49 protein-coding genes, 15 tRNA genes, 1 rRNA gene and 1 riboswitch (1 of these 66 running past the window's edge) are annotated in these 57,671 nt (G+C 60.5%); of the genes, 53 read left to right on the forward strand and 12 right to left on the reverse strand.

Going from position 1 to position 57,671, the window contains the following annotated elements:
• The 22 genes from BCM02_RS33035 to BCM02_RS33140 all read left to right on the forward strand — a co-directional run.
• A 23S ribosomal RNA gene (locus BCM02_RS33035) occupies positions 1-91 on the forward strand; the annotation flags it as partial.
• Between the two features lie 161 nt (positions 92-252).
• Positions 253-328 (forward strand) — tRNA-Asn (locus BCM02_RS33040).
• Positions 329-334: 6 nt separating this feature from the next.
• Positions 335-425: transfer RNA gene (locus BCM02_RS33045), tRNA-Ser, on the forward strand.
• A gap of 12 nt (positions 426-437) precedes the next feature.
• Positions 438-512, forward strand: a tRNA-Glu gene (locus tag BCM02_RS33050).
• Positions 513-521: 9 nt separating this feature from the next.
• Positions 522-597: transfer RNA gene (locus BCM02_RS33055), tRNA-Val, on the forward strand.
• A gap of 17 nt (positions 598-614) precedes the next feature.
• A tRNA-Met gene (locus BCM02_RS33060) sits at positions 615-691 on the forward strand.
• Between the two features lie 10 nt (positions 692-701).
• Positions 702-778 (forward strand) — tRNA-Asp (locus tag BCM02_RS33065).
• Positions 779-801: 23 nt separating this feature from the next.
• Positions 802-877 (forward strand) — tRNA-Thr (locus BCM02_RS33070).
• A gap of 7 nt (positions 878-884) precedes the next feature.
• A tRNA-Tyr gene (locus BCM02_RS33075) sits at positions 885-970 on the forward strand.
• Between the two features lie 122 nt (positions 971-1,092).
• Positions 1,093-1,165: transfer RNA gene (locus BCM02_RS33080), tRNA-Lys, on the forward strand.
• 15 nt (positions 1,166-1,180) lie between these two features.
• Positions 1,181-1,266, forward strand: a tRNA-Leu gene (locus BCM02_RS33085).
• A gap of 9 nt (positions 1,267-1,275) precedes the next feature.
• A tRNA-Leu gene (locus BCM02_RS33090) sits at positions 1,276-1,362 on the forward strand.
• A gap of 4 nt (positions 1,363-1,366) precedes the next feature.
• Positions 1,367-1,441, forward strand: a tRNA-Gly gene (locus tag BCM02_RS33095).
• Between the two features lie 6 nt (positions 1,442-1,447).
• A tRNA-Arg gene (locus tag BCM02_RS33100) sits at positions 1,448-1,524 on the forward strand.
• Positions 1,525-1,532: 8 nt separating this feature from the next.
• Positions 1,533-1,609 (forward strand) — tRNA-Pro (locus BCM02_RS33105).
• A gap of 8 nt (positions 1,610-1,617) precedes the next feature.
• Positions 1,618-1,691, forward strand: a tRNA-Gly gene (locus BCM02_RS33110).
• Positions 1,692-2,762: 1,071 nt separating this feature from the next.
• Positions 2,763-3,884, forward strand: coding sequence for a slipin family protein (locus tag BCM02_RS33115; RefSeq protein WP_148933455.1), 1,122 nt, complete (start codon positions 2,763-2,765; stop codon positions 3,882-3,884).
• 905 nt (positions 3,885-4,789) lie between these two features.
• Complete coding sequence (locus tag BCM02_RS33120) at positions 4,790-6,211, forward strand: RtcB family protein (protein ID WP_148933400.1); 1,422 nt, start codon at positions 4,790-4,792, stop codon at positions 6,209-6,211.
• Between the two features lie 20 nt (positions 6,212-6,231).
• Positions 6,232-7,953: an AAA family ATPase gene (locus tag BCM02_RS33125; protein ID WP_246183668.1), complete on the forward strand. Its 1,722-nt coding sequence runs from the start codon at positions 6,232-6,234 to the stop codon at positions 7,951-7,953.
• A 257-nt stretch (positions 7,954-8,210) separates the two neighbouring features.
• On the forward strand, positions 8,211-8,765 hold the full coding sequence (locus BCM02_RS33130; RefSeq protein ID WP_246183669.1) for an RNA 2'-phosphotransferase: 555 nt from the start codon (positions 8,211-8,213) through the stop codon (positions 8,763-8,765).
• 54 nt (positions 8,766-8,819) lie between these two features.
• Complete coding sequence (locus BCM02_RS33135) at positions 8,820-9,038, forward strand: hypothetical protein (protein WP_148933402.1); 219 nt, start codon at positions 8,820-8,822, stop codon at positions 9,036-9,038.
• Between the two features lie 432 nt (positions 9,039-9,470).
• Positions 9,471-10,475, forward strand: coding sequence for an aromatic acid exporter family protein (locus BCM02_RS33140; protein WP_148933403.1), 1,005 nt, complete (start codon positions 9,471-9,473; stop codon positions 10,473-10,475).
• Positions 10,476-10,638: 163 nt separating this feature from the next.
• Here the strand turns inward: BCM02_RS33140 and BCM02_RS33145 are convergent, their stop codons facing one another.
• From BCM02_RS33145 to BCM02_RS33155, 3 genes are all read right to left on the reverse strand, one after another.
• Positions 10,639-11,115, reverse strand: a complete 477-nt coding sequence (locus BCM02_RS33145; RefSeq protein WP_148933404.1) for a cupin domain-containing protein — start codon at positions 11,113-11,115, stop codon at positions 10,639-10,641.
• A 162-nt stretch (positions 11,116-11,277) separates the two neighbouring features.
• Entirely contained in the window at positions 11,278-12,147 is an 870-nt protein-coding gene (locus BCM02_RS33150) for a WYL domain-containing protein (protein WP_148933405.1), read from the reverse strand.
• Positions 12,122-13,441, reverse strand: a complete 1,320-nt coding sequence (locus BCM02_RS33155) for a helix-turn-helix transcriptional regulator (protein ID WP_148933406.1) — start codon at positions 13,439-13,441, stop codon at positions 12,122-12,124. The genes BCM02_RS33150 and BCM02_RS33155 overlap by 26 nt, the downstream gene beginning before the upstream one ends.
• A gap of 422 nt (positions 13,442-13,863) precedes the next feature.
• On the opposite strand from BCM02_RS33155, the gene BCM02_RS33160 reads away from it, so the two are divergent.
• The 10 genes from BCM02_RS33160 to BCM02_RS33205 all read left to right on the forward strand — a co-directional run bounded on the left by BCM02_RS33160 (position 13,864) and on the right by BCM02_RS33205 (position 26,646).
• A complete protein-coding gene (locus BCM02_RS33160; protein WP_148933407.1) occupies positions 13,864-14,664 on the forward strand; it encodes a nucleotidyltransferase domain-containing protein in 801 nt (266 codons plus the stop codon).
• 22 nt (positions 14,665-14,686) lie between these two features.
• A complete protein-coding gene (locus BCM02_RS33165; RefSeq protein WP_148933408.1) occupies positions 14,687-16,237 on the forward strand; it encodes a methyltransferase domain-containing protein in 1,551 nt (516 codons plus the stop codon).
• Complete coding sequence (locus BCM02_RS33170) at positions 16,234-18,855, forward strand: polynucleotide kinase-phosphatase (RefSeq protein WP_148933409.1); 2,622 nt, start codon at positions 16,234-16,236, stop codon at positions 18,853-18,855. The genes BCM02_RS33165 and BCM02_RS33170 overlap by 4 nt, the downstream gene beginning before the upstream one ends.
• Before the next feature lie 177 nt (positions 18,856-19,032).
• The gene (locus tag BCM02_RS33175; RefSeq protein ID WP_148933410.1) at positions 19,033-19,767 is read left to right on the forward strand and encodes an NAD-dependent protein deacylase; all 735 of its coding nucleotides are present in this window, start codon (positions 19,033-19,035) and stop codon (positions 19,765-19,767) included.
• 215 nt (positions 19,768-19,982) lie between these two features.
• Positions 19,983-21,176 (forward strand): SEC-C metal-binding domain-containing protein, encoded by a 1,194-nt coding sequence (locus tag BCM02_RS36440; protein ID WP_281288271.1) that lies wholly within the window; start codon positions 19,983-19,985, stop codon positions 21,174-21,176.
• Between the two features lie 205 nt (positions 21,177-21,381).
• Complete coding sequence (gene gnd / locus BCM02_RS33185) at positions 21,382-22,281, forward strand: phosphogluconate dehydrogenase (NAD(+)-dependent, decarboxylating) (protein WP_148933411.1); 900 nt, start codon at positions 21,382-21,384, stop codon at positions 22,279-22,281.
• A 164-nt stretch (positions 22,282-22,445) separates the two neighbouring features.
• Positions 22,446-23,117: a GntR family transcriptional regulator gene (locus BCM02_RS33190; protein WP_148933412.1), complete on the forward strand. Its 672-nt coding sequence runs from the start codon at positions 22,446-22,448 to the stop codon at positions 23,115-23,117.
• Between the two features lie 188 nt (positions 23,118-23,305).
• Complete coding sequence (locus BCM02_RS33195) at positions 23,306-24,667, forward strand: GntP family permease (RefSeq protein ID WP_148933413.1); 1,362 nt, start codon at positions 23,306-23,308, stop codon at positions 24,665-24,667.
• 35 nt (positions 24,668-24,702) lie between these two features.
• Entirely contained in the window at positions 24,703-26,250 is a 1,548-nt protein-coding gene (gntK, locus tag BCM02_RS33200; protein WP_187434551.1) for a gluconokinase, read from the forward strand.
• A 198-nt stretch (positions 26,251-26,448) separates the two neighbouring features.
• On the forward strand, positions 26,449-26,646 hold the full coding sequence (locus tag BCM02_RS33205; protein ID WP_148933414.1) for a hypothetical protein: 198 nt from the start codon (positions 26,449-26,451) through the stop codon (positions 26,644-26,646).
• 68 nt (positions 26,647-26,714) lie between these two features.
• Here the strand turns inward: BCM02_RS33205 and BCM02_RS33210 are convergent, their stop codons facing one another.
• Complete coding sequence (locus BCM02_RS33210; protein ID WP_187434552.1) at positions 26,715-28,430, reverse strand: ATP-binding protein; 1,716 nt, start codon at positions 28,428-28,430, stop codon at positions 26,715-26,717.
• Between the two features lie 326 nt (positions 28,431-28,756).
• Between BCM02_RS33210 and BCM02_RS33215 the strand changes: the two genes are divergently transcribed.
• Complete coding sequence (locus BCM02_RS33215; protein WP_148933416.1) at positions 28,757-29,485, forward strand: metallophosphoesterase family protein; 729 nt, start codon at positions 28,757-28,759, stop codon at positions 29,483-29,485.
• 100 nt (positions 29,486-29,585) lie between these two features.
• On the forward strand, positions 29,586-30,674 hold the full coding sequence (locus BCM02_RS33220; protein ID WP_148933417.1) for an N-acetylmuramoyl-L-alanine amidase family protein: 1,089 nt from the start codon (positions 29,586-29,588) through the stop codon (positions 30,672-30,674).
• Between the two features lie 209 nt (positions 30,675-30,883).
• Here the strand turns inward: BCM02_RS33220 and BCM02_RS33225 are convergent, their stop codons facing one another.
• Positions 30,884-31,855 carry a hypothetical protein gene (locus tag BCM02_RS33225; RefSeq protein ID WP_148933418.1) on the reverse strand — a complete coding sequence of 324 codons (972 nt, stop codon included), beginning with the start codon at positions 31,853-31,855 and terminating at the stop codon, positions 30,884-30,886.
• Between the two features lie 129 nt (positions 31,856-31,984).
• Entirely contained in the window at positions 31,985-32,770 is a 786-nt protein-coding gene (locus BCM02_RS33230) for an ABC transporter ATP-binding protein (protein WP_148933419.1), read from the reverse strand.
• A gap of 119 nt (positions 32,771-32,889) precedes the next feature.
• Positions 32,890-32,934: riboswitch (PreQ1 riboswitch) on the forward strand.
• 7 nt (positions 32,935-32,941) lie between these two features.
• On the opposite strand from BCM02_RS33230, the gene queF reads away from it, so the two are divergent.
• A complete protein-coding gene (gene queF / locus BCM02_RS33235; protein ID WP_148933420.1) occupies positions 32,942-33,445 on the forward strand; it encodes a preQ(1) synthase in 504 nt (167 codons plus the stop codon).
• A gap of 125 nt (positions 33,446-33,570) precedes the next feature.
• Here queF and BCM02_RS33240 read toward each other — a convergent pair whose 3' ends face one another.
• Positions 33,571-34,368 (reverse strand): metallophosphoesterase family protein, encoded by a 798-nt coding sequence (locus tag BCM02_RS33240; RefSeq protein ID WP_187434553.1) that lies wholly within the window; start codon positions 34,366-34,368, stop codon positions 33,571-33,573.
• Positions 34,369-34,633: 265 nt separating this feature from the next.
• On the opposite strand from BCM02_RS33240, the gene BCM02_RS33245 reads away from it, so the two are divergent.
• From BCM02_RS33245 to BCM02_RS33260, 4 genes are all read left to right on the forward strand, one after another.
• Complete coding sequence (locus BCM02_RS33245; protein ID WP_148933422.1) at positions 34,634-35,677, forward strand: Leu/Phe/Val dehydrogenase; 1,044 nt, start codon at positions 34,634-34,636, stop codon at positions 35,675-35,677.
• 216 nt (positions 35,678-35,893) lie between these two features.
• Positions 35,894-36,160, forward strand: coding sequence for a hypothetical protein (locus BCM02_RS33250; RefSeq protein ID WP_148933423.1), 267 nt, complete (start codon positions 35,894-35,896; stop codon positions 36,158-36,160).
• 85 nt (positions 36,161-36,245) lie between these two features.
• On the forward strand, positions 36,246-37,157 hold the full coding sequence (pyrF, locus tag BCM02_RS33255) for an orotidine-5'-phosphate decarboxylase (protein WP_148933424.1): 912 nt from the start codon (positions 36,246-36,248) through the stop codon (positions 37,155-37,157).
• A 58-nt stretch (positions 37,158-37,215) separates the two neighbouring features.
• Positions 37,216-37,692 (forward strand): GNAT family N-acetyltransferase, encoded by a 477-nt coding sequence (locus tag BCM02_RS33260; protein WP_246183670.1) that lies wholly within the window; start codon positions 37,216-37,218, stop codon positions 37,690-37,692.
• 157 nt (positions 37,693-37,849) lie between these two features.
• On the opposite strand, the gene BCM02_RS33265 is transcribed toward BCM02_RS33260, so the two are convergent.
• On the reverse strand, positions 37,850-39,022 hold the full coding sequence (locus tag BCM02_RS33265) for a hypothetical protein (RefSeq protein ID WP_148933425.1): 1,173 nt from the start codon (positions 39,020-39,022) through the stop codon (positions 37,850-37,852).
• 371 nt (positions 39,023-39,393) lie between these two features.
• Between BCM02_RS33265 and BCM02_RS33270 the strand changes: the two genes are divergently transcribed.
• A complete protein-coding gene (locus tag BCM02_RS33270) occupies positions 39,394-40,521 on the forward strand; it encodes a PQQ-dependent sugar dehydrogenase (RefSeq protein WP_148933426.1) in 1,128 nt (375 codons plus the stop codon).
• Positions 40,522-40,524: 3 nt separating this feature from the next.
• On the opposite strand, the gene BCM02_RS33275 is transcribed toward BCM02_RS33270, so the two are convergent.
• From BCM02_RS33275 to BCM02_RS35750, 3 genes are all read right to left on the reverse strand, one after another.
• Positions 40,525-41,013 carry a GNAT family N-acetyltransferase gene (locus BCM02_RS33275; protein ID WP_342791378.1) on the reverse strand — a complete coding sequence of 163 codons (489 nt, stop codon included), beginning with the start codon at positions 41,011-41,013 and terminating at the stop codon, positions 40,525-40,527.
• Positions 41,014-41,092: 79 nt separating this feature from the next.
• The gene (locus BCM02_RS33280) at positions 41,093-43,441 is read right to left on the reverse strand and encodes a PAS domain S-box protein (protein ID WP_148933427.1); all 2,349 of its coding nucleotides are present in this window, start codon (positions 43,439-43,441) and stop codon (positions 41,093-41,095) included.
• A 195-nt stretch (positions 43,442-43,636) separates the two neighbouring features.
• Complete coding sequence (locus tag BCM02_RS35750; RefSeq protein ID WP_222871045.1) at positions 43,637-44,101, reverse strand: YecA family protein; 465 nt, start codon at positions 44,099-44,101, stop codon at positions 43,637-43,639.
• Between the two features lie 210 nt (positions 44,102-44,311).
• Between BCM02_RS35750 and BCM02_RS33290 the strand changes: the two genes are divergently transcribed.
• From BCM02_RS33290 to BCM02_RS33310, 6 genes are all read left to right on the forward strand, one after another.
• Complete coding sequence (locus BCM02_RS33290; RefSeq protein WP_148933428.1) at positions 44,312-44,641, forward strand: DUF1904 family protein; 330 nt, start codon at positions 44,312-44,314, stop codon at positions 44,639-44,641.
• Positions 44,642-44,751: 110 nt separating this feature from the next.
• Complete coding sequence (locus tag BCM02_RS35590; RefSeq protein ID WP_187434554.1) at positions 44,752-44,895, forward strand: hypothetical protein; 144 nt, start codon at positions 44,752-44,754, stop codon at positions 44,893-44,895.
• Positions 44,896-45,039: 144 nt separating this feature from the next.
• Complete coding sequence (locus tag BCM02_RS33295) at positions 45,040-45,264, forward strand: hypothetical protein (protein ID WP_148933429.1); 225 nt, start codon at positions 45,040-45,042, stop codon at positions 45,262-45,264.
• Positions 45,265-45,427: 163 nt separating this feature from the next.
• Entirely contained in the window at positions 45,428-46,846 is a 1,419-nt protein-coding gene (locus tag BCM02_RS33300) for an RtcB family protein (RefSeq protein ID WP_148933430.1), read from the forward strand.
• Positions 46,847-46,924: 78 nt separating this feature from the next.
• Entirely contained in the window at positions 46,925-47,494 is a 570-nt protein-coding gene (locus BCM02_RS33305; protein ID WP_148933431.1) for a ribonuclease H-like YkuK family protein, read from the forward strand.
• Between the two features lie 278 nt (positions 47,495-47,772).
• A complete protein-coding gene (locus BCM02_RS33310) occupies positions 47,773-49,215 on the forward strand; it encodes a nicotinate phosphoribosyltransferase (protein WP_148933432.1) in 1,443 nt (480 codons plus the stop codon).
• Positions 49,216-49,347: 132 nt separating this feature from the next.
• Here the strand turns inward: BCM02_RS33310 and BCM02_RS33315 are convergent, their stop codons facing one another.
• Positions 49,348-50,112 carry a M15 family metallopeptidase gene (locus BCM02_RS33315; RefSeq protein WP_148933433.1) on the reverse strand — a complete coding sequence of 255 codons (765 nt, stop codon included), beginning with the start codon at positions 50,110-50,112 and terminating at the stop codon, positions 49,348-49,350.
• Positions 50,113-50,547: 435 nt separating this feature from the next.
• Between BCM02_RS33315 and BCM02_RS33320 the strand changes: the two genes are divergently transcribed.
• The 7 genes from BCM02_RS33320 to BCM02_RS33350 form a co-directional block, all read left to right on the forward strand.
• On the forward strand, positions 50,548-51,327 hold the full coding sequence (locus BCM02_RS33320) for a YheC/YheD family protein (RefSeq protein ID WP_148933434.1): 780 nt from the start codon (positions 50,548-50,550) through the stop codon (positions 51,325-51,327).
• A 116-nt stretch (positions 51,328-51,443) separates the two neighbouring features.
• Positions 51,444-51,626 (forward strand): hypothetical protein, encoded by a 183-nt coding sequence (locus tag BCM02_RS33325; protein ID WP_148933435.1) that lies wholly within the window; start codon positions 51,444-51,446, stop codon positions 51,624-51,626.
• Positions 51,627-51,742: 116 nt separating this feature from the next.
• Positions 51,743-51,943: a hypothetical protein gene (locus BCM02_RS33330; protein ID WP_148933436.1), complete on the forward strand. Its 201-nt coding sequence runs from the start codon at positions 51,743-51,745 to the stop codon at positions 51,941-51,943.
• 400 nt (positions 51,944-52,343) lie between these two features.
• On the forward strand, positions 52,344-53,801 hold the full coding sequence (locus BCM02_RS33335) for an SWIM zinc finger family protein (protein ID WP_148933437.1): 1,458 nt from the start codon (positions 52,344-52,346) through the stop codon (positions 53,799-53,801).
• A gap of 27 nt (positions 53,802-53,828) precedes the next feature.
• Positions 53,829-55,739 (forward strand): hypothetical protein, encoded by a 1,911-nt coding sequence (locus BCM02_RS33340; protein ID WP_148933438.1) that lies wholly within the window; start codon positions 53,829-53,831, stop codon positions 55,737-55,739.
• On the forward strand, positions 55,718-56,809 hold the full coding sequence (locus BCM02_RS33345) for an AAA family ATPase (RefSeq protein WP_148933439.1): 1,092 nt from the start codon (positions 55,718-55,720) through the stop codon (positions 56,807-56,809). The genes BCM02_RS33340 and BCM02_RS33345 overlap by 22 nt, the downstream gene beginning before the upstream one ends.
• Positions 56,806-57,671, forward strand: partial view of a DUF5682 family protein gene (locus tag BCM02_RS33350; protein ID WP_148933440.1) — the start only. It continues 1,591 nt past the right edge of the window; the window shows 866 of its 2,457 coding nt (coding positions 1-866); it begins with the start codon at positions 56,806-56,808; the stop codon falls past the right edge of the window. The genes BCM02_RS33345 and BCM02_RS33350 overlap by 4 nt, the downstream gene beginning before the upstream one ends.

A 57,671-nucleotide genomic window follows, 5' to 3' on the forward strand; every position in this document is an offset into this window, starting at 1 on the left:
CCCCTGGAAGACGACCAGGTTGATAGGTTCGAGGTGGAAGCGCAGCAATGCGTGCAGCTGACGAATACTAATCGGTCGAGGGCTTATCCTAAAAGATTAAACCAGCTGAAGAAGATGTAAGTTTCGTATCCAGTTTTCAAGGTGCAACTAATAGCTGATGGCTTTTAGCTCAGCTGGGAGAGTGCCTGCCTTGCAAGCAGGAGGTCAGCGGTTTGAACCCGCTTGGCTCCACCAATTGCAACTTAGTTACGTTCCCTGATAGCTCAGTTGGTAGAGCACTCGACTGTTAATCGAGTTGTCACAGGTTCGAGTCCTGTTCGGGGAGCCATTTCACGGAGAGCTGTCCGAGTGGTCGAAGGAGCACGATTGGAAATCGTGTATACGCTAACCGCGTATCGAGAGTTCGAATCTCTCGCTCTCCGCCAGATTATTTTCAAGGCCCGTTGGTCAAGGGGTTAAGACACCTCCCTTTCACGGAGGTAACAGGGGTTCGAATCCCCTACGGGTCACCACTTTTATATGGAGGCTTAGCTCAGCTGGGAGAGCATCTGCCTTACAAGCAGAGGGTCGGCGGTTCGATCCCGTCAGCCTCCACCATATATGATTTCTAATGACGCGGGGTGGAGCAGCTCGGTAGCTCGTCGGGCTCATAACCCGAAGGCCGCAGGTTCAAATCCTGCCCCCGCAACCAATTATAATGTGGAGCCGTGGTGTAGAGGCCTAACATGCCTGCCTGTCACGCAGGAGACCGCGGGTTCGAATCCCGTCGGCTCCGCCATTATAACCTTTACAACTTCATATGCCGCTGTAGCTCAACTGGTAGAGCAACTGACTTGTAATCAGTAGGTTGGGGGTTCAAGTCCTCTCGGCGGCACCAGATTCATGGAGGATTAGCGAAGTGGCCAAACGCAGCAGACTGTAAATCTGTTCTCGTGAGAGTTCGGTGGTTCGAATCCATCATCCTCCACCAGTTTTAAAAACGGCATCTTAGGCATTACTGGCAATGGCTTGTTCGATACATGGCCAAGCGGTAAGGAACGGGATTATGCTTCCTCAAAGCATAAGTTACCTACCTAGAGCCAGCCTTTGTATGAGCCATTAGCTCAGTTGGTAGAGCACCTGACTTTTAATCAGGGTGTCGTAGGTTCGAGTCCTACATGGCTCACTTTTATCTTCATATGCGGTTGTGGTGGAATTGGCAGACACGCTATCTTGAGGGGGTAGTGCCCACTGGGTGTATGGGTTCGAGTCCCATCAACCGCACCATCTTATTATGCGGTCATGGCGGAATTGGCAGACGCGCTAGATTCAGGTTCTAGTGTCAGCAATGACGTGGAGGTTCAAGTCCTCTTGACCGCACCATTATGCGGAAGTGGCTCAGCGGTAGAGCATCGCCTTGCCAAGGCGAGGGTCGCGGGTTCGATTCCCGTCTTCCGCTCCATAATGCGCGCCCTTAGCTCAGCTGGATAGAGCGTTTGACTACGAATCAAAAGGCCGGGAGTTCGAATCTCTCAGGGCGCGCCATTTTATTACGGGATGTAGCTCAGCTTGGTAGAGCACCTGGTTTGGGACCAGGGGGTCGCATGTTCAAATCGTGTCATCCCGACCATCTTTATTGCGGGTGTAGTTCAATGGTAGAACTCCAGCCTTCCAAGCTGGTAGCGTGGGTTCGATTCCCATCACCCGCTCCATACTTAAATCCAACTCTCTGCGATGCAGAGAGTTTTTTTGTTATATTTGGACTTTTATCGACAAATCAAGGCGATTGGAGAAACTGGAGTCTGTCGGAGTGAATGAGAGAAGTGCGACAGACAGAAGTGACATGGAAATAAGCTAGTAAGAACAAACGAGTATCTGAAGTACTGGGGAACAGGAGCAATGGAAACAAACGCGGAATCACAGAAGTAATAGGGTAACGGAATGTTCGAGTGACCGAGGAACAAAAGCAACCGGCAACAGGATCAGTTGGAACGAGACAGTGCGGCTGTGAAAGTTTATAAGCTGGAGTGAGGACAATACGCGCTATTGCGATACGGTGAGGCAGTTCAGGAAATCCTGGGCTGCCTTTTTCGGTTGTGATCGAACGAGTAGGGAAGGGTTCTCAAGTTGTAACGGAGCAGTTGGACGGTAGAAACGATGGTTGGCGACACGTCTTGCCCGGAAGTAAGTCTTAAACCACTATGCTGCTCGCTACCCCATTAGCTATGGTTCAAAGCCTGGTCAGTTCGTATGCTAGTCGAGTTTTTTAGTAAATCAGGCTGTTTTCCTTGAAGTTCGCCATACTTTTGCCATGTTCAGCCAGAGCTAATCGAGCGACAATGAAAGAGAAGCAGAGGTGCAAGCGAACCGGGGCGGGAAGGTCGAAATCCTTCCGCAGTGCTTTGCCCGATTGGGTCGAAGTATGCTGTCGCTTGGTATCGTTGTTTTAACTGGGTTCGATTCCCGATCGCTGTGGAGCGAGAGTGGTACTATGCTACCGATATTCCAAATCGGCTAATTAACTGAAAGGGATAGCGAGAGATTTCCAGCCTGCCCGAGAGGCGAGGCACGGGGACCGAGGCCAGCGGCTTGCGGATACCGGAAGCGGAAAAGACGTTCATGAGGTTGCCTAGAGGAGCTTGGTTTATCAGCAGGGCAGTGAGGCTGTTGAGGCGCAAGCACGAGGAAGACCGAGTGAGCGCTGACCGTTCCTTAAGCAAGGCCCCGCCGAGGTTGCCGGGAAATCTCCGCGCTATACCGTCACGAAGGAGAGAAACGCGATGATGTTTAACAAACATGTTTTGAAACCCGAGGAGCGCGGATTGGTATTCCGCGACGGGCACTATATAAAAATGGCGAAGTCCGGCGTCGTGCGGTACTCGAAATGGAGAGGCGAGCAGATCGTTGTCGTGAAGGCAACGGAAGGTTTTCAGGTAGAAGGTTATGCATTGGAGTCGTTCCTTCATGACCCGGAGCTTTTTCAGGAGCTAGAAATCATCAATGTGCGCGATCATGAGCTGGTCTTGCATTACGAGAATGAACAGTTCAAGGCCGTGCTCCGGCCAGGGCGATATGCGTTCTGGAAGGGATTGCGCGAGCATCGGTTCGTGCGAGCGGATATTCGGCAGCCAGAGCTTGGCGGCGAAATCGATCGTACGATCGTATCGAAGCTCGGCGTGCATGTGCAGGTACAGGACGTGGCAAGCCATGAACGAGGGTTTTTGTTTTACGACAACTTGCTGCAGCGAGAGTTGGTGCCGGGCAGGTATTACTTCTGGCGCGGTTCTGTCCAAACCGTGGTGCGGACCGTCGATATGCGGCAGCAGCAGATGGATCTGACGGGACAGGAAATGATGACGGAAGACAAAATTACGCTTCGGCTTAATTTCGTATGCCAGTATCGGATCGTCGACCCCATTCGTTTACTAGATATCAAGGGGTTCGAGGAGCAGCTGCACATCGAGCTTCAGCTGGTGCTGCGGCAATATGTGGGGACGCTGAAGCTGGACGATCTCCTCCGGACGAAGCAGGAAGTCGCAGCGTTCGTGTTGACGAGGCTGAACGAGAAGAGCGGGGAATATGGACTGCGGTTCTTGTCGGCGGGCGTAAAGGATATCATTTTGCCAGGCGAGATTCGGGATATCCTCAACACCGTGCTGCTGGCGGAGAAGAAGGCGCAGGCCAACCTCATTACGCGCCGGGAGGAGACGTCTTCGACCCGTAGTTTGCTCAATACGGCGAAGTTGATGGACGAGAATCGCACGCTCTACCGGTTGAAGGAGCTGGAGTTTCTGGAGAAGATTTGCGAGAAAATCGGAACGATCTCGCTCTCGGGCGGCAGCAACTTGCCGGAGCGTCTTGACGCGCTGCTCGGCTCCCGAATGGGCGAAGCGGACAGCAGGTAGGATCGGACTCAATTGGGCAAGAACAACTATAATGATTTTGCCCAGTTGACAGTTCTTAGGGGCTGCATTTAAGATTAACCTAATTACACGAAGGGAGGCTGATGAACATGATGACACTTACTCGCATGAAAACAACCGCACAAGCGAATAACACATTTCATTGGTCTCCACGGACTTTTTGCATCTAGCGGACCCTCGATTGCGCGCGATTATCGCGTCGTATGAGGGTAAGCGATGGTTGCGTACGAAAGCCACGGACAATGAATGTCCGTGGCTTTTTTGCGCGCAAATTTGGCGGACGGACGTGGGGATCAGGAAGGAAATAGGTGGATGGGATCGGAAGCCGCTCGAAATGGGCGCGGATGATTGACGAATAGAGCACGGTTATCATGAACGAAGGGAACGCGCTGCACCGATGTATCGGACTAGGAACGAAGGGAACGAGCCGCACCGATGTATCGGACTAGGTACGAAGGGAACAAGTTGCGTCGATGTATCGGACTAGGAACGAAGGGAACGAGCTGCGTCGAGGTGTCGATTTGGGACGAAGTAAATGAACTGGCTCGACGTGTCGTCTAGCAAACGAAACGATGATCCTGACCGACGGGGTATTGCTCAGACGCTGGAAGTTATGGAAGCTGGCGAGATTGTTTTGCGAGAGCAGTGCAGCGGTTGTGGAGGAGAAGAAGACATTGAACGGGGTTGGCTGTACGCGCGGCGGAGCATGAACAGAGACTAGCGAACGGACTGCGGCAGGATAGACAAAGCACGTAAATTACGCGGAGGAGTGAAGAACATGTTCGTTGTGAACGGGATGAACGGTGGGGCTGCATACGGCAGCATGGCGGAAGAAAACAAGCGCGGCAACGCGACAATTTGGAGAAAGAACGAGAGGTTACGAACAGATGGAACAGACGTTTTACAGGCAGGTGCAGCTTCCGGCGGGGACGGTACATGTATACGCGGGTGATGAGCTGTACGGAGCTTTAGATTATAAAGTGTTCGAAATGGCGAACAACAATTTGCAAATTCCGAACCAGGCGTACATGAGCTATACGCCCGACGTGCATGTCGGGGTCGGAACGTGTATTGGCACGACGGCGGTGTGGGAGTCGAAGAACGGCTATGTCTCACCATCCATCGTCGGGAGCGATATCGGGTGCGGCATGCGGGTACATGTGACGAACCTGACGCGGGAAGACGTGCAGGACGTCAAGCTGCGGCGGAAGCTTGTGCGGACGATCGAGAAATATTTGCCGGTCGAGGAGCATGCCAGAGGGCATTTCTCGGACATCCGGCTGGAGCATGTGGTGCAGAAAGGGCTGCACGGCTTGCCGAAGAAGTACATCCCGGACGGCTATACGCCGCGCAAGGCGACATCGCTGACGCATGTGGAGAGCAGCCGGTTTTATTTGGACGAAGAGGCGCTGAACAAGTTCCCGGACATCATCTGGCACCGGTCGCATCGGCAGCTTGGGACGCTGGGCGGCGGGAATCATTTCGTGGAGCTGCAGGCGATCGAGATCGCGGAAGAGAACCACGACATCGCCGAACAGTGGGGATTGTTCGATGGCCAGGTCGTCATCATGATTCACTCCGGCTCGCGGGCATGGGGCGGCGCGGTTAGCCAGTACAATACGAGCGACATGGCGAAGATGATGAAAGCGGCTGGGTACGGTACGGCTGATCCGAAGCTGGTATACGCGGAGTTGGCCCACCCGGTGGCGCAGACGTACGTGAACCTGATGTATTCGGCGCTTAATTACGCGGTCGTGAACCGGCATCTGATCGCGTACGGCGTGCGCGAGGCGTGCAAGGACGTGTTCGGGTCAAAGTTCGAGACGAAGACGCTGTACGATCTGATGCACAACTATGCGTGGGAAGAGCGGCACGGCGAGACGGATTATTTCGTCCATCGGAAAGGCGCGACGCGGGCGCTGCCGGCCGGTCACCCGGATAATCCCGCGCCTTATGCGACGACCGGCCATCCGGCGCTGATCCCCGGCTCGATGGGAACCGCATCTTACTTGATGGTGGGAGCGAGCGGCGGAGCTGCTAATTACTATTCGATATGCCACGGTGCAGGACGCATCCGTTCGCGGAGCGCGACGAAGCGGCTGGTTACGGTGGACGCGTTCGCCTCGGCGATGCGCGTAGGGACGGATGAGGAGATCGTCGTCAACCAAAGATCGCTGGAGACGATCCTGGATGAGTCTCCGCAAGCTTATAAGGATGTCGACCAGATTATCGACAGCGTCGTTGGCGCAGGGCTGGCCCAAGTGGTCGCCAAATGCAAGCCGCTTGCGACGGTGAAAGGGGCTTCATGATCGTAAGAGGGAATGAATGGATGCCGAAGCAAGCGGCAAGAATGGCGAGCGAAGGTGCCCGATTGGAACGGATGGAGGCAACGGTCGCCAAGGAACCGAAGGAAGGCACGGAAAGCGCTGCTGGCGAGGTAGACGCAGCAGTAGACCGGACGGCGCTGGATATGATGGATACACTACAGGCGACGGGAGCCGCGCGGACGAAGCATAGCGATGAACTCGGCCAAATGCATCGAGACGGTGCGGAGCGCACGATTGACGCAGCGGGTAAAGGGGCGGCGCAGGATACAATGGGTAATCCACTTTCGACGCTAGCCATCCGGACGAAGTATAGCGATGAACTCGGCCCAATGCATCGAGACGGTGAGGAGCGCGCAACAGACGCAGCGATTAACTGGGCGGAGCAATGCGCAACTGGCGAGCATGGGGCGGCAGAAACGATGCCGACGCGTCGCGATGATGAGCATGCCCGCGCGGGGGTCGAGACGATCATCTCTGCTGATGAAGAGCTCGCCGAGCGGGTAGTTTCCGCTTTCGAAAGTTACAGCGACGCCATCATGGGTATCCGGCGGTTGCTTGCGGAGCGCTATGGCGAGAACTTCGAGCTATACGCCGACGAGGATGGCAACAAAGAATATTGGGAGCAGCTGAAGCAGGACTTGCAGCTCCGCGACGGCGAAGCGGAGCGGATCGCACGGATCTATGCATCGGTAGAAACGAGCGCGTTCGATTACCGGGAAGGCAGCTGGAGCGTCTATCGAAGTCTGCAAAACAACGTGTTCGCTTATACGGCATGGGGCGTGGCGTTGGCGCGCGTACCCGTTATGCGTCCGCATGGCATCGGATACGAGGATTGCGTATTCGCGGCGGACGAGACGCGGCTGCTCGCTTTCCTGGAGCACTGCCGCACGCGGCGCAGAGAGCTGGACCGCTCTCAGGTGACGGTGTTCACGGATCGTCCGCACGGTACGGAGAAGAAGCTCGAGTCGATCACGACGATGGTTCAGCGCGAAGAAGTGGTTATGCACGATGACGTGAAGAAGGATATTTACCGCTCGATCGACCGGTTCTTCTCGGAAGACCGCAGCTTTTACGAGACGTTCGGGGTACCTTATAAACGCGGCATTCTGCTCTATGGCAAGCCGGGCAACGGCAAGACGACGCTCGTGAAATCGATCGCGGGCAGCGTGCAGGCACCGGTGGCGTATTGGCAAATCACGGAGCATACGTGCAGCGACACGATTCAAGAGGTATTCGAGGCTGCGGCGTCGCTCGCGCCGATGATTCTCGTCGTCGAGGATATGGACGCCATGCCGGAGCGGGCGCGGTCGTATTTCCTGAATACGCTGGACGGGGCGACGTCGAAGGAAGGGATCTTCCTGATCGGCACGACGAACTACCCTGAGCGGATCGATCCGGCGCTCATGAACCGGGCGGGGCGGTTCGACCGCGCATATGAAATCAAACTGCCGGACGCGGAGCTGCGGGATGTATATATGCGCCGCAAAGGGTTCGGAATGCTCGCCGGCGAGGAAGAGCTGAAGGAACTGGTCGGCATGACGGAAGGCTTCACGTTCGCCCAGCTGAACGAGCTATATGTCTCGGCCGCGATGGTGTGGTACGAGGAGAAGGCGGTCAATCTGCCGCTGCTGGCGAAACGGCTGAAGGGCGATTTGCATAAAGGACGGACGCAGGAATGGTTCCAGGATCCGGGGACGCAGCGGGTTGGGTTTATGGCGATATAGGCTGGAGCTTGCAAGACTCGGTCGAGACCGGCGAAGTAGCGCGAAGAAGGTTGATGACCGATGCGTGACGGAGTTCGCGAGCAGCGGTGCGTAATTTGCGACATGGCAGAAAATAGTACGATGATGGAAACGAGAGGTACTGCGCGGTCGCCCGGTTAGGCGAGTATAAGCCAGAAGGGTGCGTGTGTAAACGCGACAGATCAGATTCCTGCATGAATGCGGAAACCGGCGCGTCCGGTGAAAAAGGAGCGAGTACCGTGAAGAACGCTCAGGAACGGCAGCGGCTGAGCAAAATGATGACCAAAATGCTGCGGCACGCGCCGGACGAGTTCGGACTCCGGCTGGATCCGGCGGACGGGTCTTGCCAAGCGGATGCGCTGTTGAACGCGCTGATGCGGCTGCCGTCATGGGCTGGCGTGACGATGGAGGACATCGCCGAGGTTGTCCGCGCGTGCGAGAAGCAGCGGTTCGAGCTGCGGGATGGGCGCATACGAGCACGGTATGGTCATAGTTACGAACGAGTCGCTTATGAAGCGGCTCCGCCGCCGGCGATCCTTTACCATGGGACGAACCGGAAGGCGCTGGCGCAAATCAAACAGGATGGCCTACGCGCGATGGGCAGGCAGTACGTTCATTTGTCCGAAGGCAAGTCGTTCGCCGAGCTGGCCGGTCGACGGCGGGGCGAGCTGGTGATGCTTCGAGTCGATACGGCGCAAGCCGCGCAAGCCGGCGTGACGTTCTATCGGGCGGGGAACGAGGTATGGCTGGCAGACCACGTGCCGGCGGACGTGTTGAACGAAGACGGTCCGTGAGATCGGACTTGATATAGAAGAATGAAGCGATTATATAAAAACGAGGTGTTTCACTTGAACTATACGCAAGCGGCAACGCTGGAATGGCGTGCCGGACACGATGGCATGCCGGGCGGCGCGCGGGAAGACGGTTACGGCCGGACCGCGAAGGAAGCGACGAACGGATGGAGAAGCGAGGCTGACGGGAAGCCGTACCCGCATGCTCCGGCCGCACCGGTCATGGCGCCGACGAAGAAAAAACCGACTTATACGGGCCGAATTATTATGGACTAGGCAGACGCGCGTCGGCTTAGTACTTCGCTAGAGAGAAAGCGGCGTGGACGGGAAGCTTCAATGTGTCGATGATGGACGACGTAGACGCGATGTCGGATTACCAGCTATGACTCCCCGGTAGAAAAGGGAGCAGCGTGGGCAGGAAGGCTTATCCGCGGCGACTTTATGGATCAAGCAGAAACTTGCGCGGTCGGTTACGACGACAGAGCGTTGACGGAAAGGTCTAATAGGCTGAAATATTATAGACAAAGCAAAAGCGCTGCCGGCGGGCAGCGCTTTTTTTGAATACTATGAATTTATAAGTTTCCCGCGTATAAATGATCGTAGCAGATGTTGGCGCTTGCAGGAAGCGGGTCGTTTGCATGAAGCCGAAGAGGGGAGTATGATGGGGAAACTAAGAGGATTTACAACATAAGGAATTAGGTGAGCGCAATGAAGATTGGCATCGGGTTTCGGACGATGAAGACGGCGCTCGGCGTCTGCGTATCGGTTTGGATCGCGCAGTTGCTGGGGCTCGAATATTTCTCGGCGGCCGGCATATTGACGCTGCTGTGTATCCAGAAGTCGCGGAAGCAGTCGTATTCGGCGGCGGTGAGCCGCGCGATGGCATGCGTATCGGGGATGTTCTACGCCGCGATGCTGTTTCAAATCCTTGGCTATCATCCGTATGCGTTCCTCGTTCTGTTGATGACGTTTATTCCGTTCTGCGTCTGGCTCGGCGTACAGGAGGGGATTGCGAGCAGCATCGTCGTCGTGATGCATGTGTATATGCACGGTTACGTGGACGACGCGTTCGTGCTTAACGAGCTGATGGTCGTGGCGATCGGACTGGGCGTGGCGCTCATCATTAATTGGTACATGCCGAGCATCGACAAGGAAATCGAGAGCTACCGGCGGGAAACGGACCGGTTAACGAGCCGGATTTTACACGAAATCGCGGTTTATCTTAAGGACAATGACGCAGTCTGGAACGGCAAGGAAGTGCTCGAGCTTGCCGATACGCTGCGCAAAGGAAAGCGGATGGCCGCGTTGGACGCGGAGAACAGCCGCCGGCGGAAGAAGGGCCTCAGTTACTCGGATTATTTCGAACATAAGCAGCGCCAGTATGATCTGCTGGAGCGGATGCTGCCGTTCATCTCGCGGATCAACACGACGATCGAACAGGGACGGCGGCTGGGCGAATTCGTCGAGCTGTTGAGCCAAAACCTCGACAATCGCGGCGAAGCGTCGCGGCTGCACGACATGCTGTGCGGCATTCGAGAGTATCACAAGCTGCTGCCGCTGCCGGAGACGCGGGAGGCGTTCGAGAACCGGGCCAATCTGTTCGTGTTCGCTAACGAGCTGCAACGATTCGTGGAGACGATCCGCAGCGGTCCGGGCGCCTATAACGGGGAACCGGCTATTCGGCTGAAGAGGCGGACGGCAGGCGAGCGTTAGGGCGGTTGGTTGGCTGCTGTATCATCAGAGCATATGAATTCCGGTAACGGAATGAAATATAGTAGGGTCTACAACGCACAGATAAGGAAAAAGCACGCGTGAGATGGCGCAAAGGCCGTCTTGACGCGTGCTTTTTGCAGGAATCGCATGCCGGTGACGAAGACTATTCGCTCTTCGCTTCGTCCCGCGAGATGAGCGTGAAGTCGTCGTAGTGGAAGCCTGGCGCGACGACGCAGGAGACGAGCACCGGCTCGTTGCCGAGCGGCTTCGCTTTCTGCCAGACGTTGGCGGGAATGAGCACCTGCGGCTGCTGGCCGTTCTCGATGTCCAGGCCGAGCACGAATTCCTGCGTCTCTTCGGACGGGGAATCGCCGGTGCCGCCGAGCGTGAGCAAGAGCGGGCTGCCGGAGTGGTACAGCCACAGCTCGTCCGAGAGGACGACGTGCCAGTCGGACATTTCGTCCGGATGCAGCAGGAAGTAGATCGACGTCGCGGCCGGGCGGGAGCCGGAATATTGGCCGCCGAGCACCTCCTTCGGGATGTCGAAGGACGCCTTCCACAGCTCGCGGTACCAGCCGCCCTCGACATGGGGCTGCAGGCCGAGCGTCTCGATGAGCGGCGAACGATAAGGGGTAGTCATGGTTTTCTCTCCTGTCCGGTAATGAGAATGAAGTACAACGTTATGCTGTAACGATAGTCAATCCGCCGGCGAAATGCAACTTTTTATGGCGCTGGGAACTGGGGGATTCGCAACCTGCGCGACCGTTTGGCATTTCCTGCCGCTCCCGCTCCCGCTCCCGCATTACCCCGCGTCTTTCTCGCCGGCCGTCTCCGACACTTCCGCGGGGTCGCTCGGTTGGCTGTCGGCATCATCCGTCACGCCGTACCGGACTAGCGCTTTCGTCGCGGATTCGTACATGCGCCTCTGATGGTAGGCGCCCTCGACGATAATGACCCGCATGCCGAGAAAACGGATTTTGGAGAGGACGTAGTCGCTGTCGTCGCCGGAAAACTCCAGCTGAATCTGGTACGTGTCCGACAGCTCGTCGTATTCGACCTCCTTCTCGAAGCAGGAGAGCGCATAGAGGATCCGGGACAGCTCGCGATTATAGGCAGGCACGACCGCAAGGGTGAGCTGGTTCTTACGATCTGCGAGCACCGTGGAGATGCGCGCCAGATTGGCCTCCGCCGCCTCCTCGGACATCGCGCTGTATTCGACCAGCATGATGTTGCTCAGCTTGGTTGCCATCCAGGCTCGTCGTCTCAGATGCATCCACAGCACGTACCATTCGCGCTTCACCATAGAATACTCGAGCTTGTAGGGAAAGCCTCGCACGTTGCGCTGGACGCTGCCGTTGCGCAGGGTATACGTAATGCGCATCCCTTTCTTGGCGGCGATGATGCGGCGCAATGGACGAAGCAGCGGATGATGCACCTGCCGCTCGACGCTGCGCGCCTTCTCCTGCAAGCCGCCGAGATAGCCGGCATCCGGTTCATCGGCCAGAATCGCGACGAGCTTCTCGCGCGTCTCGGGCGCCAGGGCGGATTCGGCCGCCGGATGAGTCAGCATCGACTTCAGCCAAGCCCGCTCGTGGCGCGTCAGCGCGACGGTGCCGCTCTCGCCGAGCTTCGCCATCACCTGGTAATTAAACATCTTCTCGAACAGATTCATAGTACCGCTGGATCTCCTTCCATTCGGCGATGAATTCCTCCCGCAGCCGCTTGGGCGCGAGCACCTCGCAGCTGGAGCCGAAACTGCGCAGCCACGGCTTGATTTCCGTCATTCCGTTGACCGTAATCTCGTAGACGAACGACGTCGCGTCCTCCTCCGTAATGACGCCCCATTGCCCCTGCAGCCGCACCCGATCTTTGATGAAATTTCTCGAGGCCTCCTCCGGATTGTAGAAGCGCGCGCGCACGGTGACCGGATAGCCGGTATCGACGAGCCAGCTCTGCTGCGTGCGCAAATCCAGCAAGGCGAGCTTGGCCGCGAAATCCGCCTCTTCGACGGGATCGCCTTCCTCGATCTGGGTCATGCCTTCGAGCCGGAATTTGGCGACGCGCTGCTTGGCGCTGTGGGCGAGCAAATACCAGCGGCCATACTGATGGTCGTAGACGACGCGCAGCGGCAGCACGCGCGCTTCCTTGCCTTCGCTCTCCCGGGCGAACAGCGGGTTGGTGTTCTGGGAACCGTAGCTTTTGCCCGCCTTCGGGGAGAAGTACAGGAACGAAATCGTGCGGCGCGCGGCGATCGCCTGCAGCAGCAGATTCAGATGCGCTTCGTCCAAAATCCGGGAGTAGTAATGGTACTTGTACAGGAACGGCTCGGCTAGTTCCTTGCCCTGCCGGCGGATCGCTTTCTTCAAGCTGTCGCGCAGCAAATAGCCCTGCACGGACGGCACCTGCGTGTTGGCCATGACGTCGACGAAATCGTACAGATCGATCAATTCCTCGTCCGACAGCGCGGTCAATAGCTCCGTATACAGCCGATAGCGGTACGGGCGGGCGGTTCCTACGCGCACGATGACGCCGGCTTCCTCCAAATACTTCAGGTCGCTGCGGATCGTCTTCTCATCCGGCAGCGCCAGCTCCTCGGGCAGCCCGGCGCAGCACAGATCGAGCAGCTCCAGGGCGGTCAGCGGACGCGATTCCAGCTCGGCGACGATCAGGGTGAGCCGATAGCTCTCGGTCTCCTTAACGGACTTGGCCCGGTAGAGGAACAGCAGGAGCGGGTCGGCGGACTCGTAGTACGAATAGCGCAGCGTCTCGGCGAATTCCTTGCCCTGCTCGGCCGGCAGCCGCTCGTGCACGGCGCTGACGACAGCTTTGAGCTTGCGTATCGTCTTGTCGAACGTATGGATGGAGATGCCGAGCCGGTCGGCGAACTGCTGACGGCTGTACGCGCCGCTGGTTAATACCAGCATGCGGAGGAATTGGATTTCTTTATCGAAGCTTTCGCGTGCCATGCCGATCGCGTCCCCGTTTCTGAACAGACTTTCAACTATATTCCATTGTAGCAAGGCGGAGGGGGAAGGGATACGGGAACATTTTTCAAGCGTAGGGTGCAGGAGGTCGGCGTAGCGTGCGTGAGGAAGGACGTGCGGATGGACGTGCGGACGTAAGGGAGCGAAATAGCAGGCTAGGTGCGCTATTGGCAGCCGGGCATGAGGCGGAGCGGAATAGCGGGCTATTTTGCCCTCGCCATACTTTCGCCATGTTCGCGCTGGCGTGTATCGGCGATGATGTGGGAGTGGAACAGCGGCATAACGGGGCGGGAATATCGCGGCTCACGGGAACGTCCGATTGCGTAACCACGGCCATGCGTTTTTAACAAGCGAACGATTCATCTCATGCACCATTAACCATCTAAATGAAGGAGGGATGCCCCATGCATCCATACGAATCCAGCATCCTAGAGGCGCTGCGCAATATCGAGTCGGAGGAGGGCGTGCGCATTCTGTACGCATGCGAATCCGGCAGCCGGGCATGGGGCTTCCCCTCTCGGGATAGCGATTACGACGTGCGTTTCATCTACGTCCGGCCATTCGACGAGTACTTATCGATCGACGATAAAAGGGATGTCATCGAGCGTCCGATCAACGACCTGCTGGATATTAACGGCTGGGATTTGCGAAAAGCGCTGCGGTTGTTCCGCAAGTCGAACCCGCCGCTTCTGGAGTGGCTGCAATCGCCCATACCCTATATGGAGCAAACTTCGGCAGTCGCGCGAATCCGGAGCATGTCCCCGCTGGCGTTCTCCCCGAAATCGTGTATGTATCACTATTTGAGCATGGCCAAGGGCAACTTCCGGGAATATTTGCAGGGCGAGGAAGTCCGGCTGAAAAAATATTTCTATGTGCTTCGTCCGATATTCGCCTGCGGTTGGATCGAGGAGAAAGGGACGATGCCGCCGATCGCGTTCGACGCCTTGTTCGAAGCGCAGATACCGGCGGACAGCGAATTGCATGCCGCCATTGGCGAGTTGCTGGCGCGCAAGATAGCGGGCGACGAATTGGACTTGGGCCCGCGCATCGCGGCGCTTAACGATTATTTGGGCGAGCGAATCTCGCATTTCGACCGTTCGGCGGTTCATGTTCCGGCATCGGAAGGCGAGCCATCGGAGCGCTTGGGCGAGCTGTTCCGCCAGACGCTTAGGGAAGCGTGGGGAACGGAAGTCGCTGCATTTTAATAAGAGACGGAGGAGAAGCGGGATGCAATTGATCATCCGGGCGGACGGAGCGGGCGCGAACATGCTGTCCCATCTGCTCGCCAAAAATCCGAACAACCTGTATGAGCGGGAAGAAAAAGGGGCCAAGGTGCGCCTTGTCTATACGGTATGCGACGAACAACGAACGGAGGCGGTGCTCCATGTGTCGCCGGACCCGATCGAGTTGGTCAAAGGCAGTCCGGACAGCTACGACATTACGCAGTACATTAACGACCGGGAGTTCGTGACGAGCAGCCTGTTCTGCGCGTATATTCGCGCTTCGCTCGGCACGGCGCTGAACGGCAAGCCGAAGGAAGCGTTCGCGGAGTGGGTATCGCGCAAGTTCGCGCTGACGCTGTCGTTCGGCCCGGTGGCCTCGAATTTGCCGGAGGCGATCGTGGAGCAGCTGTTCGCGGCGCTTGGTTACGAGGTCGAGCAGGAACGCGGGGAGGCGGATTATCCGTTCGCGCTGAAGAACCGCAGTTCGGTGCGCTATATTACGCTGCGCGGCAGCCAGACGCTGCAAACCGCGCTTCGGCAGCTGTTCATTCTGATGCCGGTGCTGGACGATTACAAGCACTATTTCATCGGCGAAGCCGAGGTCGAGAAGCTCGAGCGTTACGGGGAAGGTTGGCTCGAGGCGCATCCGCAGCGGGAACTGATCGTGAAGCGTACGCTGCGTTATGCGGACGTGATCGAGCGCTATGAGGCGAGGAAGCCGGCGATTCGGCAGCAGACGACCGAGAATAAGGCCGAGCAAGGCAATACGTCGGCACTGGGCGCGCGGCATGAAGCCGGGGCAGCTCGGACGAGCGAACCGGGCGACGCGACAGACGCCGTGCGTCTTGCGCGCGAGATGGTGAAGGCGGCGGGGGATAACGCGGAGGAGCAGTCTGCCGAAGGTGCGGCTATCGCGGACGGCGCATCCGGGCCGCAGCCGAAGGTCCGGCTCAACGAACAGCGCTATGAGGCGATATGCGATGTCATCCGAGGATTCGCGCGCAAACGGGCGATCGTGGATTTCGGCAGCGGCGAAGGCAAACTGTCGGCTCGGCTCGCGGAGCTTGCGGGCGTCCAAGAGGTGCTGGCCGTCGAGCCGTCGGCCATAGCTCGGAAGCGGGCGATGGATCGTTACGCCAAGCTGGCCGAACGCGGTCTTGGCATCGTGCCGAAGCCGGTCACGGGCTCGTTGTTCTATTACGACGAGTCGCTGCGCGGCAAGGACGTCATCGTCCTGTGCGAGGTAATCGAGCATATCGAGGCGTACCGCGTGGAGCGGGCAATCGCGACGATCCTGAACGAATACGCCCCGCATGCGCTGATCGTCACGACGCCGAATAGGGAGTACAACGCGGTATACGAGATGGGCGGGGCGATGCGGCATGCCGACCACCGGTTCGAATGGACGCGCGGCGAATTCCGCCAAGCTTGCGAGCGGTGGCGGACGGATGCGTACGAAATCGAGCTGCAAGGCGTCGGCGAAGGGCATGAAGCTTACGGCCATCCGACCCAGATGGCAATCTTCCGAAGGAGAGAGGAGACGAAGGAAGCATGACGACGGAACAACAAGAACAACGAAGAACGATTCGGCTGCCGCATGCGGGCATCGTGCTGCTGGTCGGTCCGTCGAACAGCGGCAAGACGACGCTGCTTGCGCGGCTCGTCCGCGAAGGGACGCTGCTGGCGACCGAGACGGTGTCCTCCGACCAGTTCCGGATGCTCGTCGGCGACGTTGAGTTCATCGATTGGAAGGGCCGGCCGAAGCTGGAAGCCGACGTGCTGTACGCCGAGTACCAGCTGGTGTCGGAGCAGGCGTTCGCCGCGATGGAGAACGTGCTCGAGATGCGGTGTCGGCTCCGGAAACTAACGGTGGTCGACGCCACGCACTTGTATCCGGACGACCGGAACAAATATATCGAGATCGCGAGGCGGCACCACGTCGCCGTTACGGCGCTCGCGCTCGACGTGCCGGAAGAGACGCTGCTGGCGCGGGACGCCGGGAGGGAGCAGCCGCGCGGCAGACAGCGGGTGAAGCAGCAGGCGCAGCTATTCAAGCGGGCGCTGCGAAGCTTGAAGAGCGAGGCGTTCGACGCTTCTTACATCATCAAGGACGCGGCGTTGGACGACATCCGGTTCGAGCGCAAACAGAACCCGCTGCAGATCGAGCTGGGCGCCGGCATCGACGTCGTCGGCGATATTCACGGCTGCTTCGACGAAATGACGGTGCTGATCGGCAAGCTGGGCTACGAGCTGGGCGAAGACGGTCTGCACCGTCATCCGGACGGGCGCAAGCTCGTATCCGTCGGCGACGTGATGAGCCGAGGTCCCAAATCGATGGAGGCGATGGATTTCTGGGAGATGCACGTCCGCGCGGGCCTGGCGTTCATGGTCGACAGCAACCACGGATGGAAAATCGCGCGTTATCTGGACGGACGCGACGTCTCGCTCCATCATGGCGACGAGAAGATGGCGGAGGAGCTGGCCCGGTACGAGGCCGCGCGAGGCGAGGAGGCGGCAGCCGAATGGAAGACCCGCATGCGCGCGTTCCTGCTCGGCGCGCCGTCCCACCTGGTATTCGCGCGCGATGGCGTCCGGCATGTCGTCGTGGCGCATGCGGGCATTCGGGACGAGTTTATCGGCAAGCAGTCCAAGCGTATTCAAGACTTCTGCCGATTTGGGGATACCGAAGGAACGGACGCGCAGGGCAAGCCGACCCGCAAGGAATGGCATACCGGCCACAGGTCGGGCGAGCTGATTATTTGGGGACACGACGTCCGTCCGCGTCCGGAGACGGCCGGGCTTACGATCAACATCGACCAGGGCGTCGTGTTCGGCGGCGAGCTGACGGCTTACCGGTATCCGGAGCGAACGTTCGCGACCGTGCAGGCGGCCCGGGATTACTCCGGAGAGGCGGACAATCCGCTCGCGCGGCGGGCGAGAGACCGGTTCGCGCCGCCGAATTTGGCGAAGCTGGCCGAAGGCTATACGGTGGAGACGGCGAGCTACGGCGCGATCGGCATCCGCGGGGAATTCGTCAAAGCCGCGCTCGATACCGTCTCGCATTACACGGTGCCGATCGAGGAGCTGCTCTACATTCCGCCGACGATGAGCCCGCCGGCCGTGTCGGCGGACGAGCGCTTCCTGGAGCATCCCCGCGAGGCGTTCGCGTATTACCGCGCTCATGGCGTAACGACGATGGTGGCGGAGAAGAAACATATGGGCAGCCGCGCGATCGTGGTGCTTTTCAAGGACGAGGATGCGGCAGAGGACTACGTTGGAAGGCGCACGCCGGGGACGGTCTACACCCGCACGGGGAGGCCGTTCTTCCAGTCGGACATCGAACGCGAGTTGTTGGAGCGGCTGCGGCTCGATTTGGCGGCCGCCTCGTATTTCGAACGCCACGAGACGGAACTGCTCGTGCTGGACGCGGAGATACTGCCGTGGAATTTGAAGGCGAAGGAGCTAATCGCCAGCCAGTATGCCCATGTCGGCGAGGCGGCGGTGATGGATCGCGCGAAGCTGCTGGAGAAGCTGCAAGCTGCCCGGGACGTCGGCCGCGACGTCGGCGATTGGCTCGCGGAGACGGAAGCGCGGCTGGCCGGCGCGCGGACGTTCAAGGAAGCGTTCCAGGCGTACTGCTGGGACGTGGAAGGGCTCAGCGGCGTACGGATCGCCCCGTTCCATCTGCTTGCGCATAGCGGCGGCACGTTCTTCGATCGAACGCATCAGTGGCATATGGAGCGCGCGGAGGAGCTGGCCGGCTTGTCGGAGCTGTTCATGGCGACCGAACACCGGGTCATTACGGACGAGGCGAGCGAGGAAGAAGCCATTCGCTGGTGGGAAGCGATGACGGCTGACGGCCACGAGGGCATCGTCGTCAAGCCGGAGCGTTACATGACGCGCAGCGGCGGCAAGCTCGTTCAGCCGGCGATCAAAGTGAGGGGACGTAAGTACCTGCACATTATTTACGGTATGGACTACTTGGAACCGGATAATCTGCGCCGCCTGAAGGGGCGCAAGAGCGGGAAGAAAGAGCGTCATGCGCTCATGGAATTCGCGCTCGGCATGGAAGGGCTGAAGCGGTTCGTCCGTCAAGAGCCGGTGGAGCGGATGCACGAATGCGTGCTGGCGGCGCTCGCGATGGAGTCCGATCCGGTGGATCCGCGTCTGTAGCCGACGGGCGTACGCCCGGAACTTAGAGTAGTTTGAAGCGCTTGGAATGCGCGAAGAAGGAGGGCCTCAACAAGGCTGGCCTTCTTTTATTTTCCAACGCGAACGTGGTAAGGTGGTACGGAGGGCAGCGGCGAATCGGCGCTCCCATGGCATGCATTCGAGTCGGGAGGGAAAGCGATGGAGTTGGAACAGTTGAAGGCGCGCGTCGCCGCGAGCGCGAACATCGTGTTTTTCGGCGGGGCCGGCGTGTCGACGGAGAGCGATATTCCGGATTTCAGGTCGGCGACGGGGCTGTATCAGACGAGCGGAGCCGGCGCTTATCCGCCCGAGGTCATGCTGAGCCGCAGCTTCTTCCGCACGCATCCCGAGGAATTCTTCGCCTTCTACCGCACGCGGATGCTCTATCCGGACGCGAAGCCGAACGCGGCGCACGAGGCGCTCGCCGAGCTGGAGCGGCAGGGACGGCTCGGCGCGGTCATTACGCAAAATATCGACGGTCTTCACCAGCTGGCGGGGAGCAAGCGGGTGCTGGAGCTGCATGGCTCGGTGCTGCGCAATTCCTGCTTGGGCTGCGGGCGAAAATATAATTTGGATTACATTCTGAATCATCCCGATACCGTGCCGACCTGCGGCGCGTGCGGCGAGATCGTCCGGCCGGACGTCGTGCTGTACGAGGAGAACCTCGACCTGAAGGTGCTGCTGGAAGCGGCCGATTGCATCGCCGCGGCGGATCTGCTCATCGTGGGCGGTACTTCGCTAACGGTCAATCCGGCCGCCGGTCTGGTGACTGAATACGAAGGAGACGGGCTCGTCTTGATCAATATGACGGCGACGCCATACGACAGCCGGGCAAGCTTCGTTATCCGGGAGCCGATCGGGCAAGTGATGCGCGCGCTCGTGCCGAAAGGGTAGCGGGAGGGAGCATTCTGTTCCGTAAAGGGCAAGCGCGGGAGAAATTCCGCGGTTCCGCGTGGCCAGGCCGTTGCGAATCGTTGATAAACCGGGCCGTCCAGGCGGACATGCGAGGGCAATGGCCGAGCCTGCTGGATGGTTCCACCACTTCCGCTGAGGGCCGATCTATGGTACGGTAGACGATAGCGAATTTTTTGGAATAGAGATAAGGCGGGATGTTGAACGTGATGGGCACGAGCATGAAGCGGGAAGCGGCGGCGATCGAACGGCCGGAAATCAAGCGCTGGAGCGAGATCGAGACGTCGCTCTCCTTGGGGATGGGGCTGTCGCGCCTGACGAAGGACGAGCTGCTGGCGATCCGGCAGCAGCTGGGCGTTGCCAAGCTGAGCAGCAAGACGAAACCGGAATTGATCGAAGCGACGGAGACGGCCGTACTGGACGCTTTCGCGGCAGAGCTTGAACATATGGATGCGCAGGACGAGGTTCTGCTTCGCGAGCTGATCATGGATCGGAACGGCGCATGGCCGTACGAGGACGAGCGCGCGGAGGGATTGTTGCCTCTTCTGCCGAGGGGATTGTTGTTCCCGGGCACGATAGAAGGCGCGAAGATGTTGGTCATGCCGTTGGAAGCGCAAAATGCAATGTTGAGGCACGGCTTCCAGTTGGATACCGGTCCGAGCGATCCGGGCGCAATCGAGCGGATCAAGCTGACGCGCGGCTTGCTCCATTATTACGGCCGGTTGACGAAGCCGCAACTGCACAAATATATGGAGCAATATACGAAGCAGAACGTCCCTTCGGCGGATTATTACGCGGAAGTCATGGACGAGGTCAAGCGCGGTAATTTGCAATATGACGATGAACTGGGGATCTTCGACGCCGGCGTGGGCGATTTCAAGTGGCTGTACGACGAGCAGCAGGCGCGCCGCGATATTCCGTACTGCGCCTTCACGAAAGGGCAGCTACTCGAAGCGGGCGATTTGCAATTCGTGGACAAGCATCCGGCATATAAGGCATTCGCGACTTTCCTGGAACAACGACTGGGCGCAACGGAGGACGACGCGGACGAGATCGCGGCGGAGATCATCCTCTCGATCCAGGAGCGGCTGGGGCTTCAAGACGTTGTCGGATCGATTCAGAACCACTTCCAGATCAACGAGCTGAAGATGCTGGAGGCGCTCGTGGAGCGGGTCGTCGAACTGATGAACAATTCCCGTCAATGGACGCTGAAAGGCCACACGCCGAGAGAGCTGTCGGCCATGCGCAGCCAGACGGCGAACGTCATGGCGGCCGTGCCGGCGAGGCGGCCGGGCGCAGTCGTGCCGTTCCGGGCGGAGACGAAGGTTGGCCGCAACGACCCGTGCCCTTGCGGCAGCGGGAAGAAAGCGAAGAAGTGCTGCGGCGCCTAAGGCGCGGCAAACGAAAATGGCGGAACGAAACGTCGGGAAGCGCTGAGGTAATCGGCGCTCATCCCGGCGTTTTTTGGTATGCGAAGCGCAGTAAAATTAAGGAAAGCGGCCGCGTATTTACAGAACCGAATGAAAGCGGTATTATTGATGCATTGGAATACTTGTATACAGGTATACTTGTTTGCATCTGAAAGGATGGTAGCCTATGAAGCTTGGTTTGATCGGATTGGGCAAAATGGGATTCAGTTTGGCGCAAAACTTGCTCCGGGGCGGTCACGAGACCGTCTTGTACGACGTCAATCCGGAGCCGGCGAAGCAGCTGGCCGAAGAAGGCGGGCAGCCCGCCGAGACGATCGCGCAGCTGGCGGCGTCGTTGGCGAAGCCGCGAATCGTGTGGATCATGGTACCGGCGGGCGAAATCGTCGACAAGGTGCTGGACGAGCTGCTGCCCGCGCTCGAGGAGGGCGACATCGTCATCGATGGAGGCAACTCGCACTATAAGCAGTCGGTCGCTCGGGGCGCGAGGCTCGGAGAGCGGGGCATCCGCTTCCTGGACTCCGGCACGTCCGGCGGCGTAGAAGGCGCGAACCAAGGCGGCTGCTTCATGGTCGGCGGATCCAAGGCGGCGTTCGAGACGGTAGAGCCGATCTTCCGCAGCATCGCGACCGAGAACGGGTATCTGTACGCCGGCGAGAGCGGCAGCGGCCACTATCTCAAAATGATCCACAACGGCATCGAATACGGCATGATGCAGTCGATCGCCGAAGGATTCGAGCTGCTGAGCAAGAGCGAATACGGCTTCGACTTCGAAGACGTCGCGCGCGTCTGGGCGAACGGCTCGGTCATCCGAGGCTGGCTGATGGAGCTGACGGAGCGCGCGTTCTCGAAGGATCCGAAGCTGGAGGGCATCCGGGGCATCATGAAGAGCTCGGGCGAAGGCAAGTGGACGGTCGAGACCGCCCTTGAGCTGGAGGCGAGCACGCCGGTCATCGCGCTGTCGCTGCTCATGCGCTACCGTTCGCTGGAGAACGACACGTTCCACGGCAAAGTCGTCGCGGCGCTGCGGAATGAATTCGGCGGCCACGCGGTCGTGCGCAGCGAGTAAATCGGCAAGCGGGCAGGCGAAGCGCTCGTCAAGGGACAGCCGAATGGACATGAGCAAGCCGCGCCGACGCCGCGAATCCGTGGCATCCGCGTTCGCACCTATGCTACAATGAAGGATATTGTTCATAGCTGCGTACGAAACGGATGACTAGGAGAGTCGATGGAATGCGGTATCCTTCTGCATGGCTGGCGGGCCTGTCCCTCGGGGAGACGATCGCCTGCGAATTAAGACTGCAAATTATTAACGGCACGATCAAATCCGGCGAGGTCATCTCGGAGAACCGGATCGCCGCCGACTTCAATACGAGCCGCTCGCCCGTCCGGGAGGCGCTCAAATCGTTGTCCAACGAGGGGCTTATTCGGTTAGAGCGGATGGGCGCGGTCGTGCTGGGATTAACCCGCACCGACGTGGAAGAGCTGTACGACGTGCGGTTTCTGATCGAGAGCTTCGTCCAGCAGCGCCTCGCCTATGCCGACAATACGGCGCTGACCGCAAGCCTCTTGCAGCTGATCGACAAGATGGAGCTGGCGGTGAAGCACGGCGACATCGTGGAATTCGCGCATCTGGATTTCGCCTTTCACGAGACGATCATTACGGCGGCGGCGCACACCCGGATATTGCACTTATGGAAGAGCATCCGCCATATCGTGCTGACCGTCATGCTGATCACGACCGGCGAGGTGTTCTCGGAAGGAGAGGCGAAGCTGGAGACCGTCATCGACAAGCACCGCATTATCGTCAGCGCGCTGGCGTCCAAGAACGTGGACGCGATCCGCGAGGTCGTGGAGACGTACTTCGCCGATTCGCGAACGACGCTGTATCACAGTCTTCCCTAGGTAAGCCATCGAACTGCCGCTTCGGCGGCGTTCCGACGGCTGCGGAATGTAACGCGCCGCGCCGCCGAAGACGGCGACAGCCGGTTCAACTTGTCGACAGGTATACTTGTATTAATCCACATAATGAAAGCGCTCTTAGGGCATAGTACCTCGGAACGTCAGCCGCTAGCAAATTAAGGAGGATCTTCATGGATAGCTTGTTCGGTCTCAGTCATAACGCGACGCTGCTCGTCTGGACGCTCGTCGCGATCGTATTCTTGGTTGTGCTCATCGCGAAATACAAGTGGAACCCGTTCGTAACGCTGCTCATCTCGGCGCTGATGCTCGGCTTGCTCGCCGGAATGGACCCGCAGGAGGTCATCAAGTCGGTGACCGGCGGCCTCGGCGGCACGCTCGGCACGATCGCCATCGTCATCGGTCTGGGCACCATGCTCGGCAAAATGATGGCGGAATCCGGCGGCGCCGAGAAAATCGCCACGACGCTCGTCGACCGCTTCGGCGAGAAGCGCGTCCACTGGGCGATGATGATCGTCGGCTTCATCGTCGGCATACCGGTATTCTTCGAGGTTGGCGTCATCCTGCTTATTCCGATCGTGTTCACCGTCGCGCGCAAGACGGGCATGCCGCTCTTGAAGATCGGCATTCCGATTCTCGCCGGCCTTTCGACCGTGCACGGCCTCGTCCCGCCGCATCCGGCGCCGATGATCGCCATCGATGCATTCGGTGCCGATTTGGGTAAAACGATTTTGTATTCGCTTCTGATCGGCTTGCCGACGGCTATCATCGCAGGTCCGTTGTTCGGCAAATTCATCGGCAAGCGCATCGACGTCACGCCGCCGGCTGACCTTGCCGAGCAGTTCGCGGCGAATGAAAACCGCCAACTGCCGGGCTTCGGGATTACGTTGTTTACCATTCTTCTCCCTGTTATTCTTATGTTAATCGGTTCCATCGCGACGATCGCCGATCCGGACGGCGTGAACGGCTTCACGCATTTCGCCGAGTTCATCGGCCATGAAATCATCGCCTTGCTCATCTCGGCCGTCTTCGCGTTCTTCTCGCTCGGCTTCGCGCGAGGCTTCTCGAAGGAAGACGTATCGCGCTTCGCGAACGAATGTCTGGCGCCGACGGCGTCCATCATTCTGATCATCGGCGGCGGCGGCGCGTTCAAGCAGGTGCTTATCAACAGCGGCGTCGGCACGGCGATCGGCGAGATGGCGACGGCCGCGAACGTGAACATCATTCTATTCGCATGGCTCGTCGCGGCGCTGATCCGCGTGGCGACGGGCTCCGCGACGGTCGCGATGACGACCGCGGCCGGCATCGTGACCCCGGTGCTCGCCATGAACCCGGGCACGAACGTCGAGCTCGTGGTGCTGGCGACCGGCGCGGGCTCGCTCGTGCTCTCCCACGTCAACGACGCGGGCTTCTGGATGGTCAAGGAATTTTTCAATATGTCCGTCGTGCAAACCTTGAAATCGTGGACGGCGATGGAGACGATTCTGTCCGTCGTCGGCCTTATCTTCATCCTGCTTCTGAGCACGGTCGTGTAGCGGAAGCGAACTTGTAAGGAAAGAAGGTCTTCCCATTGAGCAGCACCACCTATATGATAGGCGTCGATATCGGCACGACCAGCACGAAGGCCGTCCTGTTCGAGGAGAACGGGGCGGTCGTCGCCAAGGCGAACGAGGGCTATCCGCTCCATACGCCGACCTCGTCGATCGCCGAGCAAAATCCGGACCAAATCTTCCAGGCAGTCCTAGCGACGATCAACGGCGTCATGAAGCAAAGCGGCATCGAGCCGGCCAGCGTCCTGTTCGTCTCGTTCAGTTCCGCGATGCACAGCGTCATCGCGGTCGACGCGGAGTGCAAGCCGCTGACGGCGTGCATCACGTGGGCGGACAACCGCAGCGCGGCGATGGCGGAGAAGCTGAAGCGGGAGCTGGACGGGCAGGCGATCTACGCGCGCACCGGCACGCCGATCCATCCGATGTCGCCGCTCGCGAAGCTGATGTGGCTGCGCCAGGACGAGGAGGAGACGTTCCGCAAGGCGAGCAAATTCATCTCGATCAAGGAATACGTCTTCGCCAAGCTGTTCGGCGAGTACGTCATCGACTATTCGATCGCTTCGGCGACGGGCATGATGAATCTCGAGTCGCTGAGCTGGGACGAGGAAGCGCTGGCGCTGGCCGGCGTTACGCCGGGGCAGCTGTCCAAGCTTGTTCCGACGACGTATGCGCTGCATGATCTGAAGCCGGCGTACGCGGCCGATATGGGGCTTGCGCCGTCGACGCCGTTCATCGTAGGCGCAAGCGACGGCGTGCTCTCGAACCTCGGCGTGAACGCGATCGAGCCGGGCGTCGTCGCGGCGACGATCGGCACGAGCGGCGCGATCCGCACGGTCGTGGACCGCCCCGTCACCGATCCGAAAGGCCGCATCTTCTGCTACGCCTTGACGGACAAGCACTGGGTGATCGGCGGGCCGGTCAACAACGGCGGCATGCTGTACCGGTGGGTGCGCGACGAGTTCGCCTCCGCCGAAGTCGAGACGGCAGAGCGGCTCGGCATGGACGCGTACGATCTGCTCAATCAGATCGCGGAGCGGGTTCGTCCCGGCGCGGACGGGCTGCTGTTCCATCCGTATTTGACGGGCGAACGGGCGCCGCTGTGGAATCCGGACGCGCGCGGCTCGTTCTTCGGGCTGACGATGCATCACAAGAAGGAGCATCTCATCCGCTCGGTGCTGGAAGGCGTCATTTTCAACTTATACACGGTGCTGCTCGCCATGGAGGAACAGATCGGACGTCCGACCAAAATCCAGGCGACGGGCGGTTTCGCGCGCTCGCCGCTGTGGCGCCAGATGATGGCCGACATTTTCGACCAGGAGGTCGTCGTGCCGGAGAGCTTCGAGAGCTCCTGCCTGGGCGCCGTCGTGCTCGGCCTGTACGGCCTCGGCCGGATCGATTCGCTGAACGTCGTCAAGGCGATGGTCGGCGCGACGCATTCGCACAAGCCGATCGCGGAGAACGCGAAGGTGTACCACGAGCTGCTGCCGATCTACATCCGGATCTCGCGCAAGCTCGAAGAGGAGTATACGGCGATCGCGAAGTTCCAGCAGCGGTTGTTCGAATCGTAAGGCGAACACGGAGGGGGTTGTTCCCGGAGAACGTCGAAAGACGCCGGGGGCAGCCCCTTCGTTGCGTTCTCCGCCCAACCGCGGGAAGCAGGAAGCAGGCCGGATCAAGTACCCATTCGCGTCCTGCGCGAGACAACAGCATCCTTCCCGGCGCTTGACTCGTCTACATGTAAAAGGCGAAAGAGAAGGGTGGTTTGCATGGAGATAGTCGGAATCGCCTTGCTTCTCGGAGGCGCCTTGGTCGTCGGCGTCCAGTCCGTTCGCAGAGGCTTGCGGGAGAAGAAGAAGGCGGAACTTGCGAAAGGCATCGGGCTGCTCGCCGCCGGCATCGCGTTCGTCTCCGCCATCCTGCTGTTTCTCTGGATGGTCATCCACGCGCCGGGCGGGGATTTTTAACCTGGCGGACGGCAAAAAGCTGCTTCATTCCCTCAGGGCGGGATGAAGCAGCTTTTTTGGCGCATTCGCTATTGAAGGCTCGCGGAATCCAGCGGCAGACTGACCTCGATCGTCGTGCCGCGGCGCTCTTCGCTGAAGACGCGAACAGTGCCGTTGTGATTCTCGATGATTTTGCGGCTGACCATGAAGCCGAGGCCGGTGCCTTTCTCCTTGGTCGTGTAGAAGGGCTGGCCGAGTCGGGCGAGCACGTGCTCCGGGATGCCGCCGCCTTGATCGACGAAGCGGATGAACAACATGCCATCGCCCCGTGCCAGTTGAATGAGCAGCTCCCCGCCGCCCGGCATCGCTTCGATCGCGTTCTTGATGAAATTAATGCACACCTGCTTGATCTGGTTCTCCTCGCATTCGAGACACAGGTTCTCGTCTTCGAAATCGGTCAGGATGCGCACGTTGTTCAAATTCGCTTGCGCGTCCAGCAGCGTAATGACGTCCCGGATCAGCGCCGGGATATTGCGCGACTGAAAGTGGACCGCCTGCGGCTTGGCCAGCATGAGCAGCTCGCTGAGGATCGTCTCGATGCGCTGAATTTCGGATGCCATGATGTCGAAGTACAGCTGCTTGCTCGCGCCTCCGGTCTGAAGCAAATGGAGGAAGCCTTTCACGGCCGTGACCGGGTTGCGGATCTCGTGCGCGATGCCGGCCGCCAATTCCCCGGCGATCGAGAGCTTCTCCGTCCGGATGAGCAGCTCCTGCGCCTGCATGCGCTCGGTGATGTCGCGCACGATAACAGCCCGGCCGTTCGGGTTATCGTCCTCGTCGAGCAGGGGGAACGAGGAAATCATGACGTTGACCGGCGTGCCGTCCTTCCGATAGCGAAGCGACTCATAGCCCTCCACGTTGCGCCCGGTCATATTGACATGCTTGTTGCGCGGGACTTCGTAGCGGCGATCCAGCGGAATGGTCGGCAGCACGGCCGCCTTCAAGCCCATCACCTCTTCGTTGGTCCAACCGAATAAGCGTTCGAACGCTTCATTGACCCGTATGACCTTCTCGTCCTGGTTCAAGATGATAATGGGATCGAGATTGCGGGTAATGAACGATTCAAGCTGCGATTTCGTGGCGCGCAGCCGCTCTTCCGTCTTCCGGCGCATGTCCGATTCCCGGTTGGCATGCCCCCTTTCCTCCTGGAATGGGACCGAGATGGGGAAGAGCGGGCCGTCCTTCGCGTATAACGGCGATGTTACCAGCGCCTGGTCGGTCAGCCAATACGCATGATGGCGCAGCAGCTTGTGCTGCATGGCGGCGGACGTCTGCGCTCCATCATAGCAGCAGACGGACGAGAATCCTTGCGTCGTGACGCTGTAGTCCGCCAGCTGCTCCACCATTTCGAGCTCATCTTGCACCTTCGCGTTCTCCGGCCACTCGGCGTGCGCCCATAACCGGAAGGCAATGCCTTGCGCGCTGAGCGGGACGAGCAGGTCCTTGTACTGCTCGAGCACCATGCCGCAGCAGAACGGCTCCTGCACTCGATAGAATTCCAGGCTGTTCACGTAACGGACGCAGCCGAGCTGCTCGTCGGACATGCTGCCGCGCAGCGCGCGGAAAATCCGGTCATAGCGATCCTGTCTGTCGATGACTATCACTTGATGGCCTTGTTCGATGCCGGATGCAATGAAGGAGACGGCCTGCCGGGTATACGCGTCCCGATTCTCGTACACATAGAGAACATGACCGCTGCCGGCTGTTTCAAACAGCTGATTTAATTGCGTAAACTGATCGCTCATGCAACACCTCATTAAGGTCGTGTCGAGGCGGAGCGCTTGGCCCGATTCCGGTCGTTCCGGCGGGGTTCAAGCGCGTATGCGCCTCTAAGGCAGCGCATGACGGCTGCTGGTCATATGTAAGTCATGAGCTCTTTCCTATATAGGGAAAATTGTAGCATTAAACTTTCGCCTTGCACATGGAAAAAGGTGCCGAATTATGCCGGGAGAATAGTCGCCTTTTTCGCGAAACGCATTGCAATCTATCAAATTTCGTTGCACCGGCCTATCGTTATCGTACGCGCCTAACCTTATCGTTAGTCCTAACCATTCGGAAGGAGCGTTATTCCATGAATAAAGAGCGCACGCTCGTCGTCAGCGACATTCACGGCTGCGACGAAGAATTACGGTTATTGCTGGAGGCGATGTCGTTTCGGCCCGAGCGCGATCAGCTTATTTTGCTCGGCGATTACGTCGACCGGGGACCCCGCAGCAAGGAGACCGTCGCGTACGTGTGCCAGTTGGTCCGGCAGGGAGGGGCGCTGGCGCTTCAAGGCAACCATGATAACCGATTCGTGAACGTCGTCGCCGGGCTGGCCACGGCGGAGGAGAAGATGAAATTCTGGGAAAAAGGCGGCGCGGAAACGCTGAGCAGCTACTATGGGCGGATTGTCGCCGCCTCCGAAGACGAGGAGGAGACGTGCTGCCGCTATATTCGGGAACATTACGCCGAGGATCTTCAATTCCTGAAGGACTTGCCGATGTACTACGAGGACGAAAGCTTCATCTACGTGCATGCCGGCCTCAACCCGGCGTACGCCAACTGGAAGCTGCAGCCCGCCAGAGACTTTCTCTATATTCGCGATCCGTTCTACGAGGGGGCCGCAACCCGCGGGAAGACGGTCATCTTCGGCCATACCAAGACCGTGGAACTGCACGGTTCGCCGGAGGCGTGGTTCGGACCGGGAAAGATCGGCATTGACGGCGGATGCGCGTTCGGCTATCAGCTGAACGGCATCGAAATTGCCCGCGGCCGGGTCAGCCGAGTATGGAGTCAGCCTAGGCTCGAGGGGCAGTAACGGCGCGTCCCGGGAAAATAGTGCCAAAACCGCTCGAACGGCGCGCGGGATTTTGCTATAATCATAGCATCCAACTCTATTCCTAATAGCGAGGTCCTGAATGAAATCGATAGTTTCAATTCTGATCGTAGTGGTGCTGCTGCTCGGCGCGGCGTTCGGCGCTCAGGCCAAGAGCGAGGCGAAGCAGTACTATCAAGTGTCTGCGGATTCTTTGAACGTGCGCAACGACCCGAGCGAGAAGGGGGAGGTTATCGCTTCTCTCCGCAAAGGCGACGTCGTCGAGGTGTCGGACGAGGCGCACGGCTGGCTCCAGGTCGCGCTGAACAAGACGAGCGGCTGGGTAGCGGGCTATTATCTGGTGAAGACAGGCAGCGGCGGCGGAAAGACGACGGTCTCGTCCGGGTCAAGCGGCGCGAAGTCGAGCGCGCAGACGGTGCAGGCCGATTCGCTGCGTATGCGCAAAGGTCCGGGTACCGGTTATTCGGTCGTAGGCGGGCTGTACAAAGGCGAGGCCGTCACGGTCATAGACCGGGATGGCGACTGGGTGAAGGTGAAGACGCCGGACGGCCAGCAGGGCTGGGTCGCGTCGCAGTACATAGGCGAGGGCGGCGGAAGCAGCTCGGGTTCGGGCGACAGCTCATCATCCGGCAGGTTGAACGGCAAACTGATCGTGCTCGATCCGGGGCACGGCGGCGACGATCCGGGCATGATCGGCAAGGAGTCGGAGGCGCAGGAGAAGGATCTGAACCTGGAGACGGCGTTCATCCTGGCCGACTATCTGCGGGATCTCGGCGCGCGCGTCATCCTGACCCGCTCGGAGGACGTCAAGCCGTCGCTGCCGGAGCGGGTGAAGATCAGCGAGAACAACGGCGCGGACGCGTTCATCAGCATCCACTACAACTCGTCGACGAAGAATACGTCCGGCACGCTCACGTTCTATAACAAGGGCAAGGACAAGGCGCTGGCCCGGGCGATCGAGAGCGAGCTGGCCGAAGGCGCGGGCGGACTGCGGAGCAACGGCATCTCCTTCGGAGACTATCACGTGCTTCGCGAGAATTCCCAAGTGTCGGCGCTCGTGGAGCTTGGCTTCCTCTCCAATGAGAAGGACGAGCGGATTGTGCGAACGAAAGACTACAAGCGTAAGGCGGCCAAAGCAATCGCCGACGGGCTGGTCGACTATTTCAATTAAGCAAGGCAGCACGAAGAGAGGGGGCATAGCCCCCTCTCTTCGTGCTTTGGCGCGTTTGTCGGCCGGCGAAAGGCGGATAGGTTGCAAGTCGTCGCGCAGTTTCACGCTGCGCGATGCGCGCTTTCCGCATGAACGAACGGTGCCGACTGTTTCGTGATCGCGTATTTCCCCGCGGTCGGCAACTTGCCGGGCGCGAGGGAGGAAGACGCTTAACGGTAGCCGTTGCGCGTATACGCCGTACTGAAATTGCCGAGGTTGCCGAAGTACGCGGACACGAGCTTCGCCGGATCGGTCGCCATCTCGCCGCGCGCAATGCTGTCGTTGCCGTCGTCCCAGCCCCAGGCCGAGTTCGCGGAATTGTCCTTGCCGTTGTCGCCGAGGAACGTGCCCCGGCTGGCGAAGGTGACCGCATCGTTGCGCCGCGACCAGAGGCCGCCGGATGCGAACGCGTCGACGAGCTGGTACTGGACCGAGCTGTCGCTGCCGCCCGATGGAACTTCGGCCGTCGCCGCGCTCGGATAATAGATAATGCCGTCGCCGCCCGGGAAGCTGCCGCCGTTCCACGCTTTGAGTCCGTGGCCTTTGGCTTCCTGGAAGCTCGTCGGTCTCGAGTAGCCGCCGTAGTTGGCCATGACGATCGAGCCGTCGATCGTCTCTTGTCCGGCGGTATAGGCGCTGCCCGGAGGCGTAAACGAGTAGAAGTCCGAGTGAGCTACGGTGACCATCGCTTCCAGCTTGCCGTAATCGGTGCCATCCTTGCGGACGGTAAGGAGGAGGCCTTCCATGTCGTTCTCGTGCGTATCGAGGCCGAAGTCCGGATAGTCGACCCAATCGCGCGGATGATAGAAGCTGTACGTCAGGAACCAGTGCGTGGACGTCTCTACGACGGAATAGTAGACGGTCGCTTTCAGCGAGCTCGCGTTATCGTCTTGGCGCTCCCAATTGTTCAGCGTGTCCCAGTCTCCGTCGTAGTTGACGGCCGCGAGATAGTCCGCGTCGTAATCCGTGCTGTCCGTGTCCTGGTAGTGGACCGGAGCCCATCGCAGCGCGAGCTGCGCATCCGTCGCCGCGGCCTGCGCCGTCTTGGCGCCCGGCGCCGCCGGCGCGGCGGATAGCGCGAACGCGCCGAATATCGCGGCGGCCGCGATCGCCGTCGTTTTGCGGGTCAAGCTCTTCTTCATTATCGATACCACCTCTCCATTGTACGTCGCTTACGGGTATTTCCTAGTTGTCCGCCCCGAATATAGCATGCTGCCGGAGGAGCGGCCAGTTAGGTTTTGTAAAATGAACGCGGAGAGGGCGCTCGAGAATTAACGGGAAACGGGCCGCACGTAGACGCGGCCATCGTGCGTCTCGGCGATGACCGGCGCTTCGAAGAAGCGGGTCAGCGTCTCCGCGCGCAGCAGCTCGGCGGTGTCGCCGGCGTCGGCGACTTCGCCCCGCCGAAGGAGCAGCGTGCGGCCGAAGACGGGCAGAATTTCCTCCGAATGGTGCGTTACGTAGATGAGCGTCGGCGTATCCGGCCGGCGGGTCAGCTCCTCGATGCTGCCGAGCAGCCGTTCGCGGGAGAACAGATCCAGTCCGTTGGTCGGCTCGTCCAGAATGAGGATGCGGGGATCGGCCATGAGCGCCCGCGCGATCAGCAGTTTCTGCTTCTCGCCTTGGGAACAGGAGCGATATTCGCGGTCCCACAGATGGAGGCAGCCGAGCGTGCGCATGAGCGATTCCGCCCGGTTCACATCCTCCTCCAGCAGCTTCTCGTACAAGCCGATCGTGGCGTATTTGCCGCTAATGACGACGTGCTGGGTTCGGTCGCTGGCGTAGAGCTTCTCCTGCAGCGACGAGCTGACCCAGCCGATCGAGCGGCGCAGCTCGCGCAGGTCGACCTCGCCGAAGCGGCGGCCGAGCACGGAGACCGAGCCCGAAGTCGGCCAGATGTAGCCGGTGACGATATTGAGCAGCGTCGTCTTGCCCGAGCCGTTCAGGCCGAGCAGCGCCCAGTGTTCGCCTTGGCGCACCGTCCAATCGATCTCGCGCAGCAGCTCGTTTGCGCCCGTACGCCAACTGACGTTCCGATTTTCAATGACCGGTTGCATGAAAGAAAACCTCCGTTTCTTATCGCCGCCCTAGGAGCAGGGGCGCTTCGGCATTCGCGCTGGATAACGCTCCCGATTCCCAAACGGCGTCGTTTCGTGGTATACTACAGGGCGTCCAAATTCGAGAGGTTCGAGATCCTCCCTCTATAAAAAACTAAGGAGCCTAACAACATGAGCGGAAGAAGCAAAGAAGAACTGCAAGCAGGCGGCATCACCCAATTGGGCAACCAAGGCACGAAATACGCGTTCGAGTACGACCCGTCCATTCTCGAGTCGTTCGACAACAAGCACCCGAACCGCGACTATTTCGTCAAGTTCAACTGTCCCGAATTCACGAGTCTCTGTCCGATCACGGGCCAGCCGGACTTCGCGACGATCTATATCTCGTACATCCCGGACATCAAAATGGTCGAGAGCAAATCGCTCAAGCTGTATCTGTTCAGCTTCCGCAACCACGGCGATTTCCACGAGGATTGCATGAACATTATCATGAACGACCTGATCGCGCTCATGGAGCCGCGTTACATTGAAGTGTGGGGCAAATTCACCCCGCGCGGCGGCATCTCCATCGACCCGTACACGAACTGGGGGCGTCCCGGCACGAAATACGAGCAGATGGCGGAGTATCGCCTGATGAATCACGATTTGTATCCGGAGAAAGTGGACAACCGGTAAGAACGGCGAATCGTCCGCGGCGCGCCGGCGCTGGTTGACCGTTCAAAATAAGCTCCTGCCCGCATGGGCAGGAGCTTATTTTATTGGCGGGCAAGGAGATTTTGTCCCCGCATAGTCGGATCCTTCTACGGCTCGATCGAGATCGTCCGCACCTCGACGTCCCGGCCCAGCGTGACGATGCGCGCCGACGCTTGGAGCGAAGGGCGCCGCGGCGACGTGACGGCCGTCCCGAGCATATGCATGCGGGTGCCGCCGATCTCGAGCTGACCGGGAATGTGCAGATGGCCCGTGAACACGTCGCTTACCCGGCCGGCCAGCGAAGCGTCGAACAGCCAGGGCGTCCGGCTTTGCACGTATTTGTTCAGGTCGCGGACGTCGTCCACGGCCATAATGTGGGCGCGAATTTGGGGCAGATCCAGCGGCACGTGCGTGAAGACGAGATTGCGGCCGTGCCGGCCGATATTCGCTTCGATCCAGTCCTTCGTGCCGTCGGGCACGCCGCTCAAGGCGCTGTCGAGCAGCAGCAGGCCGCAATCGCCGGTATCGACGTACCGGTTGTGCAGCTCGATGCCGCGCGCGAGCCAGCCTTTGCGGGCGGTATCGCAGCCTTCCATCGCGGAGATTTTGCGGATGTTGTTGTCCGCCCGGTGGAACAGCTGGTAGTCGTGATTGCCGGGCACCGACATCCACGGGCAGGGCAGTTCGTTCAGGAGCTCGATCGCAAAATCGCGGTTGGCTTCGCTGTACCAGTCCACCATGTCGCCGAGGCAGATGACCAGGTCCGGCGCTTCATCCTGGATCAGCGCGCGGAGTTTCACGAAAGTCGGCCACGCTTCCGCGAAAAACCCGCGGCTGACGCGCACCTCGTGAAGCGGCTCGCGGGACGAAATGGCATGCATATCGGAGAAAACGGCGATTTTCAAAGATGGAGCCCTCCCTTGCGTGACTTCATATTTTCTTATTATAAGTGAAGCAGTTAAATAGTGGAACCGCAAAAGAAGCGGCAAGGGACGGCGGTGTTCTGCCGAGGTAGCGCGCTGAACCGGCAGAGCCATCACATATTAAGGGCGAACGCACATATACTGATAGTCCAAAATCATTGATCGATGCGGCTTGTTGACGATAAACCCGATCTCCTCGTATACGGTAACGCATTGCCGGCTTAGAAGAGCGAAGGGAGAGATCATCATGCTGGTATTGGAAGAGATGGAGCGCTTGTCGCTGGAGCAGGTCGTATTCTGCCAGGATCGCGCGAGCGGGCTTCGCGCCGTCATCGCCGTCCACAGCACGCGGCTCGGACCCGCCTTGGGCGGCTGCCGGATGAGGCCGTACGCGACCGAGCAGGAAGCGGTGCTCGACGCGATGCGGCTCGCCCGGGGCATGACGTACAAGTCGGCCGTCTTCGGGCTCGACTACGGCGGCGGCAAGGCGGTCATCATCGGCGACCCGGCCAAGGATAAGAGCGCGGAGCTGTTCCGGACGCTGGGACGCTATATCGGATATTTGAACGGCAGATACATTACCGGCGTCGATCTGGGCACGTCCGTCGCCGATATGAAGGAGATCGCCAAGGAAACGATCTATGTCACCGACACGCCCGGTTCGGTCATGGCGACGAACGATTTCACCGCGGAGATGACCGCCTACGGCGTCTACGTCGGGATGAAAGCGAGCGCGAACGCGGCGTTCGGCACGAACGTGCTATCGGGCAAAACTGTGGCGGTTCAGGGATTGGGCAAAGTCGGGCTTAGGCTGTGCCGTTATCTGTACGAAGCGGGGGCGAAGTTGATCGTCGCCGATCCCGACGCGTCGCGGGTCTCGCTCGCCGCAACCGCTTACGGCGCCGTCGCGGAGGACCCGGAGCGGATCGCCTTCGCGCGGTGCGATATATTCGCGCCGTGCGCGCTGGGCGGCATCCTGAACGAGACGTCAATCCCGCGGCTGGCCTGCCGGATCGTCGCGGGGGCGGCCAACAACCAGCTCGGCGAAGAATGGCACGGCGAGCTGCTGCAGGAGCGGAATATTCTGTACGCGCCGGACTTCGTCGTCAACGCGGGCGGCTTGCTGATTACGGCGCGGGAGATACAGGGCGGGTCCGAGGCGGACATGAGGCGCGGCGTCGAGGCGATCGACCGCGTGCTGCGGACGGTGTACCGCTTCGCGCGCCAGACGGGCATCGCGACGAGCGATGCGGCCGGGTATTTGGCGGAGCGGAACTTGGCGCGGGCTTGAGGCGGGCGCGGCGGTAGCTTCGGTCATGTAGGGCTGGGGACGGGTGTATAGATGGATGGCGAGTAAAGGTTCATGTCGTTAACGTCTTCCGTTAACGGCATGAACCTTTTTTGCCGATTAACGGGCGGTTGTTATTGTTTCATGTCCTTAACTGAGGTACGATTTACCATGTTGGTAAGAGATTGCTAGATTTCACGGCATGAGGAGCGTGAGAACGTGAACGTAAAGCTAGTGATTGAATCGTTGATCGTCGGGACGGTGCTGTACGTGCTGGGCGGCATGGCGATCGGCATGGTCATGACGGTCTGGTTCGTGCCGGACATTCTCGAAGCTTACGAATCGCCCGACATTCAGTCATCGCAAGTGTCGTTCGGCGGCCCGATCAACCCGTGGTTGGAAGGGCTGAAAGCTCTGCTCGTCTGCGCCGCTTACTTCGGGATTCGATATGGCATCGCAAGCCGGCGGCGGGCCAAACGGCGGTGAATCGCGCGACGCGCCGATGATGGTGGAGGGGCGTGAGCTAGCGCGGGACAAGCCGTAATAGAGAACCTACACATCGAGGTGGAACATGGGCCATATTGGGGATCGTCTGATCGAAGAAGGCAGAAGGAAACGAACGGCGCTCGTGGTCGGGCTGGACCCGGATCTGCGCTATATACCGGACGCGATCCGGCAGGGCGCCGACCCGGAGACGGGCGAAGGCGCGGCGGAGGCGATCTATGCTTTCAATCGGATCGTCATCGATGCGGTGGCGGACCACGTCGTCGCCGTCAAGCCGCAGCTGGCGTATTACGAAATTTATGGCGCGAGCGGGATCGGGGCGCTCGAGCGGACGATCCGTTACGCGCGGAGCAAAGGGCTGCTCGTGTTGAATGACGCGAAGCGCGGCGATATCGGACCGACCTCGGCCGCTTATGCCCGCGCGTTCTTGGGCGACGGCCCAATCGCGGGCGATATGGTGACGGTCAATCCGTTCCTCGGCAGCGACGGCTATATGCCGTTCATCGAAGCGGCCGAGACGGCGGGCAAAGTCGTCTTCGTCTTGCTGAAGACGTCGAATCCGTCGTCGGGGGAGCTGCAGGACGTGAAGCTGGACGGCGGGGGCGCGTTGTACATGAAGCTGGCCGAGGAGCTGGAGCGACTGGCGGCTCGTTCGCTAGGGACCCATGGCTATTCCTGCGTCGGCGCCGTCGTAGGCGGCACGTATCCGGAGGAGGCGCGCGCGATCCGCGCGGCTTTGAAGAGCGCGATCTTCCTCGTGCCCGGATACGGCGCGCAGGGCGGGTCGGCGGAGGCGCTGCGGCCGTTCTTCGACGTGCGCGGCGAAGGGGCCGTCGTATCATCGTCCAGAGCCATTCTCTATGCCTATCGAAGCCTTGGCGATCATTGGTCTTCGTTGTCCGAAGCGGAGATCGGCCGGGCGATTGGCGAGGAAGCGGCGGGGGCCAAAGAAGCGATTAACGCGGTACGGGGGCTCTGATCCAAGTACGGCAGCATTGGAAGCGGGACAAGACCAGCACCTAGAGGAGATGACGACGATGGCGGTCGAACTGCATGAACTTACGAAAGCGCATGAAGCGAGGCTGAGGATGTTCGAGCTGCCGCCCGAGCAAGCGAAATTTACCGCCATGCCCGTCGAACTGCTGGAGTCGGCGCCAGGCCGGTATCCCATTGTCATTACGGCCGGCGAAGAGCCGGTCGGCTTCTTCCTGCTCCACGATAGCGAGCGGGTGAAGGACTGCACCGAAAATCCCCGTGCGATGCTGCTCACGGCGTTCTCCGTCGACAACGCGAAGCAGGGCAAAGGTTATGCCAAGCAAGGCATGGCGCTGATCCCCGCGTTCGCGAAGGAACGCTTTCCGGATTGCGACGAAATCGTGCTTGCGGTGAATCGCCGCAACATCCCCGCTCAGAAGCTGTACGAGCGGGTCGGATTCGCCGACACGGGACGCAGACGGATCGGCCCTCAAGGGGAGCAGTTCGTATACGGCTGGGCGCTGGCCGGGCGGGAGTAGAAGTGGCGGAAGGCAATAGCCGCGGCGAAGGCGAGGGACGCTGTCTGAGTGCCGCGTTCCGCTGTGTCTCGTTGTCGCTTATGAAGCTATAGAAGAAGGCTGCCGGCGACGGCAGCCTTCTTCGTCATTGGATAGCGTCAGCGGGCGAATGGGAGGCTTAAGCTTCGAACATGCTGCTCACCCTGCCCGTGAGGCGGTCGACCTCCAGCCAATCGATGGTGGCGGTATGGCTTTCTTCGGCGTCCTCGACGAGTTCGTATAGATGCACGAGCACGGCGGCTTCGTCCGAGGAATCGACCACCTGTATATATCGGGAGCCGGTTGCTTCGGGCTCGTCGCGCAGCTGCTCCGTTCGAGTGACGCTGCGCTCCCCGACCGCGATGTAGAACGCTTCCTGCTCCGACAGCGGCGCTTTATCGGGCGTCCCGCGGATCGTCCGGTCCGCCAGCACTTCGCGATATCGGTCTGCAAATCGCTTATGGGTAATCTCGTAAATCATCGCCTCGCTCGCGTCCCGCATGCGCAGCGTCTCCTGCGCCTTCTCCCATGTAATCGGCGTGAATTGTCCCGCGGCGGGACGATAGCGGACAAGCGAAGGCGGATTCGCGGTTCCGCCGCTTTCTCCATCGCGCGCTTCTAGCAGCAGCCACCGTTCCTCCGGACCGAGCGGATAGGTATGGATGACCAGCTGCCCTTGACGCATCGTACCCGACAGCTGAATGCTATCGTAGAGCGCGCGGAGGAAAGGGGACTCGTCGCTTGGGGCGCTGCGCAAATAATAGATGCCTCTCAGATCCGCTCCCGGCTCGCCGAAGGCGTTCGCCGGGTAGTCGATCGTCAGCGAATCGTCGCCGAGCGCGAGGGAGAGTTCGCGGTAGGCGTCGTCATGGAAGGCAATAGTCTGGCCATCAACCGAAAATTCCGCATCCAACCCGCCGGCTTCATGGCCGGATAGGCGAACGGCCGCATGCAGCCGATACCGATTGTCGCCGAGCTGCTCAAGCGTCGCGATGGCCTCCCGCCGCGAGGAAGCGCCCGCTTGCGCGTAGGTGCCGCTTTGTATGTAGAGTGGAATGGGTTCCAGTTGGCCCGATGCCGTCGTTGGCGGCGCGTAAGCCGAAGCGATCGGGCCGCCTGCGTTGGCCGCGGCGATCGCGGCTTGCGCGGAGCCGGGTCCGGCGCCGATGAACGCGGATAACCGGGGAGAGACGCCCGAGCCGGGAGGGGCGGCGGCGCGGCCGGGGTCAAGGCTCGCCTTGTACCCCGCCAGAATAAGCAGCGGAATAAGGAGCAGAAACGCGACATTTACCCATGATTCCTGATTTTTCATAGCGGCTTCTCCCTGGATGAGCGGCGGCTATCCGCATCTTCGCTCACGTATATAATTTGGCGGCTGCCGCGATCGGCGGCCTATACTACAATCTATGCCGGAGAAGGGCCGAACATTATCGGATTCATAGATTTCTTCGGGCTAACGCGAACCCGAGGAACGATTGCTGGACTTAGGCGGGGAGGACGGCGGCCGGAGTTGTGACCATGTCCGCTCAGGACGTCGCCCATGCATGTCGAATCGCGGCCCGACCGGGAGCGCAGCTAATCGTCGGATGTCTGCCAAGGGACTTGAAACAGCCCCCGCGGCGGTTAAAAAACGTTAAAACTGCTATACTGGTAGATAATAGAATGTGCCGGGAGGGATGAAGGATGAGAACGATCAGAGTAGGAAAGGCGGCGCTGCTGGCGGTATTGGCAGGCAGCTTGGCGGCCTGCGACGGGAGCGGGAACGAACGCGGCGGCGAAACGGCGCAGACGGGCGCGCCGGCGCAAGAGACGGCGGTTAACGTCGAGAACGGCTCGGATACCGCAGCCTACGAGGTGCTGGCGGAGAATCTGAATACGCCATGGGCGATCGCGATGGCGCAAGACGCGGTCTATATTAGCGAACGGGGCGGCGCGGTCGTCAAAGTCCAGGCGGGCAACCAGTCCAGACAGCACGTCAAGCTCGGCAAGCCGGTGAAGGAGGAGGGCGAGGGCGGCTTGCTCGGGTTTGCGCTGGCGCCGGATTTCGAGACGTCGAGACAGGCATTCGCCTACCATACGTACGAGGAGGGCCGGGAGCGGTTGAATCGGATCGTGCTGCTGCGCGAAGATGACGACGGCAAGGGATGGTCCGAACAGCGCGAGCTGCTCGGCGGCATTCCGGGAGCGGCGAACCATAACGGCGGACGGCTTGCCTTCGGGCCGGACGGATACCTGTACGCTACGACCGGCGACGCGCAGGACGAGGCGTCCGCGCAGGAACGCGCCAGTCTGGCCGGCAAAATCCTGCGAATCAAGCGCGACGGCTCCGTCCCGGCGGACAATCCGTTCCCCGGCTCGCCGGTCTATTCATACGGACATCGCAATCCGCAAGGGATCGCGTGGGATCAGGGCGGCGTGCTGTACAGCTCGGAGCACGGTCCTTCCGGCTCGCCGGGCGGCCATGACGAGCTCAACCGCATCACGGCCGGCGGCAACTACGGCTGGCCGGACATCATCGGGGACGAGCAGAAGGAAGGGATGATCGCGCCGCTCTACCATACCGGCGAGGACACGCTGGCGCCGTCGGGCATGGCGGCGGATGCAAGCGGCCAGCTGCTCGTGACCGGACTGCGGGGACAATCGCTTGTCCGCTTCGCTTCCGATGGCATGAGGAAGGAGACGCTTGTTCGATCCGAGGGACGATTGCGGGATGCCGCGGTGAAGGACGGGGTGGTCTACGTCATCACGAACAATACCGACGGCCGCGGCGAGCCGGGCAATAACGATGATCGGCTGCTGCGGTTGAAATAACGGCTAGAGCATGACGTACATCATGATGTCGTCGACGTACTGCCCGTCCACGCAGAATTCGTCGATCAATCGGCCCTGCTCGATGAAGCCGCAGCTCTTGTAGAACGCGATCGCCTTCGGGTTGGTGGCCATGACGCGCAGCGACAACTTACGCATGCCCTGGGCGGCGCAGTGCGTCTTCGCCGCTTCAATAAGCGCTTGGCCGATGCCCATCCGGTGATAATCGGGGTGGACGGCGATGTCGAGCTGCGCGACGTGCGCGTTGCTCGGCAGCGGCGTCGGGGCGCGGAAGCCGACGTAACCGCAGACGACTTCCTCGATGACGGCGACCAGGTGGCTGCCCGGCGGGTTCTGCGCGGCGAACTCGGCCGCCGTCTTGCCGGCGAGCGGGAGCGGCGCGTTGGCCGGCGTCCAGACGCCGCTGTTGTCGATCGCGACGAGCTGGGCGGCGTCCGAGGCTTGGGATAACCGAACTTGAATCGTTGATTTCACGGGCGCAATCCTCCGAATACATAATTTACAGGCAGCGGCATCGACCGCTGCCTGTTCGACGTGCAAATACAAGACTAGGTTACCGCCGCGAACCGTCTGCGGGAAACAGAACCTTCCCGGCCGCGGGAGCGGTCGGGCCGCTCTCCGCTCGCTCGGCGTCCGCGGGCTGCTCCGGCGCGGAGAGGGTGCCGAACGGCAGCGTGAAATAAAAAGTGGAACCGGCTCCTTCCGCGCTGTCGACGCCGATGATGCCGCCCATCAATTCGACCAGCTTGCGGCAGATCGACAGGCCGAGTCCGGTGCCGCCGTATTTGCGGTTCAGCGACGGGTGGAGCTGGGAGAACGATTGGAACAATTGTCCCTGCAGTTGAGCCGGAATGCCGATGCCCGTATCCTTCACGCAGAACGCGAGCGTTAGCGCGTGCGGGTCGGGGTTGGCGAGCCGCTCGATCGTCACCGAAACTTCGCCGTTGTCCGTGAATTTGATCGCGTTGCCGACCAGGTTGATCAGAATTTGTCGCAGCCTCGCGCCGTCCCCCATGAAGACGGGCGGGATCGATTCGTTCAGCACCGACGCGAGCGCAAGCTGCTTCTCCTGCGCGGCGGGCGTGAACAGCGTCAGCACGCCTTCCACGAGATGGGCGATATCGATGGGTTCGTGCATGATGGACATTTTGCCCGCTTCCAGCTTACTGTAATCCAACACTTCGTTCAGAATGTACAGCAGCGAGTCGCTGCTCTTGCGGATGATATCCAAATACGCGCGCTGTTCGTCGTCCAGCTCGGTGTCGGTCAGCAGGTCCATGATGCCGACGATGCCGTTCATCGGCGTCCGCAGCTCGTGGCTGATGATGGCCAGAAATTCCGATTTGGCCCGGTCCGCCTGCTCAGCCATCTCTTTGGCGCGCAATATTTCCTTCTGGCTCGTTTTGTCGTGATAGTTCACGACCGCGCCGATCTGCAGGCCGTTATCGTATAGCGGCGTTACCCGGTACTCGGCCAAAAAGCTCGAGCCGTCCTTGCGCCAGAAGACGCCTTCCTTCCATACCGGATCTTCCCCGAGCACGATCGCGGCATGAATCGGCGTCTGGCCGGCGGCGTAATGGCTGCCGTCCGGGGCGGTCTGCTGAATTTGATTCAGGCACGTCGTACCCTCGAGGTCGGCGATCGAATACCCGAGCTTGCGCGCGCCCGCGGGATTGATGAACGTGCACCGTCCTTCCATGTCCAAGCCGCAGATGCCCTCCGACACGGTATTCAGAATGAGCGCATGCTCGTGGCTAAGCTGCTCGATCTGCGTAATATAGCGTTCGCGCTGCGTAATATCTTGAATCATGCCGATGATCCGCGCGGGATTGCCGTTCACGTCGAGCTCCGGCTCGCACTGGGCGTGAAGCACGCGCACATCGCCGTCCGGCAAGAAGATCCGGTACGTGAGATCGCTGCCGTTCCGGCCGGTCCGCATGTGATCGACCGCCGAGAGCAGGCGCGGCAGATCCTCCGGATGGACGCATTGCAGCATGGAATCCAGCGCGTAATCGACGGCCGGCAGCTGGTCGTCGAAAATCCGGCGCAGCTGCTCGGAATACGTCAACCGGCCGGTCAGCAGATCCCAGTCCCAGCAGCCGATATGCGCGATTTCCTGGGCACGGCTCAGCGTGTCCTCGTATTGCTTGCGTTTGGTAATATCGCGGGTGATCGTCAGCACCTTGAACGGCTCGCCCGTCTCCGGGTGACGGATAATCCGCGAGACGATCTCCAGCCAAATATAGTGGCCGTCGTTATGCTTGACGCGGCGAACGAACGTATCCCGGTCCGAATACAGCTTGGAGCGGTCGTTGCGCATCTCTTCGGCATCGTCGGGATGGTAGAATTCGATCCGGTTGCGGCCGACGGCGGAACTCGGTTCGTAGCCGAGCACCGGCAGCATCGACGGCGTGCAGTACAGGAGCGTGCCGTCGGGTTCGCTGAACGAGATAACGTCCTGCGTATATTCCGTAATGAGCGAGAGCATCTCGAGCTCCTTGCGCAGCTTCCGTTCCTCCGAACGGATATCGGTCAAGTCGATTAGCTGCAGCAGGAGGAAAGCAGGCGCCGGATGGCCGTCTCCGATGCGATAGAGTTGGGCGCGGACCGGAACGAGTTCCCCGTTCTTCAGCGCGATCTGCAGCTCCCGCTCGATGCGGCCGTCTCGCGAAGCGAGGACCGCCCGCGATAGGACGCCGTGATCAGGCACTTCCGTGCCGGCCGGCACGGTTAGCTCCGTCCACGCGAGACCGCGAAGCTCGGCTTCCGTCTCAAGGCCGGCCAGTCGGCAGAAGGCCGGATTGGCATATGCGATTTCGCCCAGCTCCGCGGCCAGCACGGCCGTGGCGATCGGCGAATAATGAACGATGGATCGGTAGTCGATCTCCAATGAAGAGCTCATTGGTTGCAGCCCCTTTCTTTCTCTGGCTGTCAGCGTAAGCGTGATAGCTGTTTTTTACCTTTTACCATTGTAGCAGGGCGTGCAAACGGAGCCTATAGAAAAAAACGGAAAGAACTGGCGGATAACGCCAAAAACCGCCTGTTCGACATCGAACGGGCGGCTTCACAGACGAGAGAGCGAAAGGTGGACGTATGCTTATGCGGACCCCGCGCCAAAGGAGAGCGAAAGCGCGAAATCGAATACTTCCTGATAGCGCTTGGACATCGTGGACGAAGAAACCTCGTACTTCGAAGCCAGCTCGGCCATCGTGCCGCCGTTGAAGAAAAACTCGATCGCCGCGCAATACACGCCGGACTTGCGATAGACCGGCTGCGTCTCGGAAGAAAAGCGGTTCCATAGAAAAACGGCAAAATAAACCGTATCCGGTTCATAACGGCCTTGCATATTCGTCACGAGCTCGTTCGAGAGTTCACGATACGCTTCGCTGCTCCACGTCAATCCCTCGATCATCTCGTGAATGTCGATTGTCGTCGGGTCGATGGCAGGCGCCGCGCTAGACGTTCCCGATCCGGCCGCTTGCTCGTCCTTCCCCAGATGACAACGTTTGTACTTGAGCCCGCTGCCGCAATGACAGAGCTCGTTTCTTCCCCATTTCGTCACAACCATCGTCTCCTAAACTTTCATGTTGTACTTCTATTATAGAAAGAAATCGACCGATTGACAAAAGAATAGTTGAAATTTGCGCTTATTTTGCCCCTTTTTCGTGAAAATTGTCATTCATTTGAAAATGATCGGGGAAGATGGCGCCCTGGACAGCCGCGAATCGTCAAGGTAAGATGGGGGCAAGTTCCATAGGGAGGAGCAAGAAACATGCCTCAATTAACGTTCAGGGGAGTCGCGCGGGACGCGCTGGCGGCCGCGGTCGGCCCGCTCGTCGCCGAGCTGGCGGAGATTTGCGAATGCGGCACGGATAATTTCACGGTGGACTTGCTGGAGACGGCGCCGATCATCGGCGGAGAGGGCGGGGCGAGCTATCCGTTCGCGGAAGCGGCCTGGTTCGAGCGCGGGGATTACGTCCGGAACCGGTTTGCCGAAGCGGTCGCGCGGCATATGCGCAGTGCGGGGGTGGCGGACCTGGAACTTGCGTTCAAGGTATACCGCGAAGAGATGTATTACATTAACGGCCGGCCGTGCGGGTAGGGGTTCTTGAATTTTTTGAAAAGGTCTCCATAAAGTGGTTGACGCTTCCGGAGAGGCCGTGATACGATAGCGACTAATTTAGAGCGCGAGGGCGAAAGGAGGCACGGATGATGAAGAACGTTACGAGCATGCAGCGGTACGAACGCACGATAATGGCAACGCGCGATGGGCTGACGGATTCCGTGCACCCTTTCGCGATCGATCGTCATTGCGGCTTCCCCGGAACCGTACGGACAAGGCGCGCCTGCCGATGAGCAGGCATGTCCTTGCATTCCCATACGCATCTGGCTAGGAGGCTGCAGGCTGGCGGCGCATCTTTCGTCCAAGGACGTAAGACGCGCCCGTCCCGCGGTCTTTTTTTATTCCCATTCCCCACGAGAAAAGGAGGCGTTAGCGCCATGAGAACGATAATCGCGATTCACGATCAGCTTCAACAGGCATTCAACCGCATGGAGAAGGAACCGCGTCTGCCGGCTGTTCGGCCGTCCATTCGCTCGTACCCGCATAGGGGACGCTTCGCGCGCTCCGCGCGTCTGCACGTCAGGCGCCGTCTGCATGCGCGTCGACGTGAGCAATGGCCATTCGAGCTGCCGGGATCGCGGCGTTTCTCTATACCTGCCTGAAGCGGGGACAAGGGAACGAGCGGACCGGCAGCTTTTTTTATTCGAAAATATAGGAATTTATAGGTTTCACGCTTATAAATCATCCTCTATTTCACCGGAATGTAACGCGCTACGCCATCAAAGACGGCGATAGCCGTTTCACCTTGCAAAGGAGGAGAGCAAGTTGAAAGGGAACACGAAACACCACGCCAACAATCATCATGAAATCGAGCTGCCTCACGGCCGCCTGCACGTCTTCGCGAATCCGGACGTATTCGGGGCATTCGAGCCGAAGGTGTACGAGATGGCGGACAACAATCTGCGCATTCCGCGCAGCATGTACATGAGCTATACGCCGGACGCCCACGTCGGGGTTGGCACCTGCATCGGAACGACGGCGGTCTGGCGGATGCGTGACGGATTCGTCTCGCCGTCGATCGTCGGCGTCGACATCGGCTGCGGCATGCGGGTCCATCTGACGCCGCTGCATAAGCGGGACATTCAGGATCCGGCGGTCCGCCGCAAGCTGATCGAGGCGATCGAGCGGTACGTGCCGACGAACGAACGGACGAATTCGAACTACGCGGATATCGACATCATGGACGTCGTGCGCCATGGTCTGCGGGGGCTGCCGGACAAATACGTGCCGGATGCACGCTGGCTGACGCACGTCGAGGAGGCGACGTTCAAGTTCGACCACGATTTCTTGAGCGAACTGCCGGCCCGCATCCGCAGGAACGCGCACGGCCAGCTGGGGACGCTCGGCAGCGGCAATCACTTCATCGAGCTGCAGGCGATCGAGATCGACGAGGGGCGGCGCGAGACGGGCGAGGGCTGGGGACTGTTCGACGGCCAGGTCGTCGTCATGATCCATTCCGGCTCGCGGGCTTGGGGCGCGATGCTCGGCCGCGAGCATACGAAGTCGCTCAAGGAGACGATGGCGCTGTGGGGCATCTCGAACCCCGACCCGAATCTCGTCTACGCGCCGGCGGTGAGCCATGAAGGGAAGGCGTACTTGAACCTCATGTACTCCGCGCTCAATTTCGCCGTAAGCAACCGCCATATGATCGCCTTCGGCGTGCGTCAGGCGTTCAAGGACGTGTTCGGAGAGGCGATCGAGCTGCCGGTGCTCTACGACCTTATGCATAACTATGCGCTGAAGGAGTTCCATCGGAACGAACCGATGCTCGTCCATCGCAAAGGCGCGACGCGGGCGCTTCCGCCTGGCCACTTCATGAATACAATGGCTTATAAGACAACCGGTCATCCCGCGCTTATCCCGGGCTCCATGGGGACGGCGTCGTACATCATGGTCGGGCGCGACGAAGGGGCGAAGAACTTCTACTCGATCTGCCACGGGGCGGGACGGCTTCGTTCGCGCCGGGCGACCAAGGAGCTGGTCACCGTCGATGCGTTCGCGCAATCGCTTCGGGTCGGCACGGAGGACGAGATCTTGGTCAACCACCGCACGCTCGAGACGATTCTGGACGAATGCCCGCAAGCGTACAAGGACGTCGACCAAATCATCGACAGCGTCGTCGGCGCGAAACTGGCGGACGTCGTGGCCAGGTGCAAGCCGATGGCCGTCATCAAGGGCGTGTAGTCGAAAACAGGCATAGAACCTATCGTCTGCCGAATAACCTGCTTTAGCGCCTTGAACATATGACAAGGAGTGATTCGAATGAGCAAACAGGCTTCAAAATGGGACGATCTTCGCTTCCAAAACGTGAGCGAGAGCGGTATGACGCTCGAGGCCGTCATGAACCGCATGCTGCGCTTTATCGGGCAAGACCCGAGGTGCGCCTATCATTTCGTCATCGGTACCGACTCCCAAGTGTTCCGAGGATATACGAAATTCGTCACGGGCATCGTGCTTCATCGTCCGGGCAAAGGCGCCTGGGCGTGCTACCGCGTCGTCGTCCTGCCGCGCGAGGTGCTGAGCCTTCGGGAGAAGCTTTCCTATGAAACCTCGCTCTCGCAGGAGTTGGCTGCTTATTTCGCGGACGATCTGCTGCGCGACATGGAGGCGCCGCTGCTCCCTTACGTCTACCAAGGCGCGTCGCTGGAGTCGTTCATCGACATCGATGCCGGCACGGAGCCGGTCGTGAACAAGACGTCGCTCTACGTGCAAGAGATGGTGGAGCGGGTCGAGGCGTCGGGCGTCTTCCTCGCCCGGGTCAAGCCCGAGTCGTACGCCGCCTCGGCATACGCGAACCGGTATACCAAACGTCCGGTTAAGAAGGTGATGTAGGCTATGCCAGCAGGATGGATAAGGCCGTGCGCCGCGCATGCAAGTTGTGCGGTGCACGGTTTTTTGGCGTGTGCGCGAGCGGGATTGATGGAAGGAGCGTGCGTCTTGAAGGCGTCCGGAAGGGCAAGGCCGGGTAGAAAGGAGTATGCGGTCGCGTCCGAAAGCGGTATAGTAGGCGCATGAAGCGCTCAGCATCCAGGCCATGGTTAGGAACGCCCCATCTTGGCAAACTACGAACAGATAAGGCGACAGGCGGCGCGCGGATAGGAGTGACGAAGGTGAATTACTCGAATCTGAGTCTACATACGGACAAGTACCAGATCAATATGATGTACGCCCATTGGGTGCTGGGATCGCTGAACAAGAAAGCGGTGTTCGAAGCATACTTCCGCAAGCTGCCGTTCGGCAACGGCTACGCGGTGTTCGCCGGGCTGGAGCGGATCGTGCATTACATCCAACATTTGGCGTTCGATGACGAGGCGATCGACTATTTGCGGCAGCAGGAGGAGGCATATCAGGAGGGATTTCTGGAGGAGTTGCGGCGATTCCGGTTCACGGGCTGCATTCGTGCGGTGCCGGAAGGGACGCTCGTCTTCCCGAACGTGCCGATTATCCGGGTGGAAGCCCGCATCTTCGAGGCGCAGCTCATCGAGACGGCGATCTTGAATTTCATGAACTACCAGACGCTGATCGCTACGAAAGCGTCGCGGATCAAACAGGTCGCCCCGCACGACACGCTGCTCGAATTCGGTACCAGGCGGGCGCAGGAGGCGGACGCGGCGGTCTGGGGCGCGCGGGCTGCTTATATCGCGGGCTTCCACGCGACGTCGAATTTGCGGGCCGGCATGCTGTTCGGCATTCCGACCAAAGGCACGCATGCCCACGCGTGGATTCAAGCGCACGACACGGAGGAGGAAGCGTTCGCGAAGTTCGCCGAGGCGCTGCCGGATCAGGTATCGCTGCTCGTCGATACGTACGATACGTTGAAGAGCGGCGTGCCGAACGCGATCAAGACGGCCAAGCTGCTGGAGGCGAAGGGCAAGCGGCTGCAGTCGATCCGGCTCGACAGCGGGGACTTGGCGCTCATCTCGAAGGAAGCGCGCGCGCTGCTCGACCAGGCTGGCTTCCCGTACGTGAAAATCATCGCGTCGAACGATCTGGACGAGAGTCTGATCATGAACTTGAAGGCGCAGGGCGCGCGGATCGACGTCTGGGGCGTCGGGACGCAGCTCATCACCGCGGCGGACCAGCCGTCGCTCGGCGGCATCTACAAGCTCGTCGCCAAGGAGAAGGACGGCGATTACGAGCCGGTTATCAAAATCTCGGGTAATCCCGAGAAAGTGTCCAATCCCGGCGTCAAGGAAACATACCGCCTGCTGAACCGGCAGACCGGCCGGGCCGAGGCGGACTACATCGCGCTGGGCAGCGAGCGGGAACCTCGCGAAGGCGCGCCGCTGCTGCTGTTCGATCCCGCGACGCCGTACCGGAGCAAGACGCTTGAAGCGTATGACGGCGTGCGGCTGCTGCAGGACATCTACGTGAACGGCGAGCTGGCGTACGCGTTGCCCGGCGTGGAGGCGATCCGCGCGTACCACGAGTCCCAGCTGGCGCTGTTCCGGCCCGAAATTCGGCGCATGCTTAATCCGGAGGAATATCGGGTAACCTTAAGCCGTAAGGCGTGGGATTTGAAAATGGAGCTCATTCACGAATATCACCCGTGACCAAGCGCAAAAAAACGCACCGGCTCGTTCCCGAGCGGTGCGTTCTTTCGCGGCGGCTGTTTCGCGCATCCGGCGTATCGCATTCAGGCGCCAGATGCGAATCTGTGCACCTTGCCGGAGCTATGCGCGCCTTTAGTTATACCGGGCCAAATATTGCTCCAGCGTCAGGTGCTTACTCATGATTTCCTTGGCGATATAGACGCCGACGTAGCGGACATGCCACGGCTCGTAGGAATAGCCGGTCAGCTTCTCCATGCCTTTGCCGTACCGGATGATGAAGCCGTAATCGGCGGCATGCTTCGCCAGCCACTTGCCTTCCTTCGTATCGCCGAAGCTCGCTTCGAGCGCATAGCCGGCCGATGCGCTCGAAATATCCATGGCAAGACCCGTCTGATGCTCGCTTTGCCCGGGGAGGGCGCTCGTTTTATTGGCGACGGCGGCGCCTTTGATCGACTTGTTGCGGTCGAAGATCGCCTTTTGCGTCGCGTAGGACCGGTAGCCGGAGACCGCGGCCAGCCTGATGCCGTCTTTCTTGGCGGCGGCGAACAGCTTCTCCAAGGCGCCCGCGGCAATGCTGCGCATTTGTTTCTTCGGGCTGCTGCCCGCGAACGAGAACGACACGTTCGGCACGACGAGATCGGTCGGAACGTAGGTAGATGGCAGATTGCGCTGCTTGTTCACGAGCACGACCGTGCTCTGGGAATTGGTGACGATAGATTTGCCGGCCGCGTTCTTGGTCACGGTGCGAACGGCCGCGTTGTCGTGCAGGAACGTGGAGGCGGCCGCGGCGTGGGCGGTCGCGTCGGCGATGCCGGACACGGTGCAACCGGCCAACAGTCCGGCGCCGAGCAGCAGAGCGGCTAATCGATTGGTGCGTTTGCGCGTAGCGGTTGTCATAGCTTCTCATCTCCTTCTAGTCTATTACCCGATTGTAGGCGAGAATGTTGTCGAATCTATCTACGGCTTGTTTCAGGCTTGTAAACAATCGAAAGCTTGCAAGCGCGGTCTGCAAGTTTCATAGCGTAATAGGTGACGAATGACCGCGGCGAAAAGTTGCCGTGCATTCGGCTGGAATCTGCTGGTCGCTGTCAGAGCCACATTAGCGACATTAATGAAGGAACGCCGTCGATCGACCTATTCACAGGAAGAGGAGGAGAGGCCGGCGACAGCCGTTTCGCCTTGCGCGACGTCGCTTGGTCCCTTCAAGCTGCGGGCGAATATAACGCTGGCGGAAATGCACGGCATGCCGCGCGAAAACACGGCGTATGGACCCGAGCCAATGACACAAGAGCCGCGGCATACTTGGACATAAGGTATTGCGAGGTGATATCCATGACGCGCAAAACCTATAACAGCGCCACGCTGAGGGGGAAGCTTCGCGTATGCAGGTACTTGTCGGCGGATGACGAACTGCGGGAGCTGGTCCCTCGAACCGTGCGGTTTACGCGCAAAGGCATGCTGAGAATGTTCGAGCGCTGCACGGCCCTCTATGTCAAGCCGGATGTCGGTTCGCTAGGCATGGGGATTTTCAAAGTTACGCAAGCAGAGGGCGGATGCGAGCTGCTGGCAACCGTCCGGCGCAAGCAGAGCCGCAAAACGTTCGATTCGATCGAAACGGCGTACGGGCATATGAAGGCGAAGGCGAAAGGGCCCATGATTGTACAGGCCGCGGTCGAGCTGGACACCGTCGAGGGAAGTCCCTATGATTTGCGGGTGATGGTACAGCGCAAGCCGGGCGGCAAGTGGACCGTCACGGGCAAATTCGCCAAAATTGGGGTTAAGGGCAAAATCGTCACGAATTACGCGCAGGGCGGACGCGTGGTGACATTGCCGGAGCTGTGGTACCGTAGGGGCTTGAGCGAGCATGAGGGCGAGCGGCGCGACGAGCTGCTGGAACGCAAGGCGCTCGGCATCGCCCGCCTCCTCAGCGGCAAACGCGCCGGCATGCGGGAGATGGGCGTCGATTTCGCGTTCGATCGGAGCGGACGTCTTTGGGTGCTCGAGGTCAATTCGAATCATCCGCAATACTATCCGCTGCGGAACATCGACCGGCGCGCGTACAAACGGATGAAGCGGTTCGCCGCCAGTTACGGCCGTTTCTCGAGCAAATAACGGAGGAAGTCCGGTTGGCCGAGCGGTCCGCATGCCCGCTCGCTTGCGGGGGCGGCTCGCGCTGCGCTACAATGAACCGTGGCGAGAAGTTGACTGGACGGACGGAGGAACGGTTCATGAGGGAAGAAGACGGAACGCTGCCAGGGGCGGCGGACGCGGAGACGCTAATAGAGGAGAACCGGCGGCTGCGCGAAGAGCTCGATCGTCTGCAGGCGGAGAACGCGAAGCTGCGCGGCGTCATCCGGTCGAGGGCGCAAGAGACGATGTCCACCCGTTTGAAGGATGCGCTTCGGGAGTAAGGCAGGCCGATTGGCGGGAAAGGTTGGCAGACGAACCGCGCTTGCCCAATTCCGAGGTGGAAAGCGGCGCGAAAAAACGCTACAATATTACCAGAACACGCAGATGAGGTGATCTCATGTCAGAAGAACAATCGGTTCAACCGGAAGAGAAGAAGAAAATTTCGCTTGCCGAAGCAGTGAAGCAGAAGCTGGCCCAGAAGAAACAAGAGCAAGCCGAGGGCGGCAAACAGAAACATGGCCATGGCGGCAACCAAGCGGTCATGAAGAGCCAGAACCACAAGAAAGTCAACAACCAGCGCAAAAAGATGGGCGTATAAACAACGCGAACCGGGGGCGGAAAGCCTCCGGTTTTTTTTATTGTTGTTAAGGTAAGCGTATAGCGTGTCCGCGGGAGCGGACGAAAGCGATGGTCAGCACGGAGTAGTAAGTCACGGTACTTCCGGGTGTCTTGGACCGCGAACAAACGTGCAAGCACGAAAAAGGGAGTCCAGAGCGTTTTCAACGGAAAACGCACTTCGGAAGCATGCGCTCGGACGAAGCTCTTTTGTTCCCCTCGGCGGAGGGGGAAGGGGGAGGGAGAATAGAGGGTTCTCGAAGGGCGCAGCCCTTTGTACTTTTTTTAGGACTTCCACGGCTGCCCGGCGCATAGGAGTAGGAGGAAACCCGAACCCAGCCGTGGAAATAGTAGGATATCCCGGCAAAGATGGAGATGAAAGCATGATGACGGTTACGGAGGCATTCGTCGATTCAATCGCCTTGAACGCGGCGGCGGCCAAGAACGGCCGAGACCTGGTCAAGAAAAATAGCTTCGCGGAATTGAACCAATCGGAAGACGGGAGGCTGTTATTCGGCGCGTGCAAAGGCAGCGGGAAGGAGCCTTACCGCTGCTCGGCGGATTTCGTGAAGCCGGAGAGTCCGGTATACCGCTGTTCCTGCCCGAGCCGGCAGTTCCCGTGCAAGCATGTGCTCGGCCTGCTGTACGCGTTCGCGCAGGGCCGCGCGTTCGAAGCCGCCGCGGTGCCGGAAGACATCGCGGACAAGCGCGAGAAGGCGGAGAAGCGCGAGGAGAAGCGGGAAGAGAAGAAACAAGCGGAAGCGGAGGGCGCCGCGAGCGGCGCGGCGCCTCGCAAGAAGACGAACAAGGCGGCGCTCGCCAAGAAGCTCGCCGCGCAGTTGGAGGGCGTGGAGCTGGCCCGGAAGCTGGCGCTGCAAATCGCGCAGGGGGGCATCGCTTCGGTCGACGCCGCCATGGCGCGGCTGTTGGAGCAGCAGATTAAGCAGCTCGGCAGCTATTACGTGCCGGGTCTTGCCGCCTCGGCAGAGTCGCTCGTGCGGCTGCTGCGGCAGACGGACGGGCGGGACGCGATCTATACGGAAGCGGTCGACCAGCTGACGGCGTTGCACGCGCTGCTCAATCGGAGCGCGGACTATCTGAACGCGCGGCTGGCCGATCCCGAGCGGGGACCGGATGCCGCGACCGTGCTGGAGGAGCGCATCGGCCACGCCTGGCAGCTGGCCGAGCTTCGCGAACATGGCCGCGCGGCGACCGACGTCGAGCTGGCGCAGTTGGCCTTCTATTCCTACGCGGACGAGGCGCGCGGGGAATATGTGGACGAAGGATTTTGGGTGTCGCTGCACGATGGCGCGGTCGTCCGCACGGTGACGTACCGGCCATTCCGGGCGGCGAAATATATCAAGGAAGAGGACAGCTTCTTCCAGGTGATTGCGGCCAAGGAGCTGTTCGCGTATCCGGGCGGGCTCAATCCGCGCGTCCGCTGGGAGGAGTCGCTGATGCGCGAGTTGTCGGCTGGCGATCTCGGGCGCATCGCCGCTTGCGCGCTGCCTGCGGTGAACGAGGCGCTGAAGATCGTCAAGAACGAGCTGAAGAACCCGCTCGCCGTCAAGCGGCCGGCGATGCTGCTCCGCGCAAGTCGTCTGACGGCCGCCTCGGAGGGCGGCTACGCGCTGGAGGACGGACGGGGAGGAAGACTGGCGCTGGACGACTTGGGCGGCGCGCTGCCGCCGACCACCCGGCTGCTCGAGCTGCTCGGCCCCGGGCAATTGGCGGACGTCGCGGTGCTCGTCATGTTCGGCCATGACCTGGATACGGGCCGGTTGACGGCGCAGCCGCTGTCGATCGTGACGGAGCAAGAAATTGTGCGTTTGGCGTTCTAGCGCGCTATGGAAAGGAAGCATGCCACGATGAGTATAGCCATATTAACGGAATTGCAGGCGGAAGTGCGGAGATTGTTCATCGCCGGCAGCGGCTTGGCCGCCTCCGACCCCCGCCTGCTCAAGCTGCAGCCGCAGCTGGCCAAGCTAGGGGAGAGTTCGCTTGCATTCAAGAAGCTGGACGAAGGCGTGCGGAAGACGACGGAGGCCAGCGGCGCGGCAGCGGCGGCCGCCCTGCTCGAATTGAGCGGCCTGCTGCACGCGATGCTGTATACGCAAGGCAAGAGCGAGCCGCGAGGAGCGAGCGTGCCGATCGACGCGCTTGGCAGCGCCGGCCGTACGACAATCTCGTACCGCAAGCTTGCACCGGTGCTGGAGGCGCTGACGAGCAGAGGCAGCGGGCGGCTCCAGGTCCTCCGTCAAGGGCAGAAGGACGGCGTGTTCCACGATTTCCGCGCCTTCCTCCCGGCCGTTCAGGGGCTTGCGGACGTGCCGGAAATCGCCGAGTACCTCGCGCGCAAGGTGCTGCCGTCCATCGGCGCCCGGATCGTGCCGGTCCTGCTCCGTCAGTTCGACGTCCAAGGCGGCAAGGCCGACGCGCGCATGCTCGGCGTCATTCACGCCATCGAAGGCGAGAAGCAGCTGGCGCTGTACGAGCGCGCGGCGCGGGAAGGCGCGGTCGAGCTGCAGATCGAAGCGATCGGCCTGCTCGCCCGTTACGACGGCTTCCTGCCCTTGCTGCTTGAACATTCGCAGGACGGGTTGAGGGCGATTCGGCAAGCGGCGTATGACGCGCTGGCGCTGCAGGAGCATGAGGAAGCCGCGAAGCGGCTGATGGAGGCGCTGCCCGGCAGGGACAGCGATATGGTGATCGAGCCGATAAGGCAGTCGCGGTATGCTCCGCTAGAGCAGCGGGTCGTCGCGTATGTCCGCAGCGAGCTGGGGCATTACGCGGATGCGATGGCGGGGTTCGAGCGGAGCAAGCGGGACAACCCGGAGCAGCCGCCGGCGAATCCTTCGCCGCAAATGGAGCAGTCGTTCGACCGGCTGATCGTCGGGATCCAGGCGCTGAAAGGCAAGCGGAGCGACGGGGCGCTGCAGGCGGTGTCCGAGCTGCTAGGCAGCGAGATCTTCCTGGCCGGCGCGGACTCGGAAATGAAGGAATACGTCGCGAAGCTGCTGCTCGATATGGAGCGCGCCGATGCGGACGAGGCGCTGCTGTCGCGGGCCGGCGCCGCTTATGGTTGGCTCGCCGGCTTCCATCTGAGAGCGGCGATCCGGCATTGGACCGCGACGGACGTCTACGATCGGTTCGCGCCGCTGCTTGCCAAGCGGTCGGCGGAATCCGTTTCGCTCAAGGAAGCGCTGGTCGGCCTGGTGCCGGATATGCGCGAGGTGCTGCGTCACGTGTCTTGGCACAAGGCGAATGCTGATGAGGGGGCGCTCCCTGCGGAGAGGACGGAGCTCCCGGAAGCGCTGTCCGACCGGCGCTGGATGAAGCGGCTCGCGGAGGCGGATTTGCCGTGGATGCTCCTCCCGTACCTGCTTCGTTACGAAGCGGATGCGGAGACGCTGGACTACCTGCGGACCCAGCTGAATGCCGCTCTTGATTCGCGCAAAAAGCAGGATATCGCCTACACGCTGTGGCTCGGCTTGTTCATCGCCGGCGTGCCGCTGGACGCCGAGCAACTGCGGAAGCTCGTCCGTCAGCTCGCCGCCCAATACGGATACGCGTATATCGATCCGGCCTCGTCCGCGCTGCTCCGCTCGCTGCCCGCCAGCTGCGCGCCGGCGCTCGAAGAGCTGCTGTCCGACGGGACCGTAGCGCGGCTGGTCAGCGTGTTGGAACCGATTTTGGAAGACATGAAACGCAATCAATTCGCCGAATTCCCGGCTGACGAAGGAGCGGAACGATACGCATGGCTGAAAAGCAAAATGTAATGAGATTGCCGGCGGAGGCGCTGTACGCGCACGAGCTGGCCGCATTGAAGGAAATCGACAAGGCGCCTCGCCCGGCCGGCTGGCAGCTGTCCCCACGGGCCGTCCTGACGTATCTGACCGGCGGCATGGCAGGCGACACGGTCATTACGCCGAAGTATATCGGCAACAACCGGCTGGTCGAAGTCGCGATCGCGACGCTGCTGACCGACCGCGCCCTGCTGCTGATCGGGGAACCGGGCACGGCCAAGTCGTGGCTGTCCGAGAACTTGACGGCGGCCATCCACGGCAGCTCGTCCAAAGTCATCCAAGGGACGGCGGGCACGACCGAGGAGCAAATTCGCTATTCCTGGAACTACGCGATGCTGCTGGCGAACGGGCCGTCCGAGCAGGCGCTTATCAAGAGTCCGATCTACCGCGCGATGGAGGAGGGCGGGATCGCCCGGTTCGAGGAAATTTCCCGCTGCGCCTCCGAAGTGCAGGACGCGCTCATCTCGATCCTGTCCGAGAAGACGATCTCCGTGCCGGAGCTCGGCGGCGAGATCGCGGCGGCGAAGGGCTTCTCCGTCATCGCGACGGCGAACACGCGCGACCGCGGCGTCAACGACATGTCCTCTGCCCTCAAGCGCCGCTTCAACATTATCGTGCTGCCGGCGCCGGGCGATCTGGAGACCGAGGTGGACATCGTCCGCAGACGGGTGAAGGAGCTGGCGAATAGCTACGAGATCGGCGCTTCGCTGCCTGCCGACGACGCCATCCGCCAAGTGGTCACGATCTTCCGCGAACTGCGCGGCGGCGTGACGCTGGAAGGCAAGGAGAAGGTGAAAGGGCCGAGCGGCGTCATCTCGACGGCGGAGGCGATCTCGCTGCTGACCGGCAGCATGGCGCTCGCGGCCAGCTTCGGCAGCGGCGAAGTCGAGGCGCAGGATCTGGCGGCCGGCCTGCAAGGGGCGATCGTCAAGGACGAGGAGAAGGACCGGGGCGTCTGGAAGGACTATCTGGAGAACGTGATGAAGAAGCGGGGATCGGAATGGCGGCCGCTCTACAATGCTTGCCGGGAGATGAACGTGTGAGCGCGTCCTCGGCAGAGGGCCGCGTCCACGTCTTCGGCGTCCGGCATCTGTCGCCTGCCGGGGCGCATCATCTCCGCCGGTTTCTGGAAGCGGTCAAGCCGGCCGTCGTGCTCGTCGAAGGACCTGCCGACGCGAGCGACTGGATCGGCCAATTGACGAGGAGCGGCGTCGTGCCGCCGATCGCGCTCATGGCGTATACCGAGAACCTGCCGGTTCGGACGCTGCTCTACCCGTTCGCCTCTTATTCGCCGGAATACGAGGCGTTCCGCTGGGCGGCGGCCAATGGCGCGAGCGCGGCGTTCATCGACCTGCCTTCGGATATTTCCATTCCGCTGTACGATTATCGCAAGGCGGCGCGGCGGGAAGCGGACGAGGCCGAGTCGCTGGCGCGCGCGGAAACGCAGGAATCAGCGGGAGCTGGCGCGGGGGAGGAAGCGTCTGGCGATAGCTCGGGCAATGAAGCGTCTGACGCAGACGGTCGAGACGACGCTTCCGCCGGAAGGACGGAGACGTCTCGCCGGGATTTTTATGTGAAGCAGCACGAACTGTACGAACGGATCGCCTCGCTCGCCGGCGAGGACGATTACGAGAGCTACTGGGAGCGGCATTTCGAGCATGACGAGCGGACGGACGGCTACCGGCTGGAAATCGAGGAGCTGTCGCGGCAGATGCGCGGCTTGCTGGAGCATGACGAACGGCTCGCCGATCCCGTGGAATCGGCCGTCAACGAAGTGCGCGAGAGCTACATGCGGCTGGAGATCGCGCGCAGGCTGGAGAGCGGCGTGCCGCCCGAGCGGATCGTCGTCGTCGCCGGGGCGCATCACGTATCCGGCCTGACGGCGGACTTGCCTCCGATGGCCGA

The sequence above is a fragment of the Paenibacillus methanolicus genome, assembly GCF_008124765.1.
Taxonomy (GTDB): domain Bacteria; phylum Bacillota; class Bacilli; order Paenibacillales; family Paenibacillaceae; genus Paenibacillus_Z; species Paenibacillus_Z methanolicus.

Coding starts and splice junctions, on each gene's coding strand:
- BCM02_RS33270 (WP_148933426.1), top strand. CDS start 39,394: ATGAGAACGATCAGAGTAGGAAAGGCGGCGCTGCTGGCGGTATTGGCA.
- BCM02_RS33225 (WP_148933418.1), bottom strand. CDS start 31,855: ATGAAGAAGAGCTTGACCCGCAAAACGACGGCGATCGCGGCCGCCGCG.
- BCM02_RS33125 (WP_246183668.1), top strand. CDS start 6,232: ATGCCGAAGCAAGCGGCAAGAATGGCGAGCGAAGGTGCCCGATTGGAA.
- BCM02_RS33210 (WP_187434552.1), bottom strand. CDS start 28,430: ATGAGCGATCAGTTTACGCAATTAAATCAGCTGTTTGAAACAGCCGGC.
- BCM02_RS33170 (WP_148933409.1), top strand. CDS start 16,234: ATGACGACGGAACAACAAGAACAACGAAGAACGATTCGGCTGCCGCAT.
- BCM02_RS33140 (WP_148933403.1), top strand. CDS start 9,471: ATGAAGATTGGCATCGGGTTTCGGACGATGAAGACGGCGCTCGGCGTC.
- BCM02_RS33335 (WP_148933437.1), top strand. CDS start 52,344: ATGATGACGGTTACGGAGGCATTCGTCGATTCAATCGCCTTGAACGCG.
- BCM02_RS33265 (WP_148933425.1), bottom strand. CDS start 39,022: ATGAAAAATCAGGAATCATGGGTAAATGTCGCGTTTCTGCTCCTTATT.
- BCM02_RS33245 (WP_148933422.1), top strand. CDS start 34,634: ATGCTGGTATTGGAAGAGATGGAGCGCTTGTCGCTGGAGCAGGTCGTA.
- BCM02_RS33330 (WP_148933436.1), top strand. CDS start 51,743: ATGTCAGAAGAACAATCGGTTCAACCGGAAGAGAAGAAGAAAATTTCG.
- BCM02_RS33195 (WP_148933413.1), top strand. CDS start 23,306: ATGGATAGCTTGTTCGGTCTCAGTCATAACGCGACGCTGCTCGTCTGG.
- BCM02_RS33315 (WP_148933433.1), bottom strand. CDS start 50,112: ATGACAACCGCTACGCGCAAACGCACCAATCGATTAGCCGCTCTGCTG.
- BCM02_RS33280 (WP_148933427.1), bottom strand. CDS start 43,441: ATGAGCTCTTCATTGGAGATCGACTACCGATCCATCGTTCATTATTCG.
- BCM02_RS33215 (WP_148933416.1), top strand. CDS start 28,757: ATGAATAAAGAGCGCACGCTCGTCGTCAGCGACATTCACGGCTGCGAC.
- BCM02_RS33340 (WP_148933438.1), top strand. CDS start 53,829: ATGAGTATAGCCATATTAACGGAATTGCAGGCGGAAGTGCGGAGATTG.
- BCM02_RS33150 (WP_148933405.1), bottom strand. CDS start 12,147: ATGAATCTGTTCGAGAAGATGTTTAATTACCAGGTGATGGCGAAGCTC.
- BCM02_RS33325 (WP_148933435.1), top strand. CDS start 51,444: ATGAGGGAAGAAGACGGAACGCTGCCAGGGGCGGCGGACGCGGAGACG.
- BCM02_RS33160 (WP_148933407.1), top strand. CDS start 13,864: ATGCATCCATACGAATCCAGCATCCTAGAGGCGCTGCGCAATATCGAG.
- BCM02_RS33345 (WP_148933439.1), top strand. CDS start 55,718: ATGGCTGAAAAGCAAAATGTAATGAGATTGCCGGCGGAGGCGCTGTAC.
- BCM02_RS33115 (WP_148933455.1), top strand. CDS start 2,763: ATGTTTAACAAACATGTTTTGAAACCCGAGGAGCGCGGATTGGTATTC.
- BCM02_RS33145 (WP_148933404.1), bottom strand. CDS start 11,115: ATGACTACCCCTTATCGTTCGCCGCTCATCGAGACGCTCGGCCTGCAG.
- BCM02_RS33165 (WP_148933408.1), top strand. CDS start 14,687: ATGCAATTGATCATCCGGGCGGACGGAGCGGGCGCGAACATGCTGTCC.
- queF (WP_148933420.1), top strand. CDS start 32,942: ATGAGCGGAAGAAGCAAAGAAGAACTGCAAGCAGGCGGCATCACCCAA.
- BCM02_RS33230 (WP_148933419.1), bottom strand. CDS start 32,770: ATGCAACCGGTCATTGAAAATCGGAACGTCAGTTGGCGTACGGGCGCA.
- pyrF (WP_148933424.1), top strand. CDS start 36,246: ATGGGCCATATTGGGGATCGTCTGATCGAAGAAGGCAGAAGGAAACGA.
- BCM02_RS33175 (WP_148933410.1), top strand. CDS start 19,033: ATGGAGTTGGAACAGTTGAAGGCGCGCGTCGCCGCGAGCGCGAACATC.
- BCM02_RS33290 (WP_148933428.1), top strand. CDS start 44,312: ATGCCTCAATTAACGTTCAGGGGAGTCGCGCGGGACGCGCTGGCGGCC.
- BCM02_RS33305 (WP_148933431.1), top strand. CDS start 46,925: ATGAGCAAACAGGCTTCAAAATGGGACGATCTTCGCTTCCAAAACGTG.
- BCM02_RS36440 (WP_281288271.1), top strand. CDS start 19,983: ATGTTGAACGTGATGGGCACGAGCATGAAGCGGGAAGCGGCGGCGATC.
- BCM02_RS33120 (WP_148933400.1), top strand. CDS start 4,790: ATGGAACAGACGTTTTACAGGCAGGTGCAGCTTCCGGCGGGGACGGTA.
- BCM02_RS33205 (WP_148933414.1), top strand. CDS start 26,449: ATGGAGATAGTCGGAATCGCCTTGCTTCTCGGAGGCGCCTTGGTCGTC.
- BCM02_RS33320 (WP_148933434.1), top strand. CDS start 50,548: ATGACGCGCAAAACCTATAACAGCGCCACGCTGAGGGGGAAGCTTCGC.
- BCM02_RS33190 (WP_148933412.1), top strand. CDS start 22,446: ATGCGGTATCCTTCTGCATGGCTGGCGGGCCTGTCCCTCGGGGAGACG.
- BCM02_RS33220 (WP_148933417.1), top strand. CDS start 29,586: ATGAAATCGATAGTTTCAATTCTGATCGTAGTGGTGCTGCTGCTCGGC.
- BCM02_RS33155 (WP_148933406.1), bottom strand. CDS start 13,441: ATGGCACGCGAAAGCTTCGATAAAGAAATCCAATTCCTCCGCATGCTG.
- BCM02_RS33295 (WP_148933429.1), top strand. CDS start 45,040: ATGAGAACGATAATCGCGATTCACGATCAGCTTCAACAGGCATTCAAC.
- BCM02_RS33260 (WP_246183670.1), top strand. CDS start 37,216: ATGGCGGTCGAACTGCATGAACTTACGAAAGCGCATGAAGCGAGGCTG.
- BCM02_RS35590 (WP_187434554.1), top strand. CDS start 44,752: ATGAAGAACGTTACGAGCATGCAGCGGTACGAACGCACGATAATGGCA.
- gnd (WP_148933411.1), top strand. CDS start 21,382: ATGAAGCTTGGTTTGATCGGATTGGGCAAAATGGGATTCAGTTTGGCG.